Here is a 57,671-nt window from a genome sequence, read left to right as displayed (position 1 = left end):
TCCTTAAATCAATAAATCAGATTCAAAATGATAATAAAAAAGTATGAAGAAAATCTTGACAATTATAGATTTAGATTCTACAATCTAAAAACCATATTTTACCCTTATCCAAGCATTTCTACCAATCTCATAAACCCTATCACTTATAGGATTATTTGCCACACTCAAATCAATGCTATTTTTGGATAAATGATAACTATAAAGTTTATTAGTAATATTTTCTAGTCCCATTAAAATTTGCCATTCTTGATAGCGCAATCCCGCGTAGAGGTTGATGATTCCAAATCCGCTAGAATCCCCAAAGTCTTTGCCGATGACATTTCCATATCCCTCATCAGAACGCGTTTGCTTCGCATTTGCATACAATTCACATTTCAAAAACATTTTTTGGTCATCATATTTGAGTGCGATTCTACTAGATAAGGGCGCGACTTGTGCTAAGGGCTTATCTTCTTTTGTGTTTTGTCCATAAGTGTAACTCGCCATTGCTTCTGCAAAAAGATTGGGCATAAACTCATAAGAAGCCTCCACTTCTGCCCCGCTTAAAAAGGCGTTTGTGTTGAAACTACGCGTTTGGGGCTTGGTATAATCTAGCAAAATATAGTCTTGCGCATAAGAAACGAAGCCCGATACATTCACGTTTAAACCCTCTTTTTGGTGGGATAAACCGATGTCTAATTGCGTATTGGTTTCTTTGCTTAAATTCATTCCATTTACCTTAGAAACCTCCCAAAAATCTGCAATCCTATCCGCGATTCCAAGTCCAGCATAAAGGGTAGAATCCCGCAAATAATGCTCATAACGAGCAAAGGCACTCGTGGCGTATTGCTTTCTTTTTTTGTCTAATCTGTGTGCAATTGTCTCTACATAATCCTCTCTAATCCCTACAAATACGCCAGATTCCGCACCCATATACCATTCTCCTTGCGCATAGACTCCATAGGAATCAAAGGTATAATTGGGCTGATAATTTGAGTGCAGTGCAGCCTCCGCGCCGTCTCTTGTTGTTTGTCCTGTGGCAGCACGTGTTTTGTGTTTATCCACATCATAATCACCCCCGAAGTAAAGTTTAGAGATTTCAAAAACTTTTTGGTATTCTGCCTTAACGCCACTATTTGTGCCCTTTGGGTTGCTTAGGCTATAAAGATTTCCTATTTTTGGCTTACCATTTGTCAAGCTGTAATTGTCCATAATATGGTCAATACTATTATAATACGCACGTAAATCTAGTAAATCTTTACCAAAATAATTTTGGAATCGCAACTGATAAGATTCTCTGTCAAAGGTGCGTGCGTCCATTGCCCTATCAGCATAAGCTGCCTCTCCCCTGCCAATGTCCGCTTAGCTCCAAAGCACTTGTTTCCGTAGGTGTTAGAGCGCCTACAATTGCGCCAGATCGTCTTTGGTATTCAGAATGCACTCTTTGACCTGCACCATCTTTGTAATCATCACGCGAATAATCCGAATAAATCCCCTGCAAACTTCCTAACGCATTTCCAACACTTAGATAAGTGTTAAAGTCTAATCTATTAAAACTTCCCACAAGCCCATCGGCATTGAAGTTAAAGCTTGTATCCTTTAGGCGCAAAGTCTCGCGGTCAAATAGGATTCCGCCTGCACTCATCGTGCCATAGCGGACATCTTGAGGACCTTTAACTAAAGTAACCGAATTGTAGTTTTGCGGAAAAACATAAGTTAAGGTTGTATCCATTCTCCCGCCACAACCTCCATTTAGGTTGTTTCCATTCACAAAAATCGGCAATCTCCCAGCACCTTGTGAGCGATAAAAGACTTCTGTGCCTCCCCCACCCTTTTTAGCAACTGAAAATCCGGGAATCTGCAAGAAACTATTGGCTATATCGCCAGAGTTTAACAAGGAATCCTTGCCCAAAATATCCGCATAATCCACTTGCGTTGGAGCAAATATTGAAGAATTTGTATGTTTAATGAGGATAGAATGATTCTGCATTTCTGAAGAATACGCTACAAAACTTACCAAACTGCCTAAAATCACTCTTTTCATTCCAATCCTTATTAAAAATGCACTATATAGTATCATAACTCATAAAAACTTCTGCGAGATTCCATATACATTGAATCTTAACTTTTGCTATAATGTTTCAAAAAAACACAAAGGAAAATTATGCATAAGCTATTAAAAATATTTTTTAGTGCCTTTTTAGGAGTATTTTTACTATCAACCCATATAAATGCGGAATCCTTAGTAGCGGGTAGGGATTATATTGTCCTCAAGCACCCTCTTAATGTCCCACAAAAGTCTATTGTAGAAATTTTTAATGTTGGTTGCCCACATTGTGCAAAGATGAGTGAGCTTTTACCCAAATTGTTTGCAACGATTCCGCAAAAGGCAGTGTTTCTACCCTATCATATCATCACAGGAAGTCCTTTTAGTGCCCAAGCTAGCGAAGTTTTGGCTGTTGCTGTTTCTATTGACGAAGAACGTAATCTGATTTCAAAAGATATTGAATCCTATTTTAGGCGCGCAAGCAATGCTTATTTTGACGCATTTTTCAAGCAACATAAAAAGTTTAAAAATAAAGAAGCTTTCATCACTTTTGGCTTAGATGCTATGGAAATTTCACAAACAAAGTTTGAAACGCAACTTCATCGCAAAGAAGTGCAAGAGAAGCTAAAAGCTTGGGAAGATTCTATCGCACAAACAGGAATCCAAAGTGTGCCAAGCTTTATTATTAATGGAAAATATTTGATTGTTTTAGAATCCGTAAAGGACGCAGAAGACTTCATCTATAAAGTCAATTATCTGTTAGAAATTTAAATTCATAAAAATTTAATGATATCTTCACAAACTCTTAACAAAGTGCTTTTATAATTTCGCAGTGAAACAAAAATAAGTCAAACAAAAGGAGACAAAAATGAAAACTTTGAAATTATTTGGAGTATTCGCGACAGCTGCGATTCTTTCTACTTCTGCAATAGCAGGTTATGACTTTGATGTCGCGGGGCAAATTTCAGCAGTAGATAACAAAAACAAGACCATTACCTTATCAGGACCAGGCGGACAACTCGTGATTAAAGTTTTACCCTACACCGAAATTAAAGGTGATGATTGTGGTGCATTTGGACAAGATGTTTATGGAACTTTTAGAGATTTAACTGTGGGCAAATTTGTAGAGGTTGAAGCTGTCCCTTATGGCGGATACAATGCTTATGCAGATAGCAATGCAGGAGCAATTGACCCACGAACAGGTTTGCCACAAAATATGCAATTAACTGCTAAAGAAATTGAATGGAAATGCTATCCTAGAGCTTATTAATCTCAAAGTAGAATCCCTAATGGGATTCTACAAACTTCAATTCCTAAATTTTATCTCACATAAAATTCTAACCTACAAACCTTAACTCTTAATCCAACTCTAAGAATATTCTTTTTATAATTAAATATATGAACAAATGCTCATATATTTAATTAAATGGAAAAAGGAATCCCTATGCCAGAAATAGAAGAAAATCGCTCCAGATCACTACAAATTATTTTAAAATCTTTGCCAAAAGAAGAGTTGCTTTATGAACTTGCGGAATTGTTTAAAATCTTTGGAGATTCTTCAAGGATTCGGATTCTCTCTCTTTTGCAACTAGATAAACTCTGCGTGAATGAAATCTCACAGCTTCTAAACCTTTCGCCAAGCGCTATCTCTCATCAACTAAGAATCCTGCGACAAGCACGGCTCGTGCGCTATCAGAAAATCGGGAAAGAGGTATTTTACTCACTAGATGATGACCATATTGAAAAGATTTTCAATCAAGGTTTAGAACATATTCAAGAAATGTAAAGGATACAATGATGAGTTGCAATAATAATGAATGCAAAATCACTTCACAAAATACACAAGAAACAATGGAACAAAAACCATTTATTAAAGCCCTATTCATCGGTGCATTAATCCTCTATACGTTTGCTCTCATAGCAGAGTTCGGAATCTTTGGATTCCACCTTAATGCAGTGCTTTTAACTTTATTATTTATTTTATGCTATTTTTCTTTAGGCTATGGAATTTTAAGAGGAGCTTTAAGCGGTATTATTCAACGCGAAGTTTTTAATGAAAATACCCTAATGGTTCTTGCAAGCCTTAGTGCATTCTGTATCGGAGAAAACGCAGAAGCCGTAGGGATTTTGGTATTTTATCGCATAGGTGAGAGTCTGCAAAATCGCGTAGTTGAGAAAACAAAAAGGCAAATCCGCTCTCTAAATACACTCAAAATAGAAAAAGCAAGAATTTTGCGTAAAAATTCACAACTTTTAATCACTCCAAAAGATATTCAAAAGGGTGATATATTAGTTGTGTTCGCAGGAGAAAGAATCCCAACTGATGGCAAAATCATCAAAGGCTCTAGCAATATTGATAATTCCGCACTAAGTGGTGAATCTATCCCGCAAAGCGTTGATATTGGGGACAATGTGCTTTCTGGCGGAATAAATTTGGATGGAATTTTGTATATAAAAGCCACACAAAACTACACAAACTCCGCATTTAGCAAAATTTTACAATTGATTGAAGAAGGCAATGCACAAAAGAGCAAAAGTGAAGAGTTTATCACAAAATTTGCTAAATTCTATACACCCATTGTGACCCTTCTAGCTTTTGTGATTACATTCTTACCAACGCTTTATTTCTGGGCATTAGGTGCAGACTTTATAGAAATGCTCAAAACTTGGTCTTATCGTGGAATTATTTTTTTAGTAATTTCTTGCCCTTGTGCGCTAGTGATTTCTATCCCCTTAACTTTTTTCACTTCTCTTGGAAAAGCCTCTAAAATGGGAATACTAATTAAAGGCTCAAGCTATCTTGAGGCACTCAATTCTGCGCACACTATCGTGTTTGACAAAACAGGCACATTAACTAAAGGAGAATTAATCATCAAAGAAATCCAAACCTATGCGAACTACGATAAAGACTTTATACTAACCAATGCTAAAAAGTTAGAATCACATTCTAATCACCCTATTGCAAAAGCAATTGCAAACTTTGATATTTCACAAAAAGAACAAAATCAAGATGAGATTGAAAACTTTAAAGAATATGCAGGTGGTGGCATTGTCGCGACTATCAGGGGTGAAAAATTTGCGCTTGGTAATGCACAATTTATAGAATCTATTGTTCAACAAAAGATTCAAGAAGAACAAAGTGTGAAATGTCAAATTTTCCTAAGTTTGCAAGATAGAGTTATTGGCTCTATCGTTCTTGAAGATGCAATCAAAGAGGAAGCAAACGAAGTGCTTGACAAATTAAATGTGCAAGGAATGGAGCTAGTAATGCTAAGTGGCGACAAGCAAAGCATCGCACAAGAAGTCGCAGAAAATGTAGGTATAAGCAAATATTATGCGGAATTGCTACCCAACCAAAAAGTTGCACATTTAAAAGAGATTCTAAAAGTTCAAAAATCTAATGGCAAAAAAGTAATTTTTGTAGGCGATGGAATCAATGATGCGCCCTCTTTAGCACTTAGTGATATCGGAATTGCTATGGGAAAAGTCGGCAGTGATGTTGCACTAGAAGGTGCAGATGTCGTGATTATGGACGATAATTTAAATAAGATTCCACAAGTTCTTGATATCGCAAAGAAAACAAAAAAGATTTTATGGGAAAATATTATATTTTCACTCGGAACAAAAATCGCAATTATGGTGTTTGGAGTTCTAGGGGTCGCAAATTTATGGCTTGCACTTTTTGGTGATGTAGGTGTGGCGCTTTTGGCTCTGCTTAACGCGCAACGTGCGATTCGTTAAAAGAATATGCTATAATACAACTCCAAAATCGCCAAAGGATTATTGAATCAAAAAATTTATTGAAAATTTTGTGAGGGAAAATTACAGGATTTGGGAAAAGGACAAATCCAGCTTCAAACCTAAGAATTTAAAATGCCCATTAACAACCGATGAAATAGGGGATAAAAATCTTAATTTCCTCTTTTGCCTTAGAAATGTAACCATTAAGGGCGAAGAGATTTTGTTTTTTGAAGCTTATCTCTATCGCAACGACCCCAAAGACCCAAAGAAATACTTTAGAAGCCTTTTGTTAGAAATAGGTAATTCTGATTTAAAAATAAGTGGTGTTGTGGGGTTTTTAACAAGAATTAGAAGCAGTTGTAATAACTTCTTAGAAGATTCCCAAGCCAAAGCAGATAAACTCTTATTGCGCTACATTAATGGAGTCTAGGGAGGATGCTTTTTGTGTTTGCAGACTCATTGCAAGAAGTTGGCACAACTTTGTGGTGTGCAAATGTAAAGCATTTGTGCAAGTTTGGGTGAGTTGCTATGTAACGCACTATCTATTGCGAGAAAACCGCAGGTTTTCGTGGCAATCCCACAAGTGAATGCAGTCTTTAAAGATTCTGTTAGTTTATATGAACCGATAGCGATTATCTTTGCGAATATCGTAAATGTCTATTGTTGTGCCATTCTTTCTCTCTTTGAAATATAAAATGGGTGGTACAAAAGGATAGAATCCCATAAACATAAACCATTCTTTGTTGTATTTAAAAGTCGTGTGATGATTTTTATCAATTTGCGTGCGAATGAATTTTTCGTGTTCTTTGGTCTTATCTGTCCAAAATTCATCGGAATAAAAGCTTAAAATTTTTCTTTTGCAATAAGGATTTTGTATAATGTCTGAAATGTTAATATCAAAATAAACATTAAAAGTCGGGTCTAAAATCTGCCACCTTTCATCAATCAACACTTCTACAAATCCGTGTGCCCAGCCAAAAATATCACTATAACTTATATTCCGACTTTTGATTTTAAATTTTCTAACAGCATACAAAACGCATAAGGCTTTTGCCCACAATGTCCATATTGGAGATTCGTAAAATATTCTGTCAGATTCTTAAAACCCGCATTTTCTTTTACCTCTCTTGGTGTGTAATGTTTGCTTTGGTGTATAAAGACATTTAAATAAAAACCCAAGGCTAGATTCTGCGGGATTCCACGCCATTTTAGCTCACATTCTATTGGCTTTTGTTGTTTTGCAAAATCCTTTTGCAAAGATTGTTTAGCTTCTCCTGCATTTAAGGGTTTATCGGGGGAGGGCAAAATAAGGCATTCTTAAAGATTGCCTTATGAATATCAATTTTGATTGGGAAATATTCTTGCACTTCTAAAGGACGAATGCAAGAGGAAGTGTAAAGGTATTGTCTTTTGGTGTCTATGGAATACATTACAACCTCCCGCTTACCTGTTCTTTTGGCAAAATGCCTTTTAAATCATATACAACGACTTTGCCACGATGATTAAAATCTAACTCTTTAAACTCATTATGTGCTACTGCAATAATGACTGCTTGATAATCTTGCAATTTAAACTTTTCTACGTCTTGCAGAATCAAACCATATTCCTTTTTAACTTCCTCTGTATCTGCCCAAGGGTCGTAAATATCCACATTACATTCAAAATCTTGCAATTCCTTAATAATATCCACCACACGAGAATTACGAATATCAGGACAATTCTCTTTGAAAGTAATACCAAAAATCGCAACTTTACTCCCTATAATCTGATGCTTGTTTTTGATCATTAATTTAATCACGCGTTCTGCAACGACAATACCCATATTATCATTAATGTGGCGTCCAGCTAGAATCACTTGCGAATGATAGCCTAGTGATTCTGCTTTGTGCGTGAGATAATAAGGATCTACGCCGATACAATGTCCACCCACAAGTCCCGGGCGAAAGGGCAAGAAATTCCATTTGCTCCCCGCTGCTTCTAGCACTTCTAAAGTATCAACGCCCAACCGCTCAAAAATTAAGGCGAGTTCATTGACAAAGGCGATATTAATGTCCCGTTGTGAGTTTTCAATGACTTTTGCTGCTTCTGCTACTTTAATACTTGGGGCTTTATGTGTGCCTGCAGTGATGATACTAGCATAAAGTGCATTGACTTCCTCTGCAATTTGAGGTGTAGAACCACTTGTTACTTTTTTGATATTTGGCAAGCGGTGCGCCTTATCGCCCGGATTAATGCGTTCAGGAGAATATCCGCAAAAGAAATCCACATTAAATTTTAATCCGCTTGTTTCCTCTAAAATCGGCACGCAATCCTCTTCTGTGCATCCGGGATAAACGGTGCTTTCATAAATCACAATATCGCCTTTTTTAAGCACTTTTCCTACACTACTAGAGGCTTTTTGCAAAGGTGTCAAATCCGGCTTATTATAATTATCAATCGGCGTTGGCACTGTAACAATAAAGATTTGTGCCTCCTTCAAATCCTCCAAATGAGTTGTAAAATGTAAGTTTTTGGCACTTTTAAGCTCGGCTTCTTCCACTTCTAAAGTGCGGTCGTAACCATCTTTTAATTCCTCAATCCGTTTAGCAAAAATATCAAATCCCAACACTTTATAGGTTTTTCCAAATTCCACTGCTAAGGGCAATCCGACATATCCAAGTCCAATCACTGCAAGAGTTTTCATCACTTTTCCTTATTATACAAGTTTTACACAATTTTATCTATTTTTTCTAAACACATTCTAAACTAGCAAAGTTTATTTTAATTAATAAATTCTATCTTTTGGCTACCAAAATCCATCTTAAAAGGCAAAACCTTTAGCGCTTCGCCTTTCATAATAGAATCACGCGATTTGCTAAAGACGATTAATGCGTTACTTAAGCTCATTGGAATAACCTCACTAGAACTATATTTACCTCCCTTAGTAAAAGAAATGCTATCTCCTTGCACAATTCCAAGCATTATTTCAGTGCGATTCTTACGCACCAAGTTTTGTGTAGATTTGAAGATTAAAGGCTGCGGATAATAAGCACTTGCTCCGCTTAATTCGCGCAAAAATGGCACGAGAAGCAAACGCAATAAAACCGCTCCAGCTAGGGGATTGCCTGGTAAAGCAACGATGAATTTCTCACCAAGCTTTGCAACCATTAATGGCTTACCAGGCTTGATTTGCACACCATTTAACACCATTTGCGCTCCACTTTTTTCTAAAGTCTCTCGGATAAAATCTGCCTCTCCTTGACTCGCCCCACCACTTGTAAAAACTACATCACTAGGACATTCCAATACAGCTTGTATAGAATCGCGATTATCTTGCAAGATTCCATTATAACGACTTTGAAACCCATAACTTTTGAGAATTGCTTGAATCATCGTAGCATTAGAGTTATAAATATGATAAGAATCCGCTTCCTCCCATATTTCTTTTAACTCATTACCGCTTGCAAATACGCTAATCCTTAAAGGCGCAAACACCTGAAGATGACTAATGCCTTGTGTAGCAAGCAGAGCAAGGGAGTCTGCACTTAAGTGAGTGCCTTTTCCTAACAACATAGAATCTAATGCGACTTCCTCACCATATCTGCGAATATTTGCACCTTGCTTTAAAGTTTGTGGCACATTGATTTGCTTAGCATTTTGGAATCCTCCCTCAATTTCTTCAAAAGGCACAACACAATCTGCCCCACTAGGAATTTTTGCACCTGTCATAATCTTTGCACACTCTAAACCCTCTAGTGAAACTTCGGTGCAATCCCCAGCGAAAATACTTGTTTTGATTTTTAATGTTTTACCTGCATTAGAAGCTTTTAGTGCATATCCATCCATTGCGGCATTATCAAAACAAGGCAATGCTTTTTTTGCAAATACTGCTTCGGCTAAAAATTTCTCTTGTGCGTCTAAAAGTGGTAAAATTTCTGTGTCTTGAGAGAATCCTTGTGCGACATTTTGTAAAGATTCTATGGCTTCTTCTAAACTCTTAACTTTTGCTTTCATCATTCTACTTCCTTGAAAGATTCTAATTTAACCTAAACTTCTTAACTGCACATATTTTTGTGCAATTTTTTGTGCAATTTGTGGAATTAAACTAGGAGAAATATCTAAAAAACTAAGGCTTAGTAACTCTCTAGATTGCTCCTGCGTATATCCCATTTGACGCAATACAAATGAGGGACTTGCAAAGCCAAAAAGGCATTCTTGCCCATTAATTACACTGATTCCATCAAAGAGCAAACTTTGGATAAGATTCCGCGCCTTAATTCCTTTAAGTCCTAAAGATAGGGTATTAGTAGGTGTTGGATAAAAGACATAACAAGCATCGCCTAAGCCCACTTTTTCTAAATTCATTTGTAGAACATCAAAAAAGAGTTGTGCAAGATTATTTTGGAATCTTTCATTAGATTGTATATTGGCTTTTTTTAATAGGATTGCTTGTGCAAAAGTCTGATAAAGATTTTGGGCTTCTAAATAAACGCTAGAGATTCCATAAAAATCTTGTGAAGCCAGAATCCCAAAAGGACGTATAATTCCCAAGTTTTCGCCATTAAGTAGCATAATATCCACTTGTGGCAAAGGTAGATTTAATGCAAGAGCATAACTAATATCTACGACTTTTAGCACATCTTGTGGCAATGCTTCTATACAATTTAATGTCAAAATATCTTCATTGAGAATTGGCACGATAAAACAATTTGCTCCATTTTCTAGTGCCTTATTAATAGAATCTTGATGAATACTTCCACTTTCAAAATTTGGTAAAAGTGGGAAAATGGATTCTTTGTTTGGCAAATGCAAATAAGCAGAATAAAGCATATTATGACTTGAAAGTGCTAGAGCCACCTTGTAATGCTGAGAGAGGCTAACAAGCAAGAAATAAAAAGATTCTAAATTAAAGCTAAAGGGACGCACGATTTTTGCTCCCAAAATTTCACAAAGAGTGGCTTTTTCTTTCAAAATCTTTTGAGATTGGGTGGGAGTAATAGATTGATAATTGGTGGTTTTTAGGTTGATAAGATTTTGGTTTAACTCTGAATTTAAAGGTGGATTTTGTAATCTATCAAGCATAAAACTCTCACTATTTTAATGTTCTTTTGCCATCAGTATTGATAACATCACTAAAGCTATCCAAATAATCCAAATAAGCAATAAGATATTTGCGACTAAGATTTAAATGTGTTTTAAAGTTTGTTAAATCCAAATAGCCCTCTTTCTTAATAATTCCGCGCATTAGTTCAAGCAAACGCGCCAAAACATCGCTACAAATAAACAGCTTATGGTTTAGACGCAAAATCTTTTTCTCACGTGTTAAACGTTTAAAAACTGAATCTCCTGTTTGCCTATCAATGTCTAAAGCATCATACAAGTTATAGGGTGCAATAGGCTGAAACTCTTGATTTTGTAAGGCTTCATAAATGGTTTTATAGAAATAATTAGCAACTTCTTCTGCATTATCTACTCCTAATCCTAAGATATTTTTAGGAGAAATATAAAAAGAATCCACCTTATTTAATTCCTCTTTTACAAGCATTTCCTCTAAAACACTTCTTGCAAACTCCTCTGCAATCCAACCTTGCTTCTGACTTAAAAGAGCAGCACTTAGCAAGGCATTGGGATTCTTGAACAAAATCTTTAAAATAATGCCGCGGACAATTTCTCTAGCAACTCTTGGATAGGCGATGAGTTCTTTGGCGCATACAAAACATTCTGGAATCTCTGAAGCAATTTCTAAACCCAAAGATTGTGGAATTCTGAAACGTTGAATCGCGCTAATAAGTCCAAAACCTTTTTTATGTGCTTGAAGCAAAACCGCAAAAGCACCTTTTAAATCTCCTAAGCTTAAAAGCGCCAAATATTGCAATTTTTGAGACTTTTTCATTGGGTCTATAATCGGGCTTAGGATTCTACCTCCACCTAAAGTTTGTTTATCATCACGTATAATAAACTTCTCATCAAAAATACCAAAAATTGGGATAGCAGTTTTTAAGGTCGCGAACTTTTTACTTTTGTCTAAAAACAAAATACGAGCCGTGCAACGCAATGCCCCAATAAATAACTGCACTTTACTATTATGCTCTATTGTTTCAAAGGCGCAAATCTCTACCTCTATGCTGTCAAATCCACGCAAATAGCCTTTCTTGGTCAGTAAATCTCCACGTTTTAATTCTTGATGAGAAACCCCGCTTAGATTGATTGCAACACGTGAGCCATTAGGTGCTATGAATTTAGATTCATTATGCACTTGGAGATTCTTAATTCCAAGCACTCTTCCAAGTTGCGCACACCATATTTTTTCATCAATCCTTAAATCTCCATCCATCAAAGTTCCACTTACGACACAGCCTGCTCCTTTAATCACAAACACGCGGTCAATATAATAGCGAAAAAATCCCAAATCCTTATGAGGCTTTTTAGGTAATGCAAAAAGTAGGTTCTGAAGCGCTTGTATGCTTTGTTTATCATAGATGGAACAACTCACGATTTGGAAATTTAAACCCGAAAACTCGCTAAAAAGCCTTTTAATTTCCCTTTTTACTTGTGTGATTCTGTCCAGATCCACCAAATCACTTTTGCTAAGCACAACAACAAAATCACGAATCCCAAGTAAATAAGCGATTCTTAAATGCTCCAAAGTTTGTGGCATAATGCCCTCATTGGCTGCAATCAAAAGCATTGCATAATCCACACCAAATGCACCAGCAATCATATTTTTGACTAGCTTTTCGTGTCCTGGCATATCAATAAAAGAAATGTTTTTTTGCTTTTGGCTTAAGTTAGAAAAGCTCAAGTCTAGTGTGATTCCCCGTTCTTGCTCTTGTGCAAAACTATCTCCCCAAAATCCATTCATTGCAGCAATTAAGCTTGTTTTTCCATGGTCAATGTGTCCCATTGTGCCAATAATTAAATTTTCTTGCATTTATTTCTTTGTTTCCTCTTTACATTTTAAATTTAGCTCATTAAAAACCTCTGCAATTCTCTCTTTATCGCCCTCTAGCAATGTGCGCAAATCTAAAAGTAATGCACCATTTTCTAATCTTGCAATAATTCCTAAAGAGCGCAAATATCTTTCTAATTGTTCTTCGTTTAGTCTAAAGGAATTCAAAGATTTTGCTTCAATGGCAACGCCAAAAGATTCCAAATAATGGCTTGGCATTGCACCCCCTCCGCTATAACTTTTCGTAGGAATCACTTTGGGCGCAAAATCTTTGGGAATCAGGCTTGCTAGTGCCTCTGCTTCACTTTTTAACTCTTCTTTGTCCCTTAATAACAAACGACAGGTAGGGATTTTGTCGGTTTTACCCTCCAAGTAAGCATTTAGCGTTGCCTCAAGTGCTGCAATCGTAAATTTATCCACACGCAACATTCTTAAGAGTTGATTTTGTTTTAACTCATCAATGAATGCTTTTTTGCCAAAGATAATCCCCGCTTGTGCCCCTCCTAAGAGCTTATCTCCGCTGAAACTTACAAGGCTTGGATTAAGTTTTGCAATCTCTTCTAAAGCAGGTTCAAACTTCTTCAGACTCTTTTCAAATCCGCTTAAACCAAAATATCCACTCCCCAAATCATAATAATCCATCAGATTCTGCGCAGCGGCTAACTCTACAATTTCTCCAAATTCTACTTCTTTAACAAATCCACTCATTGCATAATTGGACTTATGTGCCTTAAAAAGCATAGCGGTGTTTTCATTTATTGCTTCCTTATAGTCTTTTAAATGGGTCTTATTTGTTGTTCCCACTTCACGCAAAATTGCACCAGAATCTGCCATTACCTTTGGAATCCTAAAGCTTCCGCCAATCTCAATTAACTCTCCACGAGAAATAATGACTTCTTTACCCTTAGCAAAAGTATTAAAAATCAAAAATACTGCTGCCGCATTATTATTAACCACCAAAACATCTTCTGTCCTTAAAAGTGCTTTGAATAGTTCTTTTAAATGCACATAACGCTCACTACGACCACCCTTTTCTTCATCATATTCTAAATTATTATAGTGCGTTAAAATGGGGAAAATCTCTTGCAAAATAGAGGGAGAAAAGACACTACGTCCAAGGTTCGTATGCACTACAATTCCGGTGGCATTTATGAGTGGTTTTAAAGACTTTTGTGTTCTTTTGTGATAGACTTGAACAATGCGTTGCACACAAGTTTCAAAACCTAAAATCTCGCTACCTTGTAACAAATCTTGACGATAGTTTTGTAAAAACTCTGTGATGAGTATCTTGGCTAAATTGAAATTTAAATTGCCATTTAATTCGTTTTGTAGCGCGTTTAATAACTTGTCCGCCTTGGGAATATGTTGTAGAATATTTTGCATTTACCTATTCTCTTTTGTGAATTTTAATCCAAAAGCGTAGCGCATTCTTACTTTATTTTCTGTGAATTTTGATATAATTTTTACATTTTATTCAATATAAGGCTTTAACAATGAAAAAGATTCTATTTGCCGTAGATGGGACAAAATCTTGTCAGAAAGCTGCCGAATTTGTAGTGGAATTTTTTGGCAATAGAGAAGATTGCGCCATCACAATTATCCATTGCAAAACCCCGATTATGCTTTATGGTGAAGCTGCATTAGCCGCTTATGAAGAAATTGAAAACAAAGAAAACGCACAAAGCACTAAACTTTTAGAAGAATTTAGTGCAATTTTTATCAACAAAGGTATCAATATCAAACAAAAAATGCTAGAGGGTGAAGCGGTAACAGAGATACTAGCTTATGCTAAGGACTTTGATTTACTTGTGATTGGACAAAGCGAAGAGAGCTTTTGGAACAAAATCTTTTCTACCAATCAAAATGATTTTTCACAAAAGTCCCCTATCCCGATTCTAATTGTAAAATAATTTACGTCTTTATCTTTATAAAATGATTCCTAATTTATTGAATTACAGAGGACTTTGGCTCTGTTTATTTATGCTAAAGCAGAATCACAATAATACAAATAAAACTTCACAAAGCAGTCTATTTATGCTAAAATTCAAGCGTTAAAAGTCAAAGGCATTCAATGAAAACCCTAACACTTGCAAGCATTTATGAACTACAAGGACACACTTACGAAGCTGCAGAGATTTATAAAACGATTTTAGAACAAGACCCGAACAATCTTGAAGCTAAAATCGCCTTAAAACGTTTGGTAAGCAATCGCAAGAATTATGGCAAAGCGAATGAGGATATGCTTAATTTATTTGTCCAAATGGACAGCGAAGTGGAACAGAATGAATTTGAAAGGTGGTTATTACAACTATGGAATTAAAAGAAGCAATTTTACAGACATTAGCAGAGATTGACACAAATGATTCTATCTCTGCTAAGTCCAATCCAAACCCCCTAGAAGAATCAAAACTTGAACGTGATGCCCTGTTAGACATTCTGCCAACTGATACCCCAAATCACGAAAACATAAACACGCAAAATCCTTATGCTCGCAAAATTGAAAAGCTGGATTTAAAAAATACAGAAGAACTGAAAGCACTTTTAACCAAAACTTACTTGCAAGAAGAAAAATTTTTAAATGCCCTACAAGAAAGAATCCTTGTGCTTTTTGAAGGATTACAATCTCCAAACAACCGCGATATTGAGACTAAAGTAGATATGATTTTAAATTTTTTAGAATTTACTCTAGCCATTATTGATGAAAAAAAGAATCAAAAATGAAAAAACTTTTTTTATTTACTTTTGATTTACTATTTTACTTTATAATTTCGTCATCTCAACAGGATGAGTTGAGAGGCAAACTTAACATCAAGTTAAGTTTGGATTTTCTAAAAAGAAAAGTTTTTCATCCACTTCTCCTTTGCTTAAGGACACTTAGCGTGAGTAAGTTCTTTGAAATTATTGTCAATACTAGCGGGCATTTTCCTGAATTTTTCTTTAACCCCCTAAAATACCCAATCCTCCTTTTTGCAAGGAAGATGCCGTGCTAGAAGTTTTGATGATAGAAGATGATCTGGAGTTAGCGACCATTCTTAGCGAATATTTGAAAGCTCATGAGATTAATGTAACAAATTATGACGAGCCTTATACAGGTATGAGTGCAATAAACACTCGGCATTTTGACCTCCTTCTTTTAGATCTAACACTCCCAAACCTAGATGGGCTAGAAGTTTGCAAGAAGGTCGCAAAAGAAAAACGAATCCCAATTATTATTTCTTCCGCTAGACACGATATTGATGATAGAGTATTAGGATTAGAATATGGCGCAGATGACTATATTCCTAAGCCTTATGACCCAAAAGAACTCGTTGCGAGAATCCATAGTGTCCTTCGTAGATACAACTTAGCCAACAAACCCGATAATACTGAAACATCTATTCTACCCTTTACACTTGATAAAGGAAGTAGAGAAATTTATCTTGATAATATTGCCCTTAATTTAACCAAAGCAGAATATGAAATCCTAAGCTTTATGCTTGAAAATGTCAATCAGGCTTTAACACGTGATTCCATTGCAGCACATTCAGATTCTATTAATCCAGATTCTAGCAACAAAAGCATTGATGTCATCATTGGACGTTTGCGTTCAAAAATAGAAAAAGGCAATAAAAAATTTATCTTTTCTGTGCGCGGAATTGGTTATAAACTACAATTATAAAGATGTTAAAAAATTCTATCTTTGTCAAAATCACTATTTTATTTATAATGGCAATCATCTGTTTGGGTGCATTCTCTTATTATTTTATAAGAGAAGAAATCAATGAAAGAATACTAAAAGACCAGCTCAAATATAGTCAATTTCTAGCTACTATTAATCAGCTAGTGCGCTTTGGTGGCGATATAGAATTGATTGAAAAATACCTCAAAGAGTTAGATTTACATCAAATCCAAGATGCCAAAACCTTAGAGCAATTTCAAGGCTATTTAACACAAAATTTAACAGACGGAATGATTGCAAAAATCATTAAACAAGAAAATGGTATCTATCTTTTCTTGCAAACTCCACACAAATGGAAACTTTATGGTAGTTTATATTCTCATAGGCTTTTTAACTACTACTTGATTACTTTTTTTGCTTTTTTGGTCGTTGTTTTTTTGTTCGTATTAGTGATTAAAAGTATCTTGCCACTTAACACTTTGCGCAAAGAAATTCGTAAATTTGCCGATGGTCAAACCAATATCTCTTGTAGAATTAATCAAAACGATGAAATCGGTGAACTTTCACGTGAATTTGAAAATGCTGCAGAAAAAATCAATGCACTCAATCAATCTAGACATTTGTTTTTACGCTCTATAATGCACGAACTCAAAACGCCTATTACTAAAGGCAGAATCACCGCAGAAATGATTGACCAGCCTCTCTACAAAGAACGACTTTGCAGTGTATTTGACCGACTTAATAGCTTGATTAACGAATTTGCCAAAATTGAGGAGTTAAGCTCACGCAATTATTGCCTAAATAAGCAAGATTATGTATTAAAGGATATTTTAAATCGCGTTTTTGCAATGTTGCTTTTGGACAAAGAGCAGATAAAAGAATCGTTTATTTTACCTAACGAAAATTATCTTTTACATTGCGATTTTGAAATACTCACCTTAGCAATTAAAAACCTGCTAGATAATGCGCTAAAATACAAGACGAAAGACAAAGTGGAAATTAAAATTGAAAATAAGAATCTTTTGATTTTAAACTTTGGTGCTCCCTTGCCTTATACTTTGCAAGACCACGCTAAGCCGTTTTTTAAAGATAGTAAATCCAACAAAAGCGGTGGTTTAGGGCTTGGGATTTATATTGTCAAAAGCACTTTAGAATCGCAAGGATTAAAGCTAGATTATCGTTATGAAAAGGATAAAAATTGTTTTATAATTCAAGGCATTCTCTCAAATCAAGCTTAAAAGGAAAAATATGTTTAAACGTTTAAGAAGAATTCGGTTAAATCCTGTTGTTAGAAATCTTGTAGAAGAAACAACTTTACAGACGCAAGACTTGATTTATCCCCTATTTATCACACACGGAGAAAAAGTCAAAAACCCCATTGCCTCTATGCCCGATGTTTATCAACTAAGTATTGACAATGCACTAAAGGAATGCGAAGAACTAGAGCAATTAGGTATTGAAGCCATTATGCTCTTTGGGATTCCAGCCATTAAAGATAGTGTAGGCAGCGAAGCATTAAGCGAAGAGGGGATTATCGCGCAAACCTTAAGGGTTATCAAAGCAAAATTTCCTAAAATGCTTCTATGCGTTGATTTGTGCTTTTGTGAATATACAGACCACGGACATTGTGGAATCTTAAATCCAAAACTCCAAAGCGTGGATAATGATTTAACGCTAGAGATTCTAAATAAACAGGCTCTTGTTCTAGCACTTGCCGGAGCAGATTTGATTGCTCCTAGCGGAATGATGGACGGAATGATAGAATCTCTCCGTAGCGCATTAGATAATGCAGGCTTTACGCACATTCCTCTAATGAGTTATTCTACAAAGTTTGCAAGTGGATATTACGGTCCTTTTCGTGATGTCGCTAATAGCACACCAAGTTTTGGCGACCGCAAAAGCTATCAGCAAAATCCCGCCAATCGTAGAGAGGCAATTTTGGAAAGTTTAGAGGACGAGAGACAAGGTGCAGATATTTTAATGGTCAAACCCGCCCTTGCCTACCTTGATATTGTGCGAGACATTAGAGAACGCACCTTATTACCACTTGCAGTTTATAATGTAAGTGGAGAATATGCAATGCTAAAATTCGCACAGAAAAACAATTTAATAGATTATGAACGCGTTTTATTAGAAACAATGATTGGTTTTAAGCGTGCGGGTGCGGATATTATCATCACTTATCACGCCAAAGAAATTGCCAAACTTTTATCTTAAAATTCAAGAATCCCTTTCTTTAGAATCCTCAAGCAAGATTTGTATTAGGAAATCACTGCCACTAATAATAAAAGTTTGAGATTCTATCTGCATTTCTTTGTAATTTAGCATTTCTAGCACGAACTTTCTGGAAAAATCTTTTCATCATTTGACAATTCAGAGTGATTTTGTTCAGCAGAATCCAATGATAAGCTGGAATATAGTTGCTATCCCCACAACATTTAGCAAAATTCTTTCTTCGCATATAAGCATAAGTATTGTTGCCAATAATTCGCAATAGTGTCGCTTCAACTTGGGCTCATCTCCTCTTAATTTAAACTTTTACTCTCTTACTTTGTTCATTAATGCTCCATCGGTAATAAAAGAAATAAAGTCTAATCCTTTGTGTAAAAAGAGTGCTAGTAAGTCCTAAAATCTAAAAATAAATTGTAGAAAAGTTTTGAGTTATAGAAATTGTTACAATAATACATAAAATCTGCAAAAAATCGCAACATATTGTAACTTTTCTCTTTAGCATTCACAACAAGAAAATACAATTAGAATCCCAATTCGTGGTAAAGAGCAATTGCATAGCGGTCGGTCATAGAGGCGATATAATCCGCACATACGCGATGAGTTTTTTCGCCATTGTGGATTCTTGCTTGTAAATCTCTTGGGAGTAAGTTTATCTCATTGTTTAGGCAATCATAAAGTTTGCGCACACAACGTTTGCCCATAAACATCTTTTTAGAAATTTCCTCGTGCCGATAAAGACGAGTAAAAAGGATTTGCTTGAGTTCTTTAATCTCCTCTCCCATTGCTTGAGTATGAGAAATTGGCAGAGATTCTTTAGCCATATAAGCAAAGCACTGCGGAGAAGTTTGTAAAATAGGTGAATTGTTTTCTAAAATATCATACACTAAGATTGTAATCAGTCGTGAAATAAAACGATGTCGGAAAATAGAATCTTGACGCTGCACTTGCTCTTGTTGTTCCACGAATTCTACGGCTTTAGCCACTAATGCGCTTTCTTTAAGGGCTTCAAAATCAATCAAGCCATATTTAATACCATCATCAATATCTGCGCTAATATAGGCGATTTCATCAGACAAATCCACAAGGATTGCTTCAAGACTTGGGTGAAACTCTAGGCAAAACGAATCTTTTAATCTTTCACTCAAAAATGGCTTATCATAAGGATAAGAATGTTTTAAAATCCCTTCTAGAGTAGCAAAAGTAAGATTTAATCCTGTAAAATCTTTATAACGTTTTTCTAGTTTTGTTACGACACGAAAAGATTGAAAATTATGGTCAAATCCGTGATGATAGCCAAAATGACGCATCATTTTGTCTAACTCATCTCCCCCCGCGTGTCCAAAAGGCGTATGTCCCAAATCGTGTGCTAGGGCAATGGCTTCCGCAAGATTTTCATTTAAACCTAAATTTTTCGCCAATGTCCGTGCAATTTGACTAACTTCAAGTGAATGCGTTAGGCGTGTGCGAAAATAATCCCCGCTATGATTGATGAATACTTGCGTTTTGTATTCTAACCGTCTAAAATAGGAACTATGAATGATTCTATCTCTATCACGCCCAAAAGAATCACGGAAGTCTTCAGCAGCGGGATAGAATCTCTCATTAGGTAACATAAAATTTTGCACCATTTGTCTGCCTTTTTTGGTATTATTTTAGCGATTTTGCGTTAAGATTCACAGAAATTTAACAAATTTAAGGAAAATTAATGATTCTTGTTGAAAATGATTTTTTTAAGATTTTATGCCAATCTTTTGGAGAATATCAAACCAACTGCTATTTGGCGCTAGATAAGCAAACCAAAGAATCTTTAATCATAGACCCAGGAATTGGTGCAAACACTTGGGCGATAGAAGAATTAAAAGATACAAAACCCTTAGCAATTCTCAATACACACGGACATTTTGACCACGTGTGGAGCAATGCAGAACTAACCTCTTACTTTGAAAAGATTGCTCTCCTTTGCCCCCTTGAAGACGCCTTTATGCTTATACAGGATTGCTTTAGCACAGGACAACCAAGCTCCACTCCCACTATTCTTGTTGGAGGAACACAAAATGATACGATAATTCCTAGAACTTCAAATATAAGTAATCTAGGGAGACAAAACTACTATGAATTTGGTCATTTTATGATAGAGTTTTCTTGCTATCCCGGACATACTCCCGGTTGTAGCACAATCGTTCTTAATCATAAACTTGCCAATAGAGATTCTAAATCAACACCCAATTCAGAATCACAAACTACCACTATACCTTTATCCGAACATAAGTTAATGTTTAGCGGGGATTTCATTTTTCACCGCTCTATTGGACGAAGCGATTTTCCTTATTCTTCAAGTGAGGCGATGAGAGCAAGTTTAAAGAAATTTATGGAGATCCAAGAAAATATGCTCGTTTTACCCGGACACGGCGATAAGACAAGCGTTGCACAAGAGCAAAAAAATATCCCCTATTGGCTTACAAGAATTTAGGATTTTATGCTTCACTGCTAAGCTAATTCGATTACTCCGCGTTTAGTTTTTAATTTTCCTTGCTTTTCAAGGTCTTTTAGCACTCTAGAGACTGCTTCTCTTGCGCTCCCTAATGCATTGGCAATTTCCTCGTGTGTGATATAAAGTATTTTGGATTTCTTTATTCCATTACGTTGCAAATAGGTATGTAAAAAATCCAAAACTCTACATTCAAGAGAATCAAAAGCGAGTGCGCTTAGAGAAAAAACCACACGACTTAAGCGTTCGCTTACAAGGTCTGCTTGAAATTGTTTGGCAACAGGATATTTTGCACTTAGTTCATTAAAGGTTTTACTTGGCAGGATCAACACATTGGAAGTTTTGATAAACTCCAAATTGACATCAAAACGAATATTTTTCAACACACACGAAGCAGAGAGAATACAAAATTCTCCACTTTTTAGAATAAAAAGGTTGATTTCTTTATTATTTGGAGAAACAATGAAACTACGTAAAGCACCATCTAAAATTAACACAAGCCCACGACACTCTTGCTCACCACTAAAAATTTTATAACTTTTGGGAAAGCTTTTTGTATAGGCACTCTGCAAATAGATTTCTTTATCTACATTAGAGACACCCCAAGATTCCATTAGTTCTTTAAATATTGTGTGCAATTTGCTTCCTTTGTGTTTTTGATTATAGCCAATTTTCAATAAATTCTAGTTAGCATTAGCGCAATTGGCTATAAACCTTACAAATAAAAATAGGGCGTAGAGTTGCTAAAAATTCTCTTAACTTTCCTTTGTATCACAAATATTAGCTTTACTTTTGCAGTTAAATCTTTACAAGAAGTTCATAGTCAAAATGTAATCAGACAAAACTTTGAAGAACCTAATTCATTAGGGGCAACTTATAGTTTAAACTCTGAAACTTCTCTTTTTATATCTCTAGAACCGCTAGGGAAACCCCTCTGCTCCTGATAGTGTTTTGCCAAACCAAATGGATTTGCTTAATCTATATTTTACAAATAAGAATTTATGAAACAATGATTTGCAGTTACTAAAAGTAATTTTACTTACTTAACAAAAGTTAAATATTTTTTATCCAAAACTTGTTTTTGTTGAGAAAATGAGGTGAATTTAATCAATAGTTTTAGCTTATTTAATAATCTTTTGATTTTTTTTGGAATAAGATTCCGACTGAAATTTTTTTGAAAGGTTTGGTTATGGAATTTTTAATGTCCTTGAGTGAGGGAACGCAATTTGCAATTCAGCTCATTATCGTTCTCATTTGTCTATTTTATGGTGCAAAGAAAGGTGGAATCGCGCTTGGTCTCCTGGGGGGGGTTGGGCTTTTGGTATTGGCTTTTGGATTCGGCGTACAACCCGGTAAACCTGCAGTTTCTGTTATGCTTACAATTTTAGCCGTTGTTGTAGCCAGTGCGACTTTACAAGCAAGTGGAGGACTAGATGTAATGCTACAAATTGCTGAGAGAATCCTAAGGAGAAATCCAAGATTTCTAACGATTCTAGCCCCTTTTGTAACTTGTTTCTTAACGATTCTCTGTGGAACAGGACACGTTGTTTATACAATGATGCCCATCATTTATGATATTGCGATAAAGAACGGAATCCGCCCAGAGCGTCCTATGGCAGCTTCTTCTATTTCCTCTCAAATGGGAATCATCGCAAGCCCGGTTTCTGTGGCAGTTGTTTCTTTAACCGCGTTTTTGCTAAACGCTCAAACGCATTTATCAGGATTTGATGGATATGTAGATTTACTTAAAATCACGATTCCAGCGACTTTGTGTGGTGTATTGGTTGTAGGAATTTTCTCTTGGTTTAGGGGCAAAGACTTAGATAAAGACGAGGAATTTCAAGAAAGATTAAAAGACGAGGAATTTAGAAAATATGTTTATGGAGATTCTAAAACCTTGCTTGGTGTTAAACTTCCCGGTGTCCAATGGGCAGCAATGTGGATTTTCTTGGGTGCAATCGCAATTGTTGCGATTTTAGGTGCGTTTCCAGAACTTCGTCCGCATTTCACAATCAAAGGTGCGAGCAAGCCGATGAGTATGGTAGATACGATTCAAATGTTTATGCTTTTAGCTGGTTCTGCGTTGCTCATTTTTACCAAAGTAGATGCAGGAAAAATCGGTAAAAATGAAATTTTCCGCTCGGGTATGATTGCACTTGTCGCAGTATTTGGAATCTCTTGGATGGCAGATACGATGTTTGCTGTGCATACACCGATGATGAAAACGGCTTTAGGGAGCGTGGTGCAAGATTATCCTTGGACTTATGCGATTATGCTTTTGCTTATCTCAAAATTTGTTAATTCACAAGCCGCTGCAATCGCTGCTTTCGTGCCTCTTGCCTTAGGAATTGGTGTGCATCCTGCAATCATTGTGGCTTTTGCTCCGGCGTGCTATGGGTATTATATTTTGCCAACTTATCCAAGTGATTTGGCTACGATTCAGTTTGACCGCTCTGGCACAACACATATTGGTAAATTTGTTATCAATCATAGCTTCATTTTACCCGGATTGATTGGCGTGTTTAGTTCTTGTGTATTTGGTTATCTTTTTGCAATGTTTGCAGGATACTTGAGCTAATTTAAAAACTAATTCAATGTTTAAACTGCCTAAGATTTAGACTTGGGTAGTTTAAACTTAAAATGTGCAATTGTCAAATGATAAATTCTTCTTACATTCTCTTTTTAAATTTTACGAATCCTTAAAGCGTTTTTTACATAGAGTAGAGTAAAATCAGCTATTTCATTCAAACTACAAGGAGGAAGTAATGAGAGAAGTGCGATATGAAGATATTAAATCTGCTGTTGCTAAACTTGCCATTAATGCGTGTTGTATCCAAACGCCCGATATTAAACGCGCCTTTAGTGCTGCAAAGGGAAGTGAAAAGTCTGCATTAGGACAAAATATCCTAGATACGCTCATTGAAAATGGCAAGATTGCGGAAAGCAATATGATGCCTATCTGCCAAGATACAGGTATGACCGTGGTGTTTGTAGAAATCGGGCAAGATGTGCATATCACAGGAGGCTACCTTGAAGATGCCATTAATGAGGGTATTAAAGAGGGCTATACGAATGGTTATTTGCGTAAATCTGTTGTAGAAGAGCCACTTTATGAGCGCAAAAATACGACAAATAACTCTCCTGCAGTCATTCATACGCGAATAATCAAGGGCGATAAATTGCATTTAAAAGTTTGCCCCAAAGGCTTTGGAAGCGAGAATAAAAGTGTGCTTAAAATGCTTGTCCCAGCCGATGGCATTGAAGGTGTGAAAAAAGTCTTTACCGAAGCGGTGAAACTCGCAGGTCCCAATGCTTGTCCTCCTATGGTGATTGGCGTAGGTATTGGTGGGACAATGGAAAAAGCAGCAATTTTAGCCAAACAGGCGGCTGTGCGCGAAATAGATTCTAAAAATAAAGACCCACGCTATGCCAAGCTTGAAGAAGAATTGCTTGAAATTGCGAATCAAACAGGCGTAGGACCACAAGGATTAGGTGGCACTACGACTGCGTTTAAAGTCAATGTGGAATGGTATCCCACACACATTGCTGGGCTTCCTGTGGCAGTAAATATCAACTGCCACGCCGCACGACACGCTGATATTGAGCTTTAAGGAGGAAAAAATGGGAGAGCCAAAAAAAATCACTGCACCTATAAGTAAAGAAGTGGCAAAAAGCCTCAAAGCAGGGGAGAGTGTGCTAATCTCTGGCACAATTTTATGCGCTCGTGATGCGGCACATAAAGCTTTAACTGAAGCGTTAGCGCGTGGAGAAAAGCTCCCTGTGGATTTGAGTGGCGAGACGATTTATTATCTTGGACCCACTCCTGCAAAGCCGGGCAATGCGATTGGTAGCGCAGGTCCTACAACAAGCGGGAGAATGGATAAATATACACCGACAATCATTGAGCAAGGCATTCACGGAATGATTGGTAAAGGCTATCGCAGCAAAGAAGTCATAGATTCTATGGTTAAGCACGGCGTTGTATATATGGTGGCTGTGGGTGGTGCGGCAGCACTCATTTCAAAATGTATCACTAAATATGAAGTCTTAGCTTATCCTGAGTTAGGACCTGAAGCGGTTGCACGGCTTACAATAGAAAACTTCCCTGCGATTGTGGCTATTGATGCGTCAGGCAATAATTACTACGAAGTTGGACAAGCTCCTTATAAGAAAATTTAGTATTTTTATCCTTGCGGTTCCTTACGGAATCGCATTAGGGCTTTCTGTGGAAGTGAAATCGTTAGTTTTATAAATTTTCAAAACTATATTATGGATTTTATTTTAAAATAAAAAGTTCAAAAGCTGTTTTGTGATAATATTTAAAATTATCATACATAAAATTTTTTAGCTTCGCTTCTTTTATTTCTTTACAATTAATATGTTCAAACCATTTGGCTAATCCATCAATTTGGGGTTTTGTAAGAGAATAATCTTTTTTTAAATATTTTAATAAGCTATCAATATAGACACTTTGTTCTTGATTTAAGCACTGCAAAGCTTTTTCCATTTTATAGTAATAAGCATAGCAGGTTGAAAGATTGAGTAAAGAAAATTTTTTAGGTATATTTGGGGAGTTTAGAATATTATAAATATGATTTACTGCTTCTTCGGATAAGTCATAGTTATTTTTATATTCTTGATAATAAGATTGGAGCGTGTTATATGAAATATTTTCAAAACCCAACTCTTTTAATTTTTCCTCTCTTAAAAGCAAATAAGTTAAGGCTTGGGATTTTTTATCTAGTTTTTGTTGTTTAGAGTTTAAACGAGAAGAATAATCGTGTTTGTCTTTTGTGGAATTTACAAGAAGGGAGGTGGTCAAATCAGGCACAGAGCTTAAATCAGTTTGGCTGTGTTGCTTAGCACATTGTTCTCCTGCTTTAAAAATCCTACCAGCACTATCAAGCAAAAAATAGGCTTTCCCCGAAGTAAGTTTTCTGTTATCGCAGTAAGACGGGGTATCTGGATTGACAAAATCTCTTTTAATTACTCTCATTTATCACTATTCTCCATAATTTCTATTTTCTAACATTATAGCATTATTTGGATTCTATAATGTGTATCTCCTCATTGGTAAGATTATACGACTTATACACTAATTTATCAATGTGGGATTGCAAAGTGGAAGTGTCAAGGGTGGAATCTTTAGATTATTTTAAGTCAAAAAGCGTATATTCTAGAATATGAGGCATATTTTTAATACAAAATTCTAATTTCTGCTCTTTAATAAAATCAAAAATATCTATACATTTTATGCCCAATTTATCACACATTCTTGGTATTTTAATATTTTTCTTTTCTTTTTTATCGGGCATTTTTTCATTGCTTACAACAATGAAATTATCTCTTTGGGCAACAGCAAGCAACCAAGCATCTGCTCGGTATGCTTGTGCAAATTGTTCTTTGGCACTTGGATTAAAATCCATATCTTGCGAGGCTTGAATCACTTGTGCATAGTTTTCAAGATATTTTGTTTCATCAATAAAAAAATCTTTCGACATTTCTTTAATAAAATTACTTATAAAATCATTTTTCCTGTTCAACTCTTCTTTTACTTTTTTAATTGTTTTTATAGATGGCTTTTGAGCAGAATGTCTTAACCATTTCCAAAAATCTTGGAAAAAATCATTTTGATAATATCTCAAACTCGAATCCAAAAAGAAGTTGGTATCTAATAGATATTTATTCATAACCCAATCTCCTCTTGTATTCCTCTAAAATACTTAATTTCTTTGATTCCTAAATAGTCCATTGCTGTCTTAAAGTCAAGCTTGTTGTTATATGTTTGCGCAACAATGGCTTCAACAAAATTTTTACTATTTTCTTTAATAATGCTCTTAAATACTTTTTTGTCATTATTGGGAGAATAAGGCTTTTTTTTGGGTTTTGCTTTGCATTCCTCAATATATTCTTCATATTGTTCTTGGGATATAAGTTTGAGATTTATTGCTTTTGTTGCAATAGCTTCATCACTAGCGAGTTTAAATATATCTTTTAGGGAATCTACATTTTGAGAGACATTTAATTTCTTATCCCACTGTTCTAAAAGCAAATATTTTGGAATGAGAATTTCACCCGCTATAAAATTGCAAGTCTTTTCTAGCTCTTGATGATGTTCATTATCTAGCAAAATAATTCCATTTTTACCATAAAGAATATGGGCTAACTCGTGCAAAAGAGTAAAGATTTTACCCTTATAAGAATCTTGATTATTTAAAAAAATTACAGGGGCATATTTATCATAGAGGCAATATCCTCTAAAATCCTCAATATCTAGTTTTTTTGAGTTGCTGCGATTAATTCTTGTTGCGATAAAAATTAAGAAATTTTTATCTTGCAGCCGCTCTATCATTTGATTTAGGGCTTTATAAGGGTTTTTTGGTAATGTATTAAAATAAAGCATTAATTTGATTTTCTCTATAACTTCCTTTTCGTTATCAAATTTTTTATTATATTGTGCTTCCTGTCCAATTTCAATCAGATAATCCCTATACCATAATTGCTTGTATTCACTATTTTTAATGGATTCTTTAAGCACTTGAGAGATTTTAGACTTTGGATTTTTTCTCCTAAGTTCTGCAATTTTTGTGTTTTCTTTTGGCATTTCTTGCAAGAATAAATACCCAAAGGGAATATCTAATTTTTCTGCAAGTTGTAAAAGATTTTTATAACCAAGCTTTAAAGAAACACTATGCGAAAGACTTTGTTTAGTAGAATCTTTGCTGTGAATAAAAGCAATAAAATCATTCGCTTTGTCTCTAAAGATAGAATGTGCTAGGCTCTCAAGAGATATATCATTTCTCTTTATGGCTTCTTTGATGACTATTGCGTTTGGTAGCACAACCTATCCTTTAGCTTTTTAAAATCCTAACATTATAGCATCATTTGAATTTTATAATGTGTATCTCCTCATTCGTGAGATTATAGAGTTTATACACTAAACAATCAATTTGCGATTCTAATTTGCTTATGTCAAAGGCGGAATCTTTTGCCTTAAGCGTTAGAATTTCATCAACTAAAGCAATGATTTGATTAACGATTTTTTGGTTTTTAGAATCTATTTTTGGAATCGGGAGCTTTTCTATATATTGCTTTATCCACCGAAATGCTCCATCTCCCAAATTTGAAGCAATTTGTCGCATATAAAAATAAATCAGTTTCGAGTTCAAAATCGCACACAAATACTTATCGTCTCTTGGGATAAAATAGCAAGTTTGATTGATATAAAACCCTTGGGCATCATAGACAAAACAAGGCGTGTCTGTCATCTCTGCCCAAAGAATCTTGCCTTGGTATGCAACTTGATCTTGAATATCAAGATAGGCAATAAATTCCTTTGCCATATTTGGATAAATAATTTTTCCCTCATATTGATGTTTTGACACCTTAATCCCATCGCAGAATCTAAAGGCTTCTTTGAGTTCGTTTTCAAAATTTTCACAGAGTAACTTCACTAAAATAATAAGTTGAGATTCCACACTTACAAGGAGAAAATACGCTAAACTATATTTTGCCCCCCATTGCTTAAGCCATAGAGAGAGAACCATAGAATCAAGGCGAGATTCTAAATCTTTAAGTGTTGCATTTTGTTCTGCATTTGACTTTTTACACTCTATAATCGCATTTACAATTTTGCTAAATTCTCTATCAAGGCATTTACGCAGAAATTCTAAACTATTGCTTTGCCACTCAAATGCAGTATTAAACTTATCAATCACAATTTTGCTTAGAGATTCCCTACACATATAGCTTGTGATGAAGCTTGGCGTATAGAAACTGCCCTCTTTGTAGCCATTGAGCTTTTCAAAGACCGCTCCTAAGACGCTTGAGCGGATTAAGTCTTTGCGTTTTTGTGTGGAATCCTCTTGTTCTTTGCTAAAGTCAAAGGCGTTTAAGAAATCAAAAAGATAGCTTAGAAACTTGCAGTTTTCGTTCTTTTTATGTGCTGTTTGTGTGGATTCAAAGATTTTAATTTCTAAGGTATCATCAAGCAGGGCAATATCCAAAATCTCTAGCTTTTCATCTTTTATAAACAAAGAAGAGTTGAGGTAAGGCAGGAAATTAAAGCCTTTATCGCTCCCTCTTGCCTCATAATCTCGTGCTAAAACTTCAAAGAAAAGGTGGCTTAAGTGTTTAAAGCTTGTAATTTTTGCACTACTTTTTCTTTAAACTCCTCTAACCCCGATATTTTGGATTCCGCATAGTCCTTATTGCAAGAATTTAAAAAGTCTTTTAATGGGAGGGATTCAAAGGCTAATGGCATTGTGTATCCTTAATATGGTTTAAAAGATTATTTTATCGCGATTTCTGTTTTTTTGCCCAATAAATTTATAAAAACCTTAAAGGATTCCACAATCTGCGCCTTTTGCAAATCTTTAAAAATAAATACCATCTCCGAGCCCCTTTCTCTCTCCCAAGTTTTAAGATGAAGCGGAGGGTGAATGATATGCAGCACACTATTTACCGCAATAGGATAGCCTTCATTGGTATCCACAATCCCTTTGAAACGCAAGATTTTCTCTCCATATTTATATAAAAGCATACTAAGCCATATACTAAACACATTCCAATCTAAAGGCTCTTTGAAACTTATAGAAAGCGAGTGAGTGGAATTTGAATGAGGCAATTTCGGCTTAACAATCACGTGCTCAACTTCTTTCACACTTAAAATCTCTCTCAAATCCATCAAAGACTTTGGAATCACCTCTACAAAAGCATTTTGACTTGTGATGAGGTGGAAGATTTCTTGCAAGTTGCCATTAAAAAGATCTTGTTTGGTTAAGATGATTTTATCAGAAATCGCAATTTGCATTTTTGCTTCCTCGTGGCTTAAATGTGCAGGTGCGTTGAGGCAATCAATGCAGGTAAAGATTCCATTAATAGAAAAGTGATGTTGGAGCATCGTGTCTGTTAAGATACTAAAAAGAATGGGAGCAGGGTTTGCAAGCCCGCTTGTTTCAATAATGAGATGTTCTATGGATTTGTCCAAAAGGGCTTTGAGTTGCAAGATTAAATCCTCGCGCTTATTGCAACATATACAACCCCCTTGTAGCAAAATCGTTTTTTCTTGCGTGTGGTAAATGTGTTGGTTTAGGACGCTATGGTCTAATCCCACTTCACCAAATTCATTAATAATCAGTGCAAGGTTTTTATCTTGGTTGCATTCTAAAATTTCGCTTAAAAAAGTCGTTTTACCACTTCCTAAAAAGCCAGTGAGGATTGTAAGGGGGATTTTAGCCATAATGTTTTTGCAAAAATACCAAAAGATTGGAATCTAGCACATTAATTTCTTTGGAAGTGAGTGAGGAGGCTTTCTCCCAAAGCTCCCCTAAGTGATGGACGATTCCACCTCGCCCCTTTTTATCGCTTAAAATAAATTGCGAGGTATTCCAATCTTTTAGTTCCAAGCCATAGAATCTTAAAATAAGGTTTGCGATTCTCACTTTTTGTAACCTTTGGCGCGCTCGCTCACGTTGCTTTTCGCCAACAATGATTTCTTTGCTCTCATCTTGCACACCTTCGCTCCAATGAATGCTTGTAATGAGTTCCCCGCACAAAACACACATGAAATCTCCTGATTTTTGCTTTAAGGAAACCTTACGCTTCCTTGCATTGTTTTAACTTATGCTATTGCATTTCTGCTTTATTTCCTATTTTATTTTCTAGGACTTCGTTTTAAAAAATCATCTGCCATTGTGTTGAGATTTACCCATCGCACGCCCTCGTGTTTATTAATATGCTCAATAATCCTTTCGTGCATTAAAAGCACCTGTGGGCGTCCGCTGACATCTGGGTGGATTGTCATCGGAAATACTGCATAATCCATATTTGCATAAACCCAATCAAATTGGTCAATCCACATTTGCCCAATATCACGCGGAGAGACAAAGCCAAAGCTATTGGGGGATTTTTTGATAAACATCATCGGGGGCAAATCATCAAGATACCAATTTGCTGGAATCTCTACCAAATCTGTTTCCTCTCCTCTCACAAGAGGCTTCATCCAATCTTTTGCCTCTGCACTATAATCAATTTTTGTCCATTTATCGCCTACACGAACATAATAAGGTGTAAAATCATTGTGCATTAAAGAATGGTCATATTTGATTCCGTGTTTTAATAAAAGCTCATTTGTTACATTAGAGAACTCCCACCAAGGAGCGACATAGCCTGTGGGCTTTTTGCCTGTTAAATCTTTAATGAGTTCAATGCTTTTAAGCAAAACATCTTCTTCTTGTTTTGGGGTCATCGCTATGGGATTTTCGTGTGAATATCCGTGCGCTCCAATCTCGTGTCCCGCATCAACAATCATTTTCATTTGCTCTGGGAAAGTCTCAATAGAATGTCCTGGTGCAAACCAAGTCGTATTTAAATTATATTTTTTAAAAAGATTCAAAAGTCGTGGGATTCCAACTTCTCCGGCAAACAATCCTCTTGAAATATCATCAGGGGAATCTTCGCCACCATAGCTTCCAAGCCAACCTGCGACTGCGTCAATATCTACGCCATAACCGACTAAAATTTCTTTTGCCACATTTACTCCTTTTATTCAGATTCAAAGCTCCTTTTTAGGCTTTGCAAAGCTTTTGTTTGCAAGGAAATATTTAAGTCTTTGAGATAAGGAAGCGCATTTCTTTGCTCCTTGCATTCTTGCAAATTAAGCACGCAGATTAAAGCCTCATTGTCTTTTTTTGCTTTTGCTAGCACCTCTCCTCTTGGATTAATAATCTGTGAATTTGCTGCAAATTTCAGTTTTTGATGAGTAAATTGGTTTGACTGACTTTTGCTTTGATTGACCGCTAAGACAAATGTTCCATTTTCTAATGCTCTAGCCCTACTTGCGAGATTCCAAGCATAAGTTCTTGCTTTGCCAAAAGCAGAGGGGAAAACCAAAATCTCTGCACCTTTTAAGCTTAAGATTCTAGCTCCCTCGCTAAAGCCTATTTCATAGCAGATTTGTAAGCCCACTTTGACTTGAAATGTTTTAAATTTGAGTGTGAAAACAGGATATTCACTTCCCCCTGCGAAGCGCTTAGGCTCATCGCCCCATAGATAGATTTTTCTATATTTGCCTACCAAGCCATTTTCTCCTAGTATAAAAGCCGTGTCATAAAAGGCATTTTTTTTAGAATCTTTTTCAATTACGCAACCTATGATATAGACTTTATATTTTTGGCAAAAGATTAAGAGGGATTGCAGTGTTTTTGAAGATTTTAGATTTGTAAAATCACTTGCGTATTTTTCACTTTCTTTTTCCACGCAATAACCGCTATCAAAAAGCTCTGGTAAAACGATAAGTTTCGCACCATTTTTCACACTCTTTTTTGCCATTTTTAAGGCAAGATTTATATTTCTCTCTAAATCTTGAGGGATAGTGTGCATTTGAATTAAAGAAACTTTTAATATTCGATTCATCATAAATACTTTAATAAATTTATGACTTAATATAATTGTTTTGGACTTAAATTATCCTTATTTTGGGCGCAAAATTATTGTTTTTGTGGTCGCATTTCATCAATCCAGCTTAGTAAAGATAAATCAAAATCCTTGTTGCTTCTTAGTCGGAAAAAATCTCCGTCTTTAATGACTTCAAACAAATGTGCGGGTGCTTCTTGACTAAGAATCGTTTTGAGCGTTTCTTCACGATTGCCTGTATAGGCTTTGAATTTAATCATTGTTTCTGCGGCAGGAGGATTTCCGCGAATAATCATTTTTGCATTTAGCGCACCTTCATCAATGCTTTTTAATCGTATTTCATTAGTATAGTAGAGATTAACGATTTCTCTATATTCTACTAAATGGTCTTTATAATATCCAAGTGCTTTTTCATATTGTTCTACAATGCTTTGAAGATTTTTTGGTAATTTTTCATCTGGTTTTTCTTCTTGGTCTTTTTGGATTTTATGCACTTTGCCTTGAGAGGCGAGCAAGTAGGCGTAAATCTCGTCCATTTGTTTTCTTAAATGTCTCAAACGGATTTTGATTTGATCAGAGAGCATTACATAATCTAATCGGTCTCGGCGCATAAAGGAAAATTTGGCAGGATTGAGCTCAAAAGTGTTGTGTTCTCCTAAAACATTATCTACTACTAGGCTAAATCTAGGATAAATTTCATTATAAGAACGCACTTCTTTGATATAAATATAATCTGCCATAATTGTGCCTCCAAGTGTGCTATTGATGTAGGCAACTTTGGCTTCCACGCTTCCTTTTTCTAACACATCAATGACTACGGTGTGTGCCTTAATTGCACCACGATGAGAGCCGATGAAAGCTGTGTCCGTTTGGATTTTGGATTTGCTATGGGTTTGTCCATCAATATTAAGCGCTTTAGCTTGTATAGGCGTATCGGACGTATTTTCTGTTGGTGTTTCTTCCGGGTTGGAAGCAGATTGTTTTGTGTTTAGCTCATCACTAATGATAAAACAGAGGGGTTTGATTTCTTTAAAAAATCCATCCTTGCCTGCTTGGAATTTGATTCTATCCACATCTTCACGTGCGCGGATACTCGTATCTACGCTTACGGCATTAGGTTTAATGGGTTTGATAGATAGAAACTCGCCTTTGAGATTTCTGCCTATATGCCCTGCAACAGGCTTAATATATTCAAAAAGCTCATCTCCTTTATGCACGGCTTGCATACAGATTTTTGGTGTAAATGCATCAGGAGATTGAGTGCTTGTGCCAAGAATTTCTGCTTGTAAATTTTGATAAATCTTTATTGCACCATCTTTTCCTTCTATGCTTGCTACACCTGTGCCGATACTTAGAATTGTTTTGGGTGAAATTTTTCCTCGGATTAAATCATTAATGAATGCGTCAATTTGTGCGGTAAGCTTACCATATTCGCGGACCCCGACAAGATAATCTTGCAGAATCATTGTTTTATAAAGATCTTGATAGATTTCAAGCTTCAATCCCTCGTGGTGTTTAATTTGATTGTTGCATAATAAGACTGCGTGTAAAGTGGTATTTTCATTTGCAATGAGTTTGATTCCAAAAGTTCTTACTGGTTTTTCACTTTTTTTACAAATTTCTATTTTATAGAGTTGTTTAATATCAATATTTGCAGTGAAGTTGGAATTTTTGTTGAATAAAGTTAAATCATTTACCTGTTTATATTTGTTTTCGCCTTTTTTACTATAAAAGGTGCGAAAGTCTAACAAATAAAAGTCAATGTCTTCGCCAAAATTTTTACGCTCTTGCAACAAGAGATTCCGCAAATTTTTTACATCATTGAAAACTTTGTATCCCTTTGGTGTAAATGTCATTGCGTTTTATTTCCTAAAATTGTTTAAAATATTTTTTGGCAAGTGTTTCAAAGTTATCCTCATCATCTAAACTAGAATCACGATAAACAATAGGTTGCTTGCAGACTTTGCAACGGACAAATGTGCTTTCTTCTTGCATAATTTTGTGCAAAGCATCACAGACTTTAAACTCTTTTAAATGGCATAAACAAATATACTTGTGCCATTGTCCGTGTGCTATATCTTCTGTTTCGGCTAGGATTCTTGTTTTTTGTTCTAGACTATAAGGAATCTCTTTTACATCGTGCAAACGATTACGATAAGATTCTATTTGTTTATCCTCTCCTAGAATATGGACAATGAGCCAATTATGCAAACATTCATAAAATTCTTTTGCACTATGCTCCACATCTTCTAGGTCCATTAGCAGCATAGAGAGATTAGAGATTAGCTCCCGATGACGCGTTTTGTGAGCATTTAAGAAAGGATAACCGATGTGTTGCATATACTTTTCTTCATCGGTAAAATGTTCTTTGGCACTTTCAATTGCGGCATTCATTCGTGATTCTAGTTCCTGTGCTTTGTTAGGGGAAGAGCTTTTTACAAAAGTTTTGGTCTCAACAAGCAATTGTAAAAAAGCTTTATGCTGTTCGTCTAAATGTTGGTTTTTAATGCTAAATTCTTCATTCCACTCTAGCACTTCCGTCCTTTATGTTTTGGTTAGAATCCCTAAAAATTTCAGTATTATAATATTTTGCACTTTAAACTTACTTTTATAATGTAAAGTTTATTTTTATTTTAATCTTTGCTTTGATGTGGGGCTGTTTCCTTCGTTATAAAATTTTGATAAAACTTTGCAAACTCTCCTTTTAAAATCGCCTCCCTAGCCTCCCGCACTAAATCCAAGTAAAATGCTAGATTGTGAATACTTGCAAGACGAAAATAGCTGATTTCCCCCGCGCGGAATAAATGATGTAAATAAGCACGGGAGTGATTAATGCAAGTGTAGCAGGAGCATTCGGAATCTAGTGGCTTAGTGTCTAACTTGAAACGTGGAGATTTAATAGCGAGCTTACCAGAATGTGTAAAGATTGTGCCATTTCTTGCATTTCTTGTTGGCATTACACAATCAAACATATCTACTCCCCTAGCGATTCCTTCTATGATATCACGTGGAGTGCCTACACCCATTAGATAGCGAGGCTTATTTGTCGGTAAAAGAGGCGTAGTAAAATCTAGTGTTTCATACATTTGCTCATTGGGTTCACCAACAGCTAATCCACCAATGGCATAGCCATCAAACTCACCAAGATTCGTTAAATCTCTCGCACTTGCTTGACGTAGTTCCTTATCTGTTCCACCTTGCACAATCGCAAAGATATGATTATTTAGCGCTCCCCCGAATTCCTGCACACTTTGCTTTTTGTAGTTGTGGTAGTCAATGGCACTTTTAGCCCATCGTGTCGTGCGATTGATGGATTCTAGAATCCGCTCTCTACTTGCAGGCAATCCTACTAAATCATCTAAAATCATCATAATATCGCTATTTAAATTGTATTGAATATCTAAAACCTTTTGAGGCGAGAAGAAGTGTTTTGAGCCGTCAATATGGCTTTTAAAGACAATCCCATCTTCGCTTAATTTCACATTGGAATTTAGGCTAAAGGCTTGGAATCCCCCGCTATCAGTTAAAAAATTGCACGGGAATTTACTAAATTGATGCAATCCGCCAAGTTTTTTAATCACTTCATCATTGGGACGCAAATACAAATGATAGGTATTGGCTAAAACAATAGGAGCATTAAGCATTAAAAGATCATTGAAGTCTAGCGCCTTTACGCTTGCTTGTGTGCCAACGGGCATAAAGATTGGTGTTGGCACTTCGCCATGTGAGAGTTTTAAAACCCCCAAACGAGCACTCCCATCCGTCTTTTGTAGATTAAATTCCATTTTTAGCCTTTTTTTGCTACATTTTCGCGAATCTTTATTTAGGGGAAGCTATGCGAAAAGTGCTTTTGATTTTAGATGGAATTGTAGCAAAAGAATTCCTAAGCCTATTAGTCGCGAAGCATTTAGATAAAAATACTTATATTTTCGTCTCACTAGATAAGAATCTCTTGCCGCAAAATCTTCCCCAGGATAATGAATGTTATCAGTTTGACCCAAGCTCACCTAGTAAATTGCGAGAGATTTTAACCGCTCAAATTGCGGATTGTTATATTATCACAGATAAATACGAAGAGCGTGAGATTATCTACCATACTTTGCGCACTTATAGTAAAACTTTGCAGATTACTATATTAGGAGAGATTCCTTTGCAAAGCAGTGATAAACAGCTTTTGATGATTAATGAATCTCTCGTGTTAAGCGGGAAGCTTTTTGAGAAGTTCCCTAATGTTCCACGCACTGCAAAATATATTGGTTTAGGACAAGGCGAGATTATGCAGATTAGCGTTCCTTTTGGAAGCCCTTATGCGTATCGTAGCGTGGGTGTAATTAAGCAGAAAAAATGGAAAATTGTTGCGATTTATCGTAATGAAGAGCTGATTTTGCCCAAATATTCCACAACGATTCTGCCTAATGATTCTTTATTGCTCATCGGGGAGCCTGATACATTAAGAGAAATTTACCATAGAATCAAAGAGGAGTTTGGACAATTTCCGACACCTTTTGGACGTGATGTAGTGATGTATTTTGATTTATTGCATTCTAAGAGTCTTACAATGTGTATTAATCAAGCATTATGGTTGTTTTCACACTTTAAAAATAAACGTTTGCATTTATGCTTTTTTAACCCCACTACAATGAATGTAATTGAAAACATCAATAATGATATGCGTTTAAATTGTGAAAATATTTCGTGGCATATTGAATTTTATGAGACTTCCTTAAAAACAATATTGAATCGTGATAAGGCAAACAAAAATATTGGCTTGGTTTTGCTAGAGAGTTATTTGTTTGAAAGTTATAAGGGTTATTTGCTAGATTTAGGGATTCCTCTTTTAAAGTTTGGTAAAGAAATGTTAGAAAACTTAACCCATAGCGTAGTAATATTACCTGAAAAGCTTGAAGAAGCAGAGAAAATCTCCTCTGTTGTTTTTGATTTTTCAACACAGGTCGGATTGAAGATTTTGCTTTATGATTTTAATCCAAATGAAGAAGACCACGAGCAGGCATTAGATTATTATAAACATATCGCAAAGGTTTTTGATAAAAAGATAGAATTAGAGCAATCCAATACAAAAAACCCGATTCTTTGGTTAAATACACAACGCAATACCTTGCAAATTCTTCCTTTAAGAAAAGAGAGTATCAAGCGCTTTTTATTGTTTTCTCTTTGCGATGTAGAAAATCTAAGCACACATTTGACGAATCTCCCACAACTTTTTATCCCTCTTTCTGTGTGAGAGTGTTTGTCGTTTATCTGCTTAGTTTTGCAAAAAAGCATTCCAAATCATAGAATTGCAAGATATTTTAACGCTTTTCTTGAAAAATTATTCTCATCATTAGTCGGGAGGAAAGCGAGGCAAGTAATCCATAATCCAGCAAACCTTAATTCCACAATCAAAACTTACAAGCACCCCTAAACTTGTGTGAGTTTTGTCCGCTTACTCCTCTAAGGGCGAAGTATTACAAAGTGCTTAAAATAGTGGTAAGGGATTCTACAATGTAGCCCGCTTGCTCTTGTGTCAAAACATAGGGGGGCATTAGATAAATCGTGTTGCCAAGTGGGCGCAAGAGCAATCCATACTTCAAGCCCTTGTTAAAGACTTCAAGTCCCTTGCGCTTCCCCTCAAACCCAGCTAAATCAAAAGCAAAAACCATACCACAATACCGAAGATTGCGCACAAAATTAAAGGCGCGTAAATCTTGCAATTTCTCCCAAATAAAGCGTGAGAGAATCGCATTATTTTCTAGCACATTGTCTTGTTGAAAAATATCTAAAACGGCATTTGCACACGTGCAAGCAAGGGCATTTCCTGTATAAGAATGCGAATGTAAAAAAGCTTTATGCTCCTCATAGGGTGCATAAAACAGCTGATAGACTTCATCACTAGTTATTACGACAGAGAGGGGCAAATATCCTCCTGTGATTCCTTTGCTAAGGCATAAAAAGTCTGGCGCAACTCTGCATTGTTGATAAGCAAACAAGCTTCCTGTGCGCCCAAATCCCACTGCAATTTCATCAAAAATCACATAAATACCCGATTCTTGACATAGATTCACTGCCTCTTGCACGAATTTGGCACTATACATATTCATATTTCCTGCACATTGTATTAAGGGCTCTAGCACAAATGCAACAATTTCATTTTTATGTCTATGCAATAGAGATTTAAGGGATTCTAAAGATTCTTTAAAATTCTCTCCTACGGGTGCTTTGATTTTCAAAGTTTCTAACAAAAGTGGCTGATAAACTTGCGTATAAATCCCTATATCTCCCACACTTAATGCACCAATAGTTTCCCCGTGATAAGCGTTTTCTAAACATAAAAATTTATTTTTCTTTTTACCTTGAATCACACAAGAGTGAAATGCCATTTTAAGCGCAACTTCTATCGCACTTGAACCATTATCTGCATAAAAACACTTGCCAAATTTAGAATCCAAAAGGTTCAAAAGTCGGTGTGATAGTTCAACAATAGGCTGGTGTGTGAAGCCTGCAAAGATAATGTGTTCTAGGCTATCTAGCTGCTCTTTGAGCTTTGTATTAATGTAAGGGTTGCAATGTCCAAAAAGATTAACCCACCAGCTAGAGATACAATCCAAATAAGCATTTTCTTCAAAGTCATAGAGATAAACTCCTTGCGCTCGTTTAATAGGAATGAGTGGGATATTTTCTTGGTGGTCGTGCATTTGTGTGCAAGGATGCCAAATGCACGAAAGATCTAGTGATTTAAGTCGTGTGGATTCTATACTTTGTGAAACCATTGGTTGCCTTTGTTATGAATAAAGTTTATCGCAGATTTTAACACAAATTTATAGCTTACAGCAATGTCTTGCATTTGTAAGAATCTCCTGTTATCAGCTTGCAATTCTGCGTTAATGGCTTCGTAATGACGTTGGAAAACGAATGATGTCCAATCTGTCATTACGAATGAAGTGAAGCAATCCTAAATGTCATATTGCTTCGTCCTTGTAAAAATGAGCAAAAGAAATTGCAAACTTTAATTTAGTTGCTTTTTGCTACAATCTTATTTATTTATAAAGGCAAGAATTTGAAAATCATAAAGATAGATGATAATACTTTTATTCTACGCGGCAAAATTAAAGAAATCAGTGATTATCACGATATAAAAGCACTTCTTGAGAAACGAAAAAATGAGCCAAATGTAGAAGTTCGTTTTGAGATTCCACAAGCAAGAGAAGTAAATTATTATATTCTTGGTTATTGGCTGAAGTTAGCACGGAAAAATGGCTTTAAGTTTCACTTTTCTATTGCAAATTCGCGCTTATATGATACTTTTATCCGTTTAGGATTGCATCAATTTTTTGAGGTAGTTTATGACGATATGGAACAACATTTATAGTCATTTTGACCCCATTGCTTTTTTTGTATTTGGAATCCCTGTACATTGGTATGGATTAATGTATGTGTTGGCTTTACTTATTGCACTTTTGGTTGCTAAAATTTTTATGCGATTGGATCATTATCCTATTTCTAGCACTCTTTTGGATAGTTATTTTATTTGGGTTGAGATTGGCGTGATTTTGGGAGCAAGGCTTGGTTATATTTTATTTTATGACCCCTACACGACATATTATTTAAGCCACCCTTGGGAGATTTTCAATCCTTTTGACAGACAAGGCAACTTTGTAGGTATTCGTGGAATGAGTTATCACGGGGCGGTAATTGGGTTTTTGGCTGCTTCTTTGTGGTTTGCGAGGATAAAACAGGTAAATTTTTGGCTTTTTATGGATTTAGCAGGGCTTAGTATTCCATTAGGTTATGTGTTTGGACGCATTGGAAACTTTTTAAACCAAGAATTAATAGGTCGGGAAACAATCAATGGAATTGGAATCTATGTAGAGGGGGTTTTGCGACACCCAAGCCAGCTTTATGAAGCATTTTTAGAGGGTATTTTAGTTTTTATCTTTCTCTATTTTTGGCGTAAAAGAAAGCATTTTATAGGAGAAATTGGAATCTTATATGGTATAGGATATTCTTTTATGCGTTTTGTCGCAGAATTTTTTAGAGAACCAGATTCGCAGCTTGGATTTATCGCATTTAATTGGCTCACACTCGGACAGCTTTTGTCTTTACTTATCTGTGGATTTTGTGTGGTGTTATGGTTTTATAAACTTGCACAAACACCAAAGAGTGCGCATAGTAAAGGAAATTATAAAAATGGCTAATCTTTCTTTACAAAACATTTCTAAGCAATACGATTACAAAATAATTTTAAAAAAAATTTCTTTTCATCTACAAGAGGGAGAGCGTGTAGCCATTGTTGGACGTAATGGAGCGGGAAAATCCACATTATTAAAGATTCTAAGTGGGGATTTAGAGCCAGACGAAGGAACACGTATCATTGAGGGAGATTTGGAGATTTCGCATTTGATTCAAAAACCTAGCTTTAAAGAGGGACAAATAACCAAAGAAGCGATCTTAGAAGCATTGCAATCCTTAAATTTTGCTAAAATGCGTTATTTTGAAGTGGCAAAATTACTCCAAGCAACGCCTGATGATAAGGTTCTTTTGCGAGAATATGCAGAATTATCCAGCTTCATTGACCATCATAACGCGTGGGATTTAGAGGCAAAAGTCCAGCAAACATTAGAGACTTTTAAGTTAGAATCTTTGCAAGATAAGTTTGTGAATCTGCTAAGTGGTGGGGAGCAAAAACGCGTAGCCCTTGCTTGTCTGCTCTTAACAAAGCCAGAGATTCTACTGCTTGATGAACCAACCAACCATCTAGATGTGCAAATGGTAGAGTTTTTAGAATCTATGCTTTTGCGCACAAATTTTACCTTGGTATTTATTAGCCACGACCGCTATTTTATTGATAGAATTGCAACGCGCGTTATAGAGGTGGAAGAGGGAAAGATTCGTAATTTTAAAGGTGGATATAGTGATTATTTGCACCAAAAAGAAGCGCTACTTTTAAGCCTTGCCAAAAGCCACGAAGTTTTATTGAAGCACTTAAAAGCGGAAGAAGAATGGCTGGCTCGTGGTGTGCGTGCGCGAGTGAAACGCAATGAGGGGCGCAAAGAACGATTAATGGAAATGCGCAAAATGGCAAAAACAAATCCCTCTATTATTCGCAAAATGACTTTAGAGCTTGAAAGAGAGCGCAAAAATTTCAATCAAGAAGAGGGAAGCAATCGCAAAAAGATGCTCTTTGAGACCAAAAACTTGTGTGTGGAAATGGATAAAAAGGTTTTGATTCACGACTTTAATGCGAGGATTCTACAACGTGATAAAATAGCCATTGTTGGACGTAATGGAGCGGGAAAATCTACTTTGCTTAAACTGCTTCTAGGGCGCATAAAGCCTACAAGTGGAAGTATTGAACGTGGCGAAGCAAGGATTGGGTATTTTGACCAGCATAGAGAAAGCTTAGATGATAGTAAGGATTTACTAGAAACTTTTTGCCCTTTTGGCGGAGACCATATTGAGGTGCGTGGCAAGAATATGCATATTTTTGGCTATCTTAAGAACTTTTTGTTTCCCAAAGAATTTTTGGATAAAAAAATTGGTGCATTAAGTGGTGGGGAAAAGAATCGAATCGCCTTAGCTTTGCTCTTTACTAAATCGTATGATTGTTTGATACTAGATGAGCCAACGAATGATTTGGATATTCCTACCATTAATATTTTAGAAGAATATTTACAAAGCTTTGAGGGGGCGATTATCTTCGTCAGTCACGACCGCTATTTTGTAGATAAAATTGCGCAGAGACTTTATGTTTTTATAGAAAATGGCGAGATTATGGAATCGCATAAGAGCTTTAGTGAATATTTAGAGATTGAAAGTGAATTGCGCGAATACGAATCCTTAAGGACAGAGCTAGAGTGCCAAAATTTAAATCATAATTCTAAAAAATTGCCAAAAGCCCAAGAGTTGCAAATTCAAAATATCAGAAGCAAAAGAGCAAAATTAAGTTACCATCAACAACGAATGCTTGAGATTTTACCAGAGGAAATTGAAATGCTAGAAGCAGAGATTAAAGAGCTTGAAAAGTTACTCTTTAGCGGGAGTTTAAGCACACAAGAATTACAAGAAAAGTCCCTAGAATTTGAAGATAAAAAGGCACTTTGTGAAGAAAAAATTACGCAATATTTAGAGCTAGAGGAATTGGCAAAGGATAAAAGAATCTTCTAGGGAAAGCAAAGGGATTCTTCTTGTGTTCTTGCAAGAGGCTTTAGTCTTGTGGTATCTGTAACCCTGCATAAATAAATAACAATACAATGAAAAGAATTATCTTGTAAGAATCCGTTTTATTTTTATTTAATTATGGATTGTTGCGTGCGCCTCGCAACGACAGATTAGGCATCATTCGTTTTCCACTATGTTCTTACGAAACCCTTTATTCTTCAGAGTTATGGTTAAACTAAGTTAATGAAGTATAAAAAATAATTTGGAAGTTAAAATCGTGTTGGGAAAACAAATAACATTTGAAAGGCAATTTGAATCTCTGCACAAGCCACACTTGATATGGCGGTGTGCATTCCATAGATAGAGTTGTAATCCTCTGTGTTTAGATATTGTGGTTGCCAAGAAATTTTATAGCCTTTAGCTTCTAGGGAGTTGGGTTGAGAATAAAAAGAAAGTACTTGTGCAATGGAATCTGTAATTTTCTCCTGCTGATCTGTGGAAAGTCTGTCAGTCAGTGCGGCAAATAGTCGGTATCCTGTGGCTTCCATTTTGGATTCTCTGTAAAGGTTGATATTATCCTCAAGTGTTTTTAAGCTTTGCGTATCTATTTCTCTGCGGTTGATAGAGTCTTTAAGTATTAAAGGTATGGTTTCTAGGAGGTTTTCAAGTCTGTTTTTTAAAAGGCTAGATTCTATCTTGATACCATATTCTAGAAAAAGGGTAGAAATCTTTTCGTCTTCCCCTAAAGATTCATCGTTTATCTCTAGAGGATTTTTTGTCAAAGACTGATAATTTTTATTTATCATTTTTTGGATAATTTTAGGATTTTCTTGATAAATTTCAAGTATTATCTTATCCATTTCCAATTCAAGAAATTTTTGAGATTCATTAGCTTCTTGCAATGTAATGGGAATAGTCGCATTGGCTTTCAGCTTAGAATCAATTTTCTTAATAAATTTTATATCTTGTTTGTCTAAAGAGATACTATTTAAATTACAAGATTCAATATTTAATCTTTTTACAGCATCTCTTAAAATTTGCCTATAAGAATGGCTGTAATTTATTATTTTTTTCAAGATTTCTTTTTCGTTTGGAGAAAAATCTTTAAATCCTTGATGAGTAGATTTTATCTTTAGGTTTTTATCAAAAAGACTTGCATAAACGTTCATAGGATTTTTTGGCTTAAGAGTGTGAATCCGAGGAATCAAGGGTTTTGGGGTGAGTACAGCTTGTAAAAACCGATCTACTTCCTTTTTGTCTTTTAAAACATTGGGTGAATTTGGGCTTTGTTTGAAGTTTGTCGTGCTATTCTTTTCTTGTTCTTTACTTTTTTGATTTAGCAATGTTTTATAGGGTGCTTTTGATAAAGAATCCAAAATCAACACAATTTACTCCCCTGTAGTTTATAAATAACAAGCAAATTTTATTCCAATCTAAAAACAATATTCACTTTCTTTAAAGCTTAATTTATTTGTTACATTTTTCATCAAGAAATAGACATTTCTTGCATATTTGTAATGCCAGCCAATAATGAAGAAGCAAAGATTATTAAACAAGCTAAACTCATTTATGCGCATAAATATTGGCTTTTTTCGCTTGCAGGAGGTATGGATAGTGTGATTGAAATTGTTAAAAAAGCTTTTGCAACTCCTCGCTACGCTGATAAAACTTTGTTCTTGCAAAGATTGCTCGTTAGAAATACTTTGTTGATTGACGTTTATCGCACCCTCACGCAAATTTTGTAGGATAAATCTTAATAAATCCTTTGGAATCCCTACCAAAAATACCTTTGTTGTTTGTTTTGCTTGCCTGCATTTGGGTAATGTAGGCGTAAGACAACGCGAAAAGTAAGCTTTTAATCCTAATTTCTCACAGAATTCTAAAGTCGCTAAATCTCTGCAACCAATCGTTTTACCCTCATGGAATCTCGCAATGACGAGAAATTAAAGCAAAATCATATCACCTTTTGTTCTTTTTTTTGAATTAGACGAATGATATTTGGAATATGTTTATAAAGAATCAAAAGCATCATTAAAACCAAAGGCGTATGTGTCGTGATATGTGGAATCTCTGGGTGTAATATGAAGCTAGAAGCCACCCCACAAATCACACCAAAAAGCGAAGCCAAAGAGGAAATTTTAAGTAATTTTCCAACGACAAACCACACTAGCAAACCAAAAATCGCCTCTAAAGGTAAAAAAACTGCGACAACACCGACACAAGTCGCTACACCTTTCCCGCCTTCTAATTTCAAAAATGGTGAGAAACAATGCCCAACAACTGCTAAAAATGCTATCATCCATTGTGCTTCAAAACTTATACCAAAGCCTTTAGCTATTAATAGAATTATCACACCTTTTAACGCATCACTTAACATTGTGAGAATCGCAATTTTTTTAGCAATCTTTGGATTGGTTTCTTTTAATGCACGCAAGACATTTGTAGCACCTATACTTCCACTTCCAACTTGGCGAATATTCACTTCCCCAAGATATTTTCCATAAAGTAACCCAAACGGAATCCCACCTATAATATAAGCAATCGTGTAAAAGATTCCATTCAAACTTGTAAAAAAATCCAAAATCCCCGCTAATAAATACATACAGAATCCTTAAACATCTAAATGCTTCACATCTTTTGCGTGGTCTTGGATATACTCTCGTCTTGGTTCTACCTCATCACCCATAAAGAGTGAAAATACCTTACTTGCTTCTGTCTCATCTTGAATCTCTACACGAATCAAACGTCTATTTTCTGGTGTCATCGTTGTTTCCCATAATTGTTCAGGATTCATTTCACCCAAACCTTTATATCTTTGAATATATGCACCTTTTTTACTACTCTCTTCAATCTTTTCTAATAATACAACTGCATCTTGTCCCCCAAGAAATCCTAAATTATATTCTTTTAGTTTATTAAAAACAAAATGTGCTTCTTCAAAAAGCGGATGTGTAAAGAGCTCTTCATCAATTTTAATATCCACTAAACCAGAATCTGTTTGGACATAAAGATGAATTTTTTCTTCATCTACATTTTCATTTAAGATATTAAACCCAAGCTCTGCGATCTTTATTTTGATTGTTTTACATAATTCTTTATTTTTGAGTGCAAGTAAATCACTATTTTCAATTAAATAACGCAAAATCTCAATTAAAGCAAATCGTTTTTTAAGATTCTGCAAAGTAGAGCGGTAATGTGCCACGATTTTAAAAAATTCAATAATTTCTTTTGTGCTAATTCCTTGAAATTCAAAATTCTCAATTCCATTTTCAATTAAATATTCACTTAAAGCTTTTTCATCTTTAAGATAAATTTCTTTTTTGCCTTTTTTAAATCGATAAAGTGGTGGTTGCGCAATATATAAATAACCTGCTTCAATAATACCTTTTAAATAACGAAAAAAGAAAGTCATTAAAAGGGTTTGAATATGACTTCCATCAACATCTGCATCTGTCATAATAATAATTTTATTATAACGTGCTTTTTCTATATCAAATTCTTCTCCGATTCCACAACCTAGAGCAGTAATGAGGTTTTTAATTTCTTCACTTTTTAGAATCTTATCTAAACGACTTTTTTCTACATTTAAAATTTTCCCACGTAAAGGCAAAATCGCTTGATAAACTCTATCACGTCCTTGTTTTGCTGAACCACCTGCAGAATCTCCTTCCACCAAATAAATCTCACTATTACTTGGGTCTTTACTTTGGCAGTCTGCTAATTTACCAGGTAATGTGCCAACACTAAAAGATTCCTTTTTACGTGTGAGTTCTCTTGCTTTTTTTGCTGCTTCCCTACCTCTCGCAGCCAAAAGTGCTTTTTGCATAATTACTTTGGCTTCATTTGGATTTTCTTCAAAGAATTTTGAAATCTTTTCAAAACTAAGTTTTTGCACAATTGGACGCACAAAGGAACTTCCCAATTTACTTTTGGTTTGCCCTACAAATTGCGGGTCAATCACTTTAACCGAAACAATTGCAATTAATCCCTCACGAATATCATCACCTGTGATTTTAGAATCTTTCTCTCGTGCATTAGCATTTTCTTCAATATAATTTGTAATGGCACGCGTCAAGCCCATACGAAACCCTGCTTCGTGTGTTCCACCATCATTTGTATGAATATTATTAACAAAACTCAACATTTTTTCATCAAAGCTCTCATTATAGGCTAAAGCAATTTCTACTTCCACATTATCATCTTTTCCTTCAAATCCAATAATAGGAGAAATGAATGATTTTTTGTTAATATCCGTGATAAATTGAGATAAACCACCTTCAAAATGATAATTTTCATCGAAATTATCATTTTCGTCTTTAAAGTGAATAGTGATTTGGTGATTCAAATAAGCAAGCTCTTTGAATCGTTTTTTTAAAGTCTCTCTATCGAAAGTTACAATTTCAAAAATACTATCATCAGGGATAAATTCGATTGTTGTTCCACTAAGCTTTGTTTCTCCAATTACTTCTAAGTCATTTTGTGGAATCCCTTGTGCAAAATCTTGGCGATAAATTTGATTATGCTTATAAATTGTCATTTGAAGAGATTTTGAAAGTGCATTTACAACAGAAACACCCACACCGTGCAAACCACCAGAATAGGTTTTTTGGTCAAACTTACCACCCGCGTGAAGCACAGTTAAAGCCACAGTTGCAGCAGGAATATTTTCTGTTGGATGAATATCTATTGGGATTCCACGCCCATTATCAGAAATCTTTGCCCCTCCCTCTTTGGTTAAAATCACTTCAATTTCTGTGCAAAATCCTGCCATTGCTTCATCAATGCAATTATCTACTACTTCATAAATTAAATGATGCAAACCATTAATATTAGTATCTCCAATATACATTCCCGGACGTTTTCTAACTGCTTCTAAACCTTTTAATACTTTAATACTTTGTCCTGTGTATTCTAAATCTTCCATTTTCTTCCTAAGTAAATATTTATTTGTTAAAAATTAAATGATAATTGGCATAACGACTGTTGAGAAATTTTCACTTTTTAATATGAAAGGTGCATTTTTACCATTAAGTCCCCAAGTAAAATCTGCAGTGTCAATTTGCATTAAAAAGTCTAATACATGACGAGAATTGATACCTATTTCAATTTCTTCTTCAAGAGGAAGATTTATTTCAATTTGTGTTTTTGCTTCTGAATTATCTTGACTTAAAGATTCAAATAAAATTTCATTAGCTTTAAAAGTTATTTTAACATCATTAGTAACAGAATTAATTACTTTAATTCCTTCAATAATTTTAGTTTTTGGGATATTGATTTCTGTGATAATTTCTTTAGGTAAGATTTTTTCATAATCTGGAAATTTTCCATTAATAAGATGAGAAAAGAAAATATAATTTTGAGATTTTATAATAATATCTTTATCATTGTAAAAAAGTTCAATATTGTCAAAAAATAAACGTTGAATTTCTGTAATAGCTTTTTTAGGAAATATAAGTGCTAAATTATTACCTGAAGCATTATCAAACTTTACCATTGCAAGACGTTTTGTATCTGTCGCGATAAAGTTATAAGAGTATTCTTTAATATCTAAAAGAGCTCCATTTAATTCACGTTTTTGATTATTATTGTCAATCACAGGAAAAATTTTCTTCATAGAATTGATAACTTGAAGAGAATTAATTTCCAATTTTGATAAGTTTTCGTATTCTGGAAAGGTTGGAAATTCTTGAGCGTTAAACATAGGAAGTTTAAAAGAACTTTTGTTTTGTTGGATGTGGAGATTTTCATTATGAGTGTAAAGATTAACATCACCTTCTTTTAGTCGTTTAATGATATCTAGGGCTTGTTTGCCATTAACTGTTGCAATTCCATTTTCGAGAATCATTAGAGAATCACTAATGGCACAAAGTCCCATTTCGAAATCTGTTGCTTTACAGATAAGTTGATTATTTTTTGTTTCAAGATAAATGTGAGAGGTAATTTGACTAGAGTCTTTTTTATCTAGGAATGGTTGTAAAGAGGTAAAGATATTGTCTAAAACATTATTTGGAATAGTAATGTTCATAAGAGTCCTTTTATATTAAGATTTAGAAGTATTAGTAGAGAACTTGAATTGTTGAATAAGTGCTACAGACTTCTAAATTTAGGTTTTGTGTGTGAATGATACGGATGATTTATATTTCACATTAATTCACTATTTTAGCAAAACTTTGTTTTTATTGCGGTTAAAAGTTTTTATTTTATTTTATTTTATTTTTTATTTCTTCAATAATAGTTTTAAAATTTGAATTCTCATTGATTTCATCTTGAATACTTTTCATTGCTTTGCTTACAGTGCTATGGTCTTTCATTCCAAAGAAATTTGCAAGATAAGGCATAGAGTTTGGTGTAAGAGCTCTAGCTAGATAAATAACGATTTTACGTGCAATTACGATATTTTTGGAGCGGTTTTTACTTTTAATATCAGAGGGTTTAAGATTATAATACTTAGCTACAGTGTCAATAATTTTATCCATACTTACATTTTCTTTGGATTCTTTAATATATTCTTTTAAAATATCTTTAACAAAATCAAGTCCAATTTCTTGGATATTTGTAACATTCATCGAAAAATTAAGTTTAACTAAAACACCCTCAATTTCGCGGATATTATCATTAATGTTTGCTGCAATAAAGTGAATAATTGTATCATTTAGATGGATTCTATCTAATTTACATTTTGCACGAATAATGTTGATTTTTGTTTCTAGTTCTGGAGGTTGAATATCTGCTAAAAGTCCAGAAGTAAAACGTGTTTTTAAACGTTCCTCTAAACCCTTTAAATCTTTCGGTAAGCGGTCAGAGGTTAGCACAATTTGCTTATTGTTGTCTTTAAGTTCATTAAAAGTATGAAAAAATTCTTCTTGAATTTGCTCTTTACCACTTAAAAATTGAATATCATCAATTAATAAATAATCACAAGCACGATATTTTTCACGGAATCTTTCCATTGTATTGTTGCGAATATGCAATAAAAAATCATTTAAGAATTGTTCGCTTGTGGTATAAATTACATTTTTGCCTACAAGGATATTAGCATTGCCAATTGCATTTAATAAATGTGTTTTACCTAAGCCTGTATTACCATAGATAACAAGAGGATTGTATTTAATACTTTGATTTTGTGCCACTGCTTTAGCGACATTAAAAGCAAAAGTATTAGAATTGCCCACAACAAAAGAATCAAAGGTAAAAGAAGGGTTAAGATTTGTTGCGCCACTTTGTTTGCGGACACTGATTTTGTTTTCTTTTTTTTTACTGGAATTTACTACTTCAACAATTACTTCAGGTTTTAAACCATTATTTACTTCAAATAGATGTGCGATTTTATCTGCATATTTGGTTTTTATCCAGCTTGCGATTAAGATATTTGGGGCATTTAATACAATCCTATCTTCACGAGAATATTTTTCGTTATAGGTGATTTGGCTAATATAATTGTCAAATTCAAAAGTTGTAATTTCATTTTTGAGCTGTAACAAAATCTGATTCAAATTTTACCTTTAAAGTTATTCACAGGTGTGAATAATATGTGAATAATATGTGAAACTTCAGCTGATTTTATCTAAGAATTACTAAAAATTTTATATTATTTCCATTTATTAAAATATTTTAAGGTAATAAGTGAATATTTTAGGCATTGACCCGGGAAGTAGAAATTGCGGTTATGCAATTATCCAATTAGAAAAAAATACAATTTTTTTAGTAGAAGCAGGATTAATCAAAATCAAAGAAAGAATCTTACAACATCAAATTTTAGAATTTGTAGAAGGTATTGATTTAGTATTTAAAAATTATCAAATTGATTCTGTTGCTATTGAAGATATGTTTTATGCGTATAATCCAAAAAGCGTGATTAAACTTGCACAATTTCGTGGAGCATTGAGTCTTAAGATTTTGCAAGAGTTAGGAAGTTTTACAGAATATACTCCTTTGCAAGTTAAAAAGGCTTTAACAGGAAATGGTAAGGCACACAAGGAACAAGTTGCTTTTATGGTCAAGCGACTTTTGGGACTTAAAGGCGAGATTAAGCCACTAGATATTACAGATGCGATTGCCATTGCGATTACCCACGCGCAGAGATTGAAGCTTCAAATTAAGGAATAATCAATGCAAATTACACTTTTAAATTATACAGAATTAAAAACTTGCGCTCACGCAATTCGCACTTGTTGGCAGAGCTTTGAAAAAGGTGATAATGGAGGAGAAAGGGATAAAGAACTAATTTTACGCGTAGGAAATAAATTCAAACACGCTTCCACTTTAGAACATTTATATTACACCTTTTATATTCAAGGCATTTCGCGTGCGACTTTACAAGAATTGGCACGACATAGAATCTCCTCTTTAAGCGTCAAAAGCACACGTTATACGCTCAAAGAATTAAAAAATACAGAATCTTTTTTGCCTTTAAATACTCAAAATTTATTCCGCGCTAAAGAGTTTTTAGTTTTCACGGATAATGAATTGGTGGATAGAGCAAGTGTGCAGGCATTAGAGAATCTGCGCTTATTATTGCAAGAAAATATTAGCAATGATTTGGTTAAATTTGCTATGCCAGAATCTTACAAGACAGAATTAACTTGGAGTGTTAATGCAAGAAGTTTGCAAAATTTTTTATTTTTAAGAAGTTCAAAAAGTGCGCTTTGGGAGATTCGTAATCTTGCTTTTGCGCTTTTTGAATCACTGCCACAAGAACATCAATTTTTATTTGATGATTTTTTACAAGACGAAGAATAAGCAATGAGCCTAAAGAAAGCTTATATCCTATTAATTTTTGCTATTTTAACAGAAGTATTTGCTGTTAATTTAATGAAAGCAAGTGCAGGAGAAATGTGGGGGCTTGTGTATATGTATGTGTTGCTTGTGCTTTCTTATTATTTTATGGCTCTTTCGCTTCATCGTATTTCTGTGGGGGTGGCGTATGCAATATGGGAAGTGCTAGGAGCAGTTTGTGTAGTTTGTATTAGCGTGTTTTACTTTGGTGAGGAATTGTTATGGACTCAAAAAGTTGGCATTCTCTTATCTGTTAGCGGAATCGCATTAATTAACTATGCCGAATTAAAACGCGAAGTAGAATCGGATTCTACAAAGAATCCACAGGCAAAAGGAATCTAATGAGTTTAGCATTAGGATATGTCGTTATTTCAGCGATTTTGGATGTGATTGCAAATTTATTTTTAAAGAAATCCAATGCCTTTACACATAAGGGTTATACAATAGGTTGTATCCTTATGGTGTGGGCAGCTTTTAGTGTGTTGATTTTGGCACTTGAAGAGATGCCTTTAAGTGTGGCATATTCTACTTGGGGTGCAGTGGGGATTGTTGGCACAAGTGTAGGGGGTTATGTCTTTTTTAAAGAGCGCTTGGGAATCATCGGTTATATTGGTATGGCTATGGTGATTTTCGCAGTGATTTTGCTGAATTTGTGAATCCACTATTCCCATCCTTAGAAGCAGGGATAAAACCTCCTCCCTAATTATGAGTTTTCTTCATTGTGTTTTCGTGTATAAGGCGTGGATTCTTGCAATAGCTTGGGATTGGTGAGGCACAAAAGTGCCAATCCCCCTTTACTTTTATTTAATTTTAGCTAAAATCGTATTAAAGGTTGCGCTTGGGCGCATAATGGCATTGCATTTTGCATCATCAAACTTGTAATATCCTCCTAAATCTACTTTCACACCTTGTGCGCTTAAATATTCTTGGTGGATTTTGTTTGCATTGGCACTTAATTCTTCTGCAATTTCTTTAAAAAATCCTTGTAATGTAGAATCACTACTATCTTGCGCTAAGGCTTGCGCCCAATAAAGCGCAAGATAAAAATGGCTTGTGCGGTTATCGTCTTCGCCCACTTTGCGAGAAGGGGCTTTGTTGTTGTTTAGCCATTTGCCAATCGCATTATCAAGGCTATTTGCTAAGACTTGTGCTTGTTTGTTGCCTATTTTTTGTGCATAAAATTCCAAACTTGCTTGAAGTGCTAAAAATTCTCCCAAACTATCCCAGCGCAAATGGTTTTCCTCCACGAGCTGTTCAACTTGTTTAGGCGCACTTCCACCCGCACCGGTTTCAAACATAGATCCACCATTAAGCATCGGTACGACGGAAAGCATTTTAGCACTTGTGCCAAGCTCTAAAATCGGGAATAAGTCTGTGAGATAATCCCTTAGAACATTTCCACTAATAGAAATCACATCTTTTCCATTGCGGATTAGTTTTAGCGATTCCAAACACGCTTCTTTTGGAGGTAGAATCGCAATGTCTTTACCTTTTTCTTTCAATCGTGCTTGCACTAAATCAATCATAATTTTATTGCTTGCACGTTTAGAATCTAACCAGAAAATCGCCTTATTGCCGGTCAAATCTGCTCGCTCAATCCCCAAATCAATCCAATTTTGCACCGCTTCAAATTTCGCTTGATTTGCGCGATAAATATCACCTTTTTCTACTTTATGCTCTAGTAAAACAGCACCTTTTTCATCTGTTATTCTAAAGATTCCATTTTCTTTGGCAATAAATGTTTTATCGTGAGAGCCGTATTCTTGGGCTTTTTTTGCCATTAAGCCAACATTGGATACACTGCCTAATGTGCTAGGATTGAGTGTGCCATTTGCGCGCAAATCCTCTACTACCGCTTCATAAATTGTTGCATAAGTTTTATCTGGAATCAGTGCATTTGTATCGCATTCTTTGCCGTCTTTATCCCATAGTCTTGCACCATTTTTAAGCATCGCAGGCATTGAAGCATCTACAATCACATCACTCGGAATATGTAAATTTGTGATTCCTTTGTCGGAATTTACCATAGAGAGTGGCGCACTTTTGTCAAGAATCTCTTTGTATTTTGCTAAAATTTCTTGTTTTTTAGAACTATTTTCTATTTTTGTTAATAATTCATTGACACCATTATTGGCATTGACACCAAGTCGTGCTAGTTCTTCGCTGAATCCATCAAAAAGTTCTTTAAAATAGATTTTAACCGCGTGTCCAAAAATCACAGGGTCGCTAACTTTCATCATTGTAGCTTTTAAATGAAGTGAAAGCAGGATATTTTCTTTTTTGCAGACTTCAATCTCTTTTGTATAAAATTCATCTAGGGTTTTTGCACTCATAAAAGTTGCGTCTAAAATCTCATTTTTGTCTAGTTTTAAATTGTCCTTTAGGATTTCAGTGCCTTTTGAACCAACAAATTCAATTCTAGCTTTTGTAGAATTTGGAATCAAAATCGCTTTTTCGTTATCAAAGAAATCCCCCTTTTGCATATAAGAAACGCGTGTTTTGGAATCTTTGTGAAATTCTACCACACGGTAAGGATTCTTTTTGGCATATTCTTTAACGGCTTTTGTGCAACGGCGGTCAGAATTTCCTTGTCTTAGCACCGGATTGACCGCGGAGCCTAATACTTTTTGGTATTTCTCTTTAATGGCTTTTTGTGCTTCGTCTTTGGGTTCATCTGGGAAGTCTGGTACATTAAAACCTTTGCCTTGTAGTTCTTTAATTGTAGCTTTTAATTGTGGAATAGAAGCGGAAATATTGGGCGTTTTAATTAGATTTGCATCGGGTTGATTGACAATTTCACCTAGAATCGCAAGCTCGTCTTTGATTCTTTGGGATTCTTTAAGCCTTTCTGGAAATTGTGCTAAAATGCGTGCAGAGAGAGAAATATCAGAAGTTTCTACTTGAATGCCAACTTTGCCTAAAAATGCTTGGACAATAGGCAGAAAAGAATAAGTGGCTAAAGCAGGAGACTCATCCGTGAGAGTATAAGTGATTTTCATAAAGATTCCTTTAATGTAGAATTTATCGTTTGAGTATAACAAACAATTACGCAAATTTTGCTAATTTTAGTCAAGATTCTTTTTACTTTTTATACAAATGGGGAATTATGTTGCACTTTGTAAATTTTCGCATTTACACATTTTGCTAAAGTCTCACGAATAATTGCAAATTTAAAACATAAATTTAAAGAGTTTGAGGTAAAATAATAAATTATGATTTAGATTTGACAGCAATTGTCAATGAGGAGCTAGAATGTTTCCTGTAAAAAGCAGTTTAAAATTAGTAGGTAGTGTGCTTGGAATCTCAACTGATAAAGATTCTATTATCTGTATAGATAATTTTTATAATATTTCTACTTTTTCAAAAGAAAACAAAATAATTGATAAAACACTGCAGATCTCTAAAGAGGTTGAACCTCTGCATCATTTTAGTAAGGCAGTTGCTATCTCTCATACTACTTCTAAAATTGCTATGGGTTTTGTCAAGGCAACCAAAGGTGTGGTGGTTACTACTATCCCAGAGATTGCACCAATTGCGCAACTTACTTGGCAAAAGCTTGCAATTTCTAAAATCTCCTTTTCACACGAAGATGATTATTTAGCCACAGGTGGTGAAGATGGACGCGTATTGTTATATTCTGCGGATAATTATCAGTTGGCTTTAAGCACCCCACCTTTACCAGACTATATTTCAGCTATTGCATTTAGTGAAGATGGGAGGCTATTATTTGCAGGTTGTTTTGGTAAAAGTGCAATGATTTTTGATGTGGTTAAAAACACATTGATTGCGGACATTAAAACAGAGTCACTAATTGAAGATGCATTTTTTTATGCAGGGGATACGCTTTTATTTTGTGTTACAAAAGAGGGGCAGACTCTTGTTTATGATGTGCAAGAGCAAAAGTTTATTAAAGAAAATCTCTTTAAAGGTGTATGGCTTATGCGATGTCGCAAGTTGCCAGGTGAAGAGTTTGCTATCGTAGGGGCTAAAGACAAACAATTACGCATTATTGATTTAAGTGATAATACACTAAGTGATTCCATTACGCTTGAACATAGTGGTATTACAGCAATGAGACTAGAGGACAATCTGCTTTATCTTGGTTACTCTGATGGAACGATTGAGATTGTGGATATTAATGAGGCACAAGATGAAATGCTAGAATTGTTGAATAATAACGATTTAAAGAAAGCATTGGGTTTGATTCAAGAAAAAAATATTTTTTTGCAAACTTTGAAAGAATACCGCACGAAACTAGAAACTTTGTGGAAAGAAATGTTGGCAAAAGCGGTGGATTTGTTAGCAAAAGACCAGCTTGAAGAAGCAACAGCAGTTGTAGAGCCTTTTATGCTAGACCAACGTAAGCGAGAAGAGTTTGATTATTATTGGCAGCAAAAAGAAGCTGTGGCAAAATTTATGGATGCCATTGAAGCTAAAAACTATATGGAAGCTTACAAGCTCGTAGAACAGAATCCTTATTTGAAAGAAACGGTGGCTTATGCGAAGCTAGAGGAGACCTGGGAAAAATCTTTTGAGGTTTCTAAACGATTGCTTTTCCAAGACCCGCAAGGCAATCTTGTCAAAGCGCAGGATTTATTGCGTCCATTTGTTACTGTTAAATCTAAAAAAGATGTCGCAATGACCCTACTTAGAAATAGCGATAAATTTATTCAAGCGGATAAAGAATATAAAGCAAAAAACTTTGTAGAATATTTTAAAATGTGCGATAGACTTCCGTTTTTAAAAGAGACTTTAATTTATAAAAGTGCATTATTGATTGGAGACCAAATCGCGCAACGTGTCAGTGCTTGTGAGAATCAAAATGACTATGCAAAAGCATTGGAAATCTGTAAACTTCTAGCTTCTATGTCGCCTTTTAAATCTCTTGCAGACGAAAAAGCAAAAACAATTCAAATCAAGCTAGATTTTGCTCAAGCTTGTAAAGAGCATAAATTAGCTGATGCATTTAAAATGGCTGAAACTTATTTTGAGTTGCGTTCTATGCCAGAATATAAAAAGCTTTATGATGATTTTAAACGCTATGAAAAAATTGCCTTTGGATTTGCAGCTAAAGGTAATGGGAAAGCAACTTTGGACAACTTAAAAGAATATCTTTATATTGAGTATTGGCGAGATAAAATTGCGGCAATTTTAAAGATTGCTTATCTTTCAGAGTTTATGCTAAATGCTCCAGGCAAAGAGGGTGCACAAGAAAATATTTGTTGGAAGGAAACTTTCCAATATTATATTGAGCGTTATGGTAAAGATGAAGAGATTAAAAAGCTAGCCAATGAAATTGGATTGCAAGGAGAATTAGATAGCATTCCTTTTGATGGTAATCCAAAAGGATATTTAACAACAATCGTTGCGGATTCTTTATTATGTATTGACAATCAGCCTTTGCATCAACACGAAGAAAATCAACAAGAAAATTAAAGACAAATTAAGTGGAATCCCAAACTTTAAAACCGCGTTATCCAACGAAGCAAATTGCAGTTGGCAATGTTCTAGTAGGTGGAGATGCCCCAATTTCTGTGCAAAGTATGACTTATAGCAAGACAGCTAATTTGCAAGAAACAAAGAAGCAAATTGATTGCTTACAACTTGCAGGTTGTGATATTGTGCGCGTAGCAGTGAGTGATGAGGAGGATGCTCACGCATTAAAAACACTTAAGGCGATGATTGGGTTGCCTTTGGTTGCAGATATTCATTTTCGTTATAAACTTGCATTGATTGCAGCGGAATCTGTGGATTGCGTGCGGATTAATCCGGGTAATATTGGAGCCAAGGATAAAATTAAAGCCGTAGTAGAGGTGTGCAAAGAGCGCAAGATTCCTATACGAATCGGTGTTAATGCTGGAAGTTTGGAAAAACCTTTTGAAATTAAATATGGTGCAACCCCTAAGGGTATGGTAGAATCCGCATTGTATAATATTAAGCTATTGGAGGATTTTAACTTTAGCAATATTAAGGTATCTTTAAAGGCTAGTGATGTGGAGCGCACAATGAGTGCTTATCGGGCTTTGCGTCCTTTGGTGGAATATCCTTTCCATTTGGGGGTTACAGAGGCGGGAGATTTAGAATCTTCCACCATTAAAAGTTCTATGGCACTTGGTGGGTTGCTTATGGAGGGGATTGGCGATACAATGCGTGTATCTATTACGGGGGAACTAGAAAAAGAAGTTGAAATTGCAAGGGGTATTTTGCGCTATTGCGGACGACAAAAAGAGGGGATTACTTATATTTCTTGTCC

General features: G+C 35.2%; 56 protein-coding genes and 1 pseudogene. 26 read left to right on the top strand and 31 right to left on the bottom strand.

The genetic code is table 11. The annotated features are described in order from the left end of the window. Window positions 1-84 precede the first annotated feature (84 nt). Together Q0Y61_RS04530 and Q0Y61_RS04525 are read right to left on the bottom strand one after the other, a co-directional pair. Complete coding sequence (locus Q0Y61_RS04530; protein WP_297812042.1) at window positions 85-1,299, bottom strand: TonB-dependent receptor; 1,215 nt, start codon at window positions 1,297-1,299, stop codon at window positions 85-87. A gap of 7 nt (window positions 1,300-1,306) precedes the next feature. Beyond that, complete coding sequence (locus Q0Y61_RS04525; RefSeq protein WP_297812039.1) at window positions 1,307-2,023, bottom strand: TonB-dependent receptor plug domain-containing protein; 717 nt, start codon at window positions 2,021-2,023, stop codon at window positions 1,307-1,309. Window positions 2,024-2,143: 120 nt separating this feature from the next. On the opposite strand from Q0Y61_RS04525, the gene Q0Y61_RS04520 reads away from it, so the two are divergent. From Q0Y61_RS04520 to Q0Y61_RS04500, 5 genes are all read left to right on the top strand, one after another. Next, window positions 2,144-2,797, top strand: coding sequence for a thioredoxin domain-containing protein (locus Q0Y61_RS04520; protein WP_297812037.1), 654 nt, complete (start codon window positions 2,144-2,146; stop codon window positions 2,795-2,797). A 97-nt stretch (window positions 2,798-2,894) separates the two neighbouring features. Next, window positions 2,895-3,296: a DUF5666 domain-containing protein gene (locus Q0Y61_RS04515; RefSeq protein WP_297812034.1), complete on the top strand. Its 402-nt coding sequence runs from the start codon at window positions 2,895-2,897 to the stop codon at window positions 3,294-3,296. Between the two features lie 174 nt (window positions 3,297-3,470). Further along, window positions 3,471-3,812 carry a metalloregulator ArsR/SmtB family transcription factor gene (locus Q0Y61_RS04510; protein ID WP_297812031.1) on the top strand — a complete coding sequence of 114 codons (342 nt, stop codon included), beginning with the start codon at window positions 3,471-3,473 and terminating at the stop codon, window positions 3,810-3,812. A gap of 8 nt (window positions 3,813-3,820) precedes the next feature. Further along, window positions 3,821-5,767 carry a heavy metal translocating P-type ATPase gene (locus tag Q0Y61_RS04505; RefSeq protein WP_297812028.1) on the top strand — a complete coding sequence of 649 codons (1,947 nt, stop codon included), beginning with the start codon at window positions 3,821-3,823 and terminating at the stop codon, window positions 5,765-5,767. Window positions 5,768-5,837: 70 nt separating this feature from the next. Further along, window positions 5,838-6,197 carry a hypothetical protein gene (locus tag Q0Y61_RS04500; protein ID WP_297812025.1) on the top strand — a complete coding sequence of 120 codons (360 nt, stop codon included), beginning with the start codon at window positions 5,838-5,840 and terminating at the stop codon, window positions 6,195-6,197. Between the two features lie 183 nt (window positions 6,198-6,380). On the opposite strand, the gene Q0Y61_RS04495 is transcribed toward Q0Y61_RS04500, so the two are convergent. The 7 genes from Q0Y61_RS04495 to selA all read right to left on the bottom strand — a co-directional run bounded on the left by Q0Y61_RS04495 (window position 6,381) and on the right by selA (window position 14,078). Then, complete coding sequence (locus Q0Y61_RS04495; protein ID WP_297812022.1) at window positions 6,381-6,803, bottom strand: hypothetical protein; 423 nt, start codon at window positions 6,801-6,803, stop codon at window positions 6,381-6,383. After that, window positions 6,761-7,072 (bottom strand): hypothetical protein, encoded by a 312-nt coding sequence (locus Q0Y61_RS04490; protein ID WP_297812019.1) that lies wholly within the window; start codon window positions 7,070-7,072, stop codon window positions 6,761-6,763. The genes Q0Y61_RS04495 and Q0Y61_RS04490 overlap by 43 nt, the downstream gene beginning before the upstream one ends. Before the next feature lie 124 nt (window positions 7,073-7,196). Next, window positions 7,197-8,450 (bottom strand): Vi polysaccharide biosynthesis UDP-N-acetylglucosamine C-6 dehydrogenase TviB, encoded by a 1,254-nt coding sequence (gene tviB, locus Q0Y61_RS04485; protein ID WP_297812016.1) that lies wholly within the window; start codon window positions 8,448-8,450, stop codon window positions 7,197-7,199. Window positions 8,451-8,527: 77 nt separating this feature from the next. After that, window positions 8,528-9,763 carry a molybdopterin molybdotransferase MoeA gene (locus tag Q0Y61_RS04480; RefSeq protein ID WP_297812014.1) on the bottom strand — a complete coding sequence of 412 codons (1,236 nt, stop codon included), beginning with the start codon at window positions 9,761-9,763 and terminating at the stop codon, window positions 8,528-8,530. 24 nt (window positions 9,764-9,787) lie between these two features. After that, window positions 9,788-10,828, bottom strand: coding sequence for a nitrogen fixation protein NifS (locus Q0Y61_RS04475; RefSeq protein WP_297812011.1), 1,041 nt, complete (start codon window positions 10,826-10,828; stop codon window positions 9,788-9,790). A 10-nt stretch (window positions 10,829-10,838) separates the two neighbouring features. Next, complete coding sequence (gene selB, locus Q0Y61_RS04470; RefSeq protein WP_297812008.1) at window positions 10,839-12,677, bottom strand: selenocysteine-specific translation elongation factor; 1,839 nt, start codon at window positions 12,675-12,677, stop codon at window positions 10,839-10,841. Beyond that, the gene (gene selA / locus Q0Y61_RS04465; RefSeq protein ID WP_297812005.1) at window positions 12,678-14,078 is read right to left on the bottom strand and encodes an L-seryl-tRNA(Sec) selenium transferase; all 1,401 of its coding nucleotides are present in this window, start codon (window positions 14,076-14,078) and stop codon (window positions 12,678-12,680) included. 110 nt (window positions 14,079-14,188) lie between these two features. On the opposite strand from selA, the gene Q0Y61_RS04460 reads away from it, so the two are divergent. The 6 genes from Q0Y61_RS04460 to hemB all read left to right on the top strand — a co-directional run bounded on the left by Q0Y61_RS04460 (window position 14,189) and on the right by hemB (window position 18,570). Beyond that, window positions 14,189-14,605 (top strand): universal stress protein, encoded by a 417-nt coding sequence (locus tag Q0Y61_RS04460; protein WP_297812001.1) that lies wholly within the window; start codon window positions 14,189-14,191, stop codon window positions 14,603-14,605. 161 nt (window positions 14,606-14,766) lie between these two features. Then, entirely contained in the window at window positions 14,767-15,015 is a 249-nt protein-coding gene (locus tag Q0Y61_RS04455; RefSeq protein ID WP_297811997.1) for a tetratricopeptide repeat protein, read from the top strand. Next, window positions 15,006-15,416 (top strand): hypothetical protein, encoded by a 411-nt coding sequence (locus tag Q0Y61_RS04450; protein ID WP_297811994.1) that lies wholly within the window; start codon window positions 15,006-15,008, stop codon window positions 15,414-15,416. The genes Q0Y61_RS04455 and Q0Y61_RS04450 overlap by 10 nt, the downstream gene beginning before the upstream one ends. A gap of 262 nt (window positions 15,417-15,678) precedes the next feature. Then, entirely contained in the window at window positions 15,679-16,353 is a 675-nt protein-coding gene (locus Q0Y61_RS04445) for a response regulator transcription factor (protein ID WP_297811991.1), read from the top strand. 2 nt (window positions 16,354-16,355) lie between these two features. After that, entirely contained in the window at window positions 16,356-17,591 is a 1,236-nt protein-coding gene (locus tag Q0Y61_RS04440; protein WP_297811988.1) for an ArsS family sensor histidine kinase, read from the top strand. A 10-nt stretch (window positions 17,592-17,601) separates the two neighbouring features. Further along, on the top strand, window positions 17,602-18,570 hold the full coding sequence (gene hemB, locus Q0Y61_RS04435) for a porphobilinogen synthase (RefSeq protein ID WP_297811986.1): 969 nt from the start codon (window positions 17,602-17,604) through the stop codon (window positions 18,568-18,570). Between the two features lie 536 nt (window positions 18,571-19,106). Here the strand turns inward: hemB and Q0Y61_RS04430 are convergent. Then, window positions 19,107-20,198 carry a deoxyguanosinetriphosphate triphosphohydrolase gene (locus Q0Y61_RS04430; RefSeq protein ID WP_297812089.1) on the bottom strand — a complete coding sequence of 364 codons (1,092 nt, stop codon included), beginning with the start codon at window positions 20,196-20,198 and terminating at the stop codon, window positions 19,107-19,109. 92 nt (window positions 20,199-20,290) lie between these two features. Between Q0Y61_RS04430 and Q0Y61_RS04425 the strand changes: the two genes are divergently transcribed. Further along, a complete protein-coding gene (locus tag Q0Y61_RS04425; RefSeq protein WP_297811983.1) occupies window positions 20,291-21,055 on the top strand; it encodes an MBL fold metallo-hydrolase in 765 nt (254 codons plus the stop codon). 17 nt (window positions 21,056-21,072) lie between these two features. On the opposite strand, the gene Q0Y61_RS04420 is transcribed toward Q0Y61_RS04425, so the two are convergent. Continuing rightward, window positions 21,073-21,711, bottom strand: coding sequence for a Crp/Fnr family transcriptional regulator (locus Q0Y61_RS04420; protein ID WP_297811980.1), 639 nt, complete (start codon window positions 21,709-21,711; stop codon window positions 21,073-21,075). 551 nt (window positions 21,712-22,262) lie between these two features. On the opposite strand from Q0Y61_RS04420, the gene Q0Y61_RS04415 reads away from it, so the two are divergent. From Q0Y61_RS04415 to Q0Y61_RS04405, 3 genes are all read left to right on the top strand, one after another. Next, window positions 22,263-23,651 carry an anaerobic C4-dicarboxylate transporter gene (locus tag Q0Y61_RS04415; RefSeq protein ID WP_297811977.1) on the top strand — a complete coding sequence of 463 codons (1,389 nt, stop codon included), beginning with the start codon at window positions 22,263-22,265 and terminating at the stop codon, window positions 23,649-23,651. Between the two features lie 187 nt (window positions 23,652-23,838). Beyond that, complete coding sequence (locus tag Q0Y61_RS04410; RefSeq protein ID WP_011116631.1) at window positions 23,839-24,684, top strand: fumarate hydratase; 846 nt, start codon at window positions 23,839-23,841, stop codon at window positions 24,682-24,684. Window positions 24,685-24,694: 10 nt separating this feature from the next. Beyond that, window positions 24,695-25,252 carry a Fe-S-containing hydro-lyase gene (locus tag Q0Y61_RS04405; protein ID WP_011116632.1) on the top strand — a complete coding sequence of 186 codons (558 nt, stop codon included), beginning with the start codon at window positions 24,695-24,697 and terminating at the stop codon, window positions 25,250-25,252. Between the two features lie 97 nt (window positions 25,253-25,349). Here Q0Y61_RS04405 and Q0Y61_RS04400 read toward each other — a convergent pair whose 3' ends face one another. From Q0Y61_RS04400 to tgt, 12 genes are all read right to left on the bottom strand, one after another. Beyond that, a complete protein-coding gene (locus Q0Y61_RS04400) occupies window positions 25,350-26,069 on the bottom strand; it encodes a hypothetical protein (protein WP_297811973.1) in 720 nt (239 codons plus the stop codon). A gap of 154 nt (window positions 26,070-26,223) precedes the next feature. Continuing rightward, window positions 26,224-26,763 carry a DUF4411 family protein gene (locus Q0Y61_RS04395; protein ID WP_297811971.1) on the bottom strand — a complete coding sequence of 180 codons (540 nt, stop codon included), beginning with the start codon at window positions 26,761-26,763 and terminating at the stop codon, window positions 26,224-26,226. Further along, window positions 26,760-27,914, bottom strand: coding sequence for an ImmA/IrrE family metallo-endopeptidase (locus tag Q0Y61_RS04390; RefSeq protein ID WP_297811969.1), 1,155 nt, complete (start codon window positions 27,912-27,914; stop codon window positions 26,760-26,762). The genes Q0Y61_RS04395 and Q0Y61_RS04390 overlap by 4 nt, the downstream gene beginning before the upstream one ends. 40 nt (window positions 27,915-27,954) lie before the next feature. Then, entirely contained in the window at window positions 27,955-28,620 is a 666-nt protein-coding gene (locus tag Q0Y61_RS09470) for a TaqI-like C-terminal specificity domain-containing protein (protein WP_366517285.1), read from the bottom strand. A 578-nt stretch (window positions 28,621-29,198) separates the two neighbouring features. Continuing rightward, window positions 29,199-29,336, bottom strand: a complete 138-nt coding sequence (locus Q0Y61_RS04380; RefSeq protein ID WP_297811965.1) for a hypothetical protein — start codon at window positions 29,334-29,336, stop codon at window positions 29,199-29,201. Window positions 29,337-29,363: 27 nt separating this feature from the next. Continuing rightward, a complete protein-coding gene (locus Q0Y61_RS04375; RefSeq protein ID WP_297811961.1) occupies window positions 29,364-30,314 on the bottom strand; it encodes a GTP-binding protein in 951 nt (316 codons plus the stop codon). After that, complete coding sequence (locus Q0Y61_RS04370; RefSeq protein ID WP_297811958.1) at window positions 30,307-30,639, bottom strand: hypothetical protein; 333 nt, start codon at window positions 30,637-30,639, stop codon at window positions 30,307-30,309. Before Q0Y61_RS04370 ends, Q0Y61_RS04375 begins: the two co-directional genes overlap by 8 nt. Before the next feature lie 89 nt (window positions 30,640-30,728). Further along, window positions 30,729-31,607, bottom strand: a complete 879-nt coding sequence (locus Q0Y61_RS04365; protein ID WP_297811955.1) for a polysaccharide deacetylase — start codon at window positions 31,605-31,607, stop codon at window positions 30,729-30,731. A gap of 11 nt (window positions 31,608-31,618) precedes the next feature. Further along, a complete protein-coding gene (locus Q0Y61_RS04360) occupies window positions 31,619-32,488 on the bottom strand; it encodes a carbon-nitrogen hydrolase family protein (protein WP_297812086.1) in 870 nt (289 codons plus the stop codon). Window positions 32,489-32,562: 74 nt separating this feature from the next. After that, complete coding sequence (locus Q0Y61_RS04355; protein WP_297811952.1) at window positions 32,563-34,344, bottom strand: flagellar assembly protein A; 1,782 nt, start codon at window positions 34,342-34,344, stop codon at window positions 32,563-32,565. A gap of 13 nt (window positions 34,345-34,357) precedes the next feature. Continuing rightward, window positions 34,358-35,023 (bottom strand): hemerythrin domain-containing protein, encoded by a 666-nt coding sequence (locus tag Q0Y61_RS04350; protein ID WP_297811949.1) that lies wholly within the window; start codon window positions 35,021-35,023, stop codon window positions 34,358-34,360. Window positions 35,024-35,121: 98 nt separating this feature from the next. Next, a complete protein-coding gene (gene tgt, locus Q0Y61_RS04345) occupies window positions 35,122-36,273 on the bottom strand; it encodes a tRNA guanosine(34) transglycosylase Tgt (RefSeq protein WP_297811945.1) in 1,152 nt (383 codons plus the stop codon). Window positions 36,274-36,323: 50 nt separating this feature from the next. Between tgt and Q0Y61_RS04340 the strand changes: the two genes are divergently transcribed. Then, window positions 36,324-37,730: a TrkA C-terminal domain-containing protein gene (locus Q0Y61_RS04340; protein WP_297811941.1), complete on the top strand. Its 1,407-nt coding sequence runs from the start codon at window positions 36,324-36,326 to the stop codon at window positions 37,728-37,730. Between the two features lie 223 nt (window positions 37,731-37,953). Here the strand turns inward: Q0Y61_RS04340 and Q0Y61_RS04335 are convergent, their stop codons facing one another. Beyond that, window positions 37,954-39,240 (bottom strand): adenosylmethionine--8-amino-7-oxononanoate transaminase, encoded by a 1,287-nt coding sequence (locus Q0Y61_RS04335; protein ID WP_297812083.1) that lies wholly within the window; start codon window positions 39,238-39,240, stop codon window positions 37,954-37,956. Continuing rightward, window positions 39,237-39,416, bottom strand: coding sequence for a hypothetical protein (locus tag Q0Y61_RS04330; protein ID WP_297811937.1), 180 nt, complete (start codon window positions 39,414-39,416; stop codon window positions 39,237-39,239). Before Q0Y61_RS04330 ends, Q0Y61_RS04335 begins: the two co-directional genes overlap by 4 nt. 126 nt (window positions 39,417-39,542) lie before the next feature. Here Q0Y61_RS04330 and Q0Y61_RS04325 point away from each other — a divergent pair, with 126 nt between their 5' ends. From Q0Y61_RS04325 to abc-f, 3 genes are read left to right on the top strand one after another with little or no spacing between them, the layout of a single operon-like run. After that, window positions 39,543-39,854 (top strand): hypothetical protein, encoded by a 312-nt coding sequence (locus Q0Y61_RS04325; RefSeq protein WP_297811934.1) that lies wholly within the window; start codon window positions 39,543-39,545, stop codon window positions 39,852-39,854. Next, on the top strand, window positions 39,829-40,680 hold the full coding sequence (gene lgt, locus Q0Y61_RS04320) for a prolipoprotein diacylglyceryl transferase (protein ID WP_297811932.1): 852 nt from the start codon (window positions 39,829-39,831) through the stop codon (window positions 40,678-40,680). The genes Q0Y61_RS04325 and lgt overlap by 26 nt, the downstream gene beginning before the upstream one ends. Further along, on the top strand, window positions 40,673-42,649 hold the full coding sequence (gene abc-f / locus Q0Y61_RS04315; RefSeq protein WP_297811929.1) for a ribosomal protection-like ABC-F family protein: 1,977 nt from the start codon (window positions 40,673-40,675) through the stop codon (window positions 42,647-42,649). Before lgt ends, abc-f begins: the two co-directional genes overlap by 8 nt. Window positions 42,650-42,912: 263 nt before the next feature. On the opposite strand, the gene Q0Y61_RS04310 is transcribed toward abc-f, so the two are convergent. Then, window positions 42,913-44,028, bottom strand: coding sequence for a hypothetical protein (locus tag Q0Y61_RS04310; protein WP_297811925.1), 1,116 nt, complete (start codon window positions 44,026-44,028; stop codon window positions 42,913-42,915). A gap of 90 nt (window positions 44,029-44,118) precedes the next feature. On the opposite strand from Q0Y61_RS04310, the pseudogene Q0Y61_RS04305 reads away from it, so the two are divergent. After that, a pseudogene (locus tag Q0Y61_RS04305) lies at window positions 44,119-44,283 on the top strand (DUF115 domain-containing protein); the annotation flags it as partial. A 314-nt stretch (window positions 44,284-44,597) separates the two neighbouring features. Here the strand turns inward: Q0Y61_RS04305 and plsY are convergent. The 4 genes from plsY to dnaA all read right to left on the bottom strand — a co-directional run bounded on the left by plsY (window position 44,598) and on the right by dnaA (window position 50,136). Continuing rightward, entirely contained in the window at window positions 44,598-45,245 is a 648-nt protein-coding gene (plsY, locus tag Q0Y61_RS04300) for a glycerol-3-phosphate 1-O-acyltransferase PlsY (RefSeq protein ID WP_297811922.1), read from the bottom strand. A gap of 9 nt (window positions 45,246-45,254) precedes the next feature. Further along, window positions 45,255-47,567, bottom strand: a complete 2,313-nt coding sequence (gene gyrB / locus Q0Y61_RS04295; protein ID WP_297811919.1) for a DNA topoisomerase (ATP-hydrolyzing) subunit B — start codon at window positions 47,565-47,567, stop codon at window positions 45,255-45,257. 33 nt (window positions 47,568-47,600) lie between these two features. After that, complete coding sequence (gene dnaN, locus Q0Y61_RS04290; protein WP_297811916.1) at window positions 47,601-48,668, bottom strand: DNA polymerase III subunit beta; 1,068 nt, start codon at window positions 48,666-48,668, stop codon at window positions 47,601-47,603. Window positions 48,669-48,843: 175 nt separating this feature from the next. Then, window positions 48,844-50,136 carry a chromosomal replication initiator protein DnaA gene (gene dnaA / locus Q0Y61_RS04285; RefSeq protein WP_297811913.1) on the bottom strand — a complete coding sequence of 431 codons (1,293 nt, stop codon included), beginning with the start codon at window positions 50,134-50,136 and terminating at the stop codon, window positions 48,844-48,846. Between the two features lie 130 nt (window positions 50,137-50,266). Between dnaA and ruvC the strand changes: the two genes are divergently transcribed. The 4 genes from ruvC to Q0Y61_RS04265 are packed head-to-tail and all read left to right on the top strand — an operon-like array spanning window position 50,267 to window position 52,074. Then, window positions 50,267-50,749 carry a crossover junction endodeoxyribonuclease RuvC gene (gene ruvC, locus Q0Y61_RS04280; protein WP_297811910.1) on the top strand — a complete coding sequence of 161 codons (483 nt, stop codon included), beginning with the start codon at window positions 50,267-50,269 and terminating at the stop codon, window positions 50,747-50,749. 3 nt (window positions 50,750-50,752) lie between these two features. Continuing rightward, window positions 50,753-51,382 carry an FAD-dependent thymidylate synthase gene (thyX, locus tag Q0Y61_RS04275; protein ID WP_297811907.1) on the top strand — a complete coding sequence of 210 codons (630 nt, stop codon included), beginning with the start codon at window positions 50,753-50,755 and terminating at the stop codon, window positions 51,380-51,382. A 3-nt stretch (window positions 51,383-51,385) separates the two neighbouring features. Next, window positions 51,386-51,760, top strand: coding sequence for a multidrug efflux SMR transporter (locus tag Q0Y61_RS04270; protein ID WP_297811904.1), 375 nt, complete (start codon window positions 51,386-51,388; stop codon window positions 51,758-51,760). Beyond that, the gene (locus Q0Y61_RS04265) at window positions 51,760-52,074 is read left to right on the top strand and encodes a multidrug efflux SMR transporter (RefSeq protein ID WP_297811901.1); all 315 of its coding nucleotides are present in this window, start codon (window positions 51,760-51,762) and stop codon (window positions 52,072-52,074) included. Before Q0Y61_RS04270 ends, Q0Y61_RS04265 begins: the two co-directional genes overlap by 1 nt. Window positions 52,075-52,218: 144 nt before the next feature. Here Q0Y61_RS04265 and Q0Y61_RS04260 read toward each other — a convergent pair whose 3' ends face one another. After that, window positions 52,219-54,417 (bottom strand): NADP-dependent isocitrate dehydrogenase, encoded by a 2,199-nt coding sequence (locus Q0Y61_RS04260; protein ID WP_297811898.1) that lies wholly within the window; start codon window positions 54,415-54,417, stop codon window positions 52,219-52,221. A gap of 253 nt (window positions 54,418-54,670) precedes the next feature. On the opposite strand from Q0Y61_RS04260, the gene Q0Y61_RS04255 reads away from it, so the two are divergent. Both Q0Y61_RS04255 and ispG read left to right on the top strand, forming a co-directional pair. Further along, window positions 54,671-56,854, top strand: coding sequence for a WD40 repeat domain-containing protein (locus tag Q0Y61_RS04255; RefSeq protein WP_297811896.1), 2,184 nt, complete (start codon window positions 54,671-54,673; stop codon window positions 56,852-56,854). A gap of 11 nt (window positions 56,855-56,865) precedes the next feature. After that, the coding region (gene ispG / locus Q0Y61_RS04250) for a flavodoxin-dependent (E)-4-hydroxy-3-methylbut-2-enyl-diphosphate synthase (protein WP_297811893.1) at window positions 56,866-57,671 on the top strand (806 nt) is incomplete at its 3' end.

The organism is uncultured Helicobacter sp. (genome assembly GCF_947367035.1).
Taxonomy (GTDB): Bacteria; Campylobacterota; Campylobacteria; order Campylobacterales; family Helicobacteraceae; genus Helicobacter_D.
The sequence above is the reverse complement of the archived record's forward strand: the minus strand, read 5'-3'. Positions and strand labels throughout refer to the sequence as shown.

Excerpts from the sequence above, each read along its gene's own strand:
- Q0Y61_RS04450 (WP_297811994.1), top strand. The coding sequence starts at position 15,006 with ATGGAATTAAAAGAAGCAATTTTACAGACATTAGCAGAGATTGACACA.
- Q0Y61_RS04370 (WP_297811958.1), bottom strand. The coding sequence starts at position 30,639 with ATGTGTGTTTTGTGCGGGGAACTCATTACAAGCATTCATTGGAGCGAA.
- hemB (WP_297811986.1), top strand. The coding sequence starts at position 17,602 with ATGTTTAAACGTTTAAGAAGAATTCGGTTAAATCCTGTTGTTAGAAAT.
- Q0Y61_RS04265 (WP_297811901.1), top strand. The coding sequence starts at position 51,760 with ATGAGTTTAGCATTAGGATATGTCGTTATTTCAGCGATTTTGGATGTG.
- Q0Y61_RS04505 (WP_297812028.1), top strand. The coding sequence starts at position 3,821 with ATGATGAGTTGCAATAATAATGAATGCAAAATCACTTCACAAAATACA.
- Q0Y61_RS04405 (WP_011116632.1), top strand. The coding sequence starts at position 24,695 with ATGGGAGAGCCAAAAAAAATCACTGCACCTATAAGTAAAGAAGTGGCA.
- Q0Y61_RS04530 (WP_297812042.1), bottom strand. The coding sequence starts at position 1,299 with ATGGACGCACGCACCTTTGACAGAGAATCTTATCAGTTGCGATTCCAA.
- Q0Y61_RS04380 (WP_297811965.1), bottom strand. The coding sequence starts at position 29,336 with ATGCCATTAGCCTTTGAATCCCTCCCATTAAAAGACTTTTTAAATTCT.
- Q0Y61_RS04475 (WP_297812011.1), bottom strand. The coding sequence starts at position 10,828 with ATGCTTGATAGATTACAAAATCCACCTTTAAATTCAGAGTTAAACCAA.
- gyrB (WP_297811919.1), bottom strand. The coding sequence starts at position 47,567 with ATGGAAGATTTAGAATACACAGGACAAAGTATTAAAGTATTAAAAGGT.
- Q0Y61_RS04510 (WP_297812031.1), top strand. The coding sequence starts at position 3,471 with ATGCCAGAAATAGAAGAAAATCGCTCCAGATCACTACAAATTATTTTA.
- Q0Y61_RS04355 (WP_297811952.1), bottom strand. The coding sequence starts at position 34,344 with ATGACATTTACACCAAAGGGATACAAAGTTTTCAATGATGTAAAAAAT.
- Q0Y61_RS04425 (WP_297811983.1), top strand. The coding sequence starts at position 20,291 with ATGATTCTTGTTGAAAATGATTTTTTTAAGATTTTATGCCAATCTTTT.
- Q0Y61_RS04375 (WP_297811961.1), bottom strand. The coding sequence starts at position 30,314 with ATGGCTAAAATCCCCCTTACAATCCTCACTGGCTTTTTAGGAAGTGGT.
- Q0Y61_RS04340 (WP_297811941.1), top strand. The coding sequence starts at position 36,324 with ATGCGAAAAGTGCTTTTGATTTTAGATGGAATTGTAGCAAAAGAATTC.
- Q0Y61_RS04455 (WP_297811997.1), top strand. The coding sequence starts at position 14,767 with ATGAAAACCCTAACACTTGCAAGCATTTATGAACTACAAGGACACACT.
- Q0Y61_RS04480 (WP_297812014.1), bottom strand. The coding sequence starts at position 9,763 with ATGATGAAAGCAAAAGTTAAGAGTTTAGAAGAAGCCATAGAATCTTTA.
- Q0Y61_RS04415 (WP_297811977.1), top strand. The coding sequence starts at position 22,263 with ATGGAATTTTTAATGTCCTTGAGTGAGGGAACGCAATTTGCAATTCAG.
- thyX (WP_297811907.1), top strand. The coding sequence starts at position 50,753 with ATGCAAATTACACTTTTAAATTATACAGAATTAAAAACTTGCGCTCAC.
- Q0Y61_RS04440 (WP_297811988.1), top strand. The coding sequence starts at position 16,356 with ATGTTAAAAAATTCTATCTTTGTCAAAATCACTATTTTATTTATAATG.
- selB (WP_297812008.1), bottom strand. The coding sequence starts at position 12,677 with ATGCAAGAAAATTTAATTATTGGCACAATGGGACACATTGACCATGGA.
- selA (WP_297812005.1), bottom strand. The coding sequence starts at position 14,078 with ATGCAAAATATTCTACAACATATTCCCAAGGCGGACAAGTTATTAAAC.
- Q0Y61_RS04270 (WP_297811904.1), top strand. The coding sequence starts at position 51,386 with ATGAGCCTAAAGAAAGCTTATATCCTATTAATTTTTGCTATTTTAACA.
- Q0Y61_RS04430 (WP_297812089.1), bottom strand. The coding sequence starts at position 20,198 with ATGTTACCTAATGAGAGATTCTATCCCGCTGCTGAAGACTTCCGTGAT.
- Q0Y61_RS04330 (WP_297811937.1), bottom strand. The coding sequence starts at position 39,416 with ATGACAGATTGGACATCATTCGTTTTCCAACGTCATTACGAAGCCATT.
- Q0Y61_RS09470 (WP_366517285.1), bottom strand. The coding sequence starts at position 28,620 with ATGGTTCTCTCTCTATGGCTTAAGCAATGGGGGGCAAAATATAGTTTA.
- Q0Y61_RS04410 (WP_011116631.1), top strand. The coding sequence starts at position 23,839 with ATGAGAGAAGTGCGATATGAAGATATTAAATCTGCTGTTGCTAAACTT.
- plsY (WP_297811922.1), bottom strand. The coding sequence starts at position 45,245 with ATGTATTTATTAGCGGGGATTTTGGATTTTTTTACAAGTTTGAATGGA.
- Q0Y61_RS04395 (WP_297811971.1), bottom strand. The coding sequence starts at position 26,763 with ATGAATAAATATCTATTAGATACCAACTTCTTTTTGGATTCGAGTTTG.
- Q0Y61_RS04255 (WP_297811896.1), top strand. The coding sequence starts at position 54,671 with ATGTTTCCTGTAAAAAGCAGTTTAAAATTAGTAGGTAGTGTGCTTGGA.
- Q0Y61_RS04260 (WP_297811898.1), bottom strand. The coding sequence starts at position 54,417 with ATGAAAATCACTTATACTCTCACGGATGAGTCTCCTGCTTTAGCCACT.
- dnaN (WP_297811916.1), bottom strand. The coding sequence starts at position 48,668 with ATGAACATTACTATTCCAAATAATGTTTTAGACAATATCTTTACCTCT.
- Q0Y61_RS04400 (WP_297811973.1), bottom strand. The coding sequence starts at position 26,069 with ATGAGAGTAATTAAAAGAGATTTTGTCAATCCAGATACCCCGTCTTAC.
- tgt (WP_297811945.1), bottom strand. The coding sequence starts at position 36,273 with ATGGAATTTAATCTACAAAAGACGGATGGGAGTGCTCGTTTGGGGGTT.
- tviB (WP_297812016.1), bottom strand. The coding sequence starts at position 8,450 with ATGAAAACTCTTGCAGTGATTGGACTTGGATATGTCGGATTGCCCTTA.
- Q0Y61_RS04460 (WP_297812001.1), top strand. The coding sequence starts at position 14,189 with ATGAAAAAGATTCTATTTGCCGTAGATGGGACAAAATCTTGTCAGAAA.
- lgt (WP_297811932.1), top strand. The coding sequence starts at position 39,829 with ATGACGATATGGAACAACATTTATAGTCATTTTGACCCCATTGCTTTT.
- Q0Y61_RS04515 (WP_297812034.1), top strand. The coding sequence starts at position 2,895 with ATGAAAACTTTGAAATTATTTGGAGTATTCGCGACAGCTGCGATTCTT.
- abc-f (WP_297811929.1), top strand. The coding sequence starts at position 40,673 with ATGGCTAATCTTTCTTTACAAAACATTTCTAAGCAATACGATTACAAA.
- Q0Y61_RS04360 (WP_297812086.1), bottom strand. The coding sequence starts at position 32,488 with ATGAATCGAATATTAAAAGTTTCTTTAATTCAAATGCACACTATCCCT.
- Q0Y61_RS04520 (WP_297812037.1), top strand. The coding sequence starts at position 2,144 with ATGCATAAGCTATTAAAAATATTTTTTAGTGCCTTTTTAGGAGTATTT.
- Q0Y61_RS04525 (WP_297812039.1), bottom strand. The coding sequence starts at position 2,023 with ATGAAAAGAGTGATTTTAGGCAGTTTGGTAAGTTTTGTAGCGTATTCT.